Raw genomic sequence first — 57,671 nt, 5'->3', positions numbered from 1 at the left:
CGGTTCCTGCTCCGGCAGAGGCACAGAGCCTTCCAATGCGTGAAGCAGTGGATTATCCAGCGTTTTTGCCGCCTTGCTTGCAGGAGCTTTTGCCTGCGGTGTAGAAATGTCGCAGAACACCAGTTGGGTCAGCTTGTCAGCTTTGCCATCCCGCCAGATCTGCATGATGTTGTCCACGCACTGATTGACCTTTGTGCCAGGTTCATCCGGCAGCATCTGGTTGACGATTCTCTGGTCCAGGCCCAGCTTACGGCCATCCGAGGTAATCTTGAGCATATTGTCCTGGGACGGGTCAACGGTTCCGCTGTGTACCAGCGATGCGCGCTCCGAAAGGGTCTTGACCATTTCCTGCTGATGTTCGGTAGGCTGCGCCACGATGTTGTGGTATTCCACCTCCGGGGTAGGCAGGTTCAGTTGGTCGGCGGTCTTGATGTCCGCCACTTCTTTGAACAGGTTCATCAGCTCTGGCAGGTTGAAAAACTTGGAGAATCGAGTACGCGCCCGATAGCCGGTTCCCTCCGGGGCCAGTTCCAGCGCCGTGACGGTTTCTCCGAAACGGCTGGCCCAGCAGTCGAAGTGGGTCATGTTCAGTTCTTGCAGGCGTTCATACTGAAGGTAACGCTGCATGGTGTAAAGCTCGGTCATGGAGTTGCTGACCGGTGTGCCGGTGGCAAAAATCACGCCACGGTTTCCGGTGATCTCATCCATATAGCGGCACTTGGCAAACATATCGGAGGATTTCTGCGCGTCCGATGTGGAAAGACCAGCCACATTCCGCATTTTTGTGTATAGAAACAGGTTTTTGTAGTTGTGTGCCTCGTCCACAAACAAACGGTCCACACCCAGCTGCTCGAAGGTTACCACATCGTCTTTTCGCCCCTCGGCTTGCAGCTTTTCCAGTCTGGTTTCCAGAGACTTTCTGGTACGCTCCAGCTGCTTGACGGTAAAACGCTCGCCGCCACTGGCCTGTACCTCTGCAATCCCCTCAGTGATCTCGTCGATCTGTTCATAGAGAAGCCGTTCCTGACGCTCCCGGCTGATGGGGATACGCTCAAACTGGCTGTGTCCCATGATAATGGCATCATAATCACCCGTCGCAATACGAGCACAGAACTTCTTTCGGTTATGGGTCTCAAAGTCCTTTTTTGTGGTGACTAAGATATTGGCGGAAGGATAGAGACGCAGAAACTCCGACGCCCACTGCTCGGTCAGATGGTTTGGAACCACAAAGAGAGATTTCTGGCACAAGCCCAGGCGTTTGGCTTCCATCGAAGCAGCTACCATCTCAAAAGTTTTGCCTGCGCCTACTTCATGTGCCAACAGGGTATTTCCTCCATACAGCACATGGGCGATGGCGCTTTTCTGGTGTTCCCGCAGGGTAATGGCCGGGTTCATGCCCCCAAAAGTGATATGGCTGCCATCATACTCGCGGGGACGGGTAGAGTTCATTTCTTCGTTGTACTGGCGCACCAAAGTCTGGCGGCGCTCCGGGTCTCTCCAGATCCAGTCCCTAAAGGCTTCCCGGATCGCCTGCTGTTTTTGAGCTGCCAGGGTGGTCTCCTTGGCGTTCAGAACCCGGCGCTCTTTTCCGTCTGCGTCCTCTATGGTGTCATAGATGCGGACATCCCGCAGGTTCAGGCTGTCCTCTAAAATCTTGTAGGCATTGGCACGACTGGTCCCATAGGTGGTATAAGCTGCCACATCGTTGTAGGATACAGAAGATTTCCCCTTGATCTGCCATTCAGCGGTAAAGGACGAATAGTTGACCTCGATACTGCGCTGGAGATAAAACGGGGTGTTGAAGGTCTCATACATAAACTGCTGGATATATTCCTTGTCAATCCAGGTAGCGCCCAGACGCACCTCAATCTCCGACGCATCCAGGTCTTTGGGCTGGGCGGCGGTAAGAGCTTCCACATTGACTGCATAAACCGGGTCCTGCTGTGCGGCCCGCTGCGCCTGACGCAGTTTGCGGCGTACATTGCCGGAGAGGTATTCATCAGCAGTCACATAATGGGGCGTTCCGTCCTGCTCCAACTGTCCCGGTACACGAAAGATCACGCCTTGCAGTTCTCCGGCCAGTGCTTCTTTTGTTTTTCCGGTAAGCTGGCTCATATAGTCCATATCCACGCAGGCTTTTTCCGAGATGGACACCGCCAGTGCTTCGCTTGCCGTATCCACCACAGCCACCGCCTGATGGGGCTTGATGGTCCGTTTGGTGAACATATCCGCCTTGCGCTCCAGCTTTCCGTCCTCGTCAATAACTTCCAGCGCACAGAGCAGGTAATAGGAAGAATCATCTGCATAGGCCAGGCGGTTTGCACGGTCATTGATGAGACCGTATTTGGCAGAAAAACTGTCATAGAGCCGGTTCAGTTCCGCCTGTTTTTGGGTAATGGTGCTGTCTGGAACCACTGCATCCATCTGAAGGTCGATCAGTTCCTGCACACAATCATGCAGTCCCACAAGACCTTTCACGCGGGCTTCGGCGGTGGCGTTGAGATCAGGGCGCACCATGCGGCTGTTTTCCCGGTAGTACACCTGCCCGTCTACAATGGCATAGGAATAGTTCTTCACATTAGGATCGGCAGGAATGGAGGTGTCAATGGCTTCGCCATCGCCCAGCTCCGGCAGCTCTGCCTCCTGATAAGTGCCATGAATGTACTTCACAGCATCATGCAGCTGGTCGGAAAGCTCCAGTCCCGCGATAGGGTTCACGGTGTAGTCCATACCATGTGCAGTGCTTACCGGCTCCTGTCTGCCCAGCACCATTTCCGGGTGGTCGATAAAATACCGGTTGATGGCAAACCCATCCTCCGTCTGTCCGATCTGGGTCCATTCCGGCACGATGTCCAGCGGGCGGTCCCGCTTTTGGAGGAAGATGATGTCCGATACCACCTCGGCACCGGCATTCTTTTTGAACGCGTCATTCGGCAGACGGATCGCTCCCAGCAGCTCAGCACGCTGGGCAAGATAGCGGCGCACGGTGGAATCCTTGGCGTCCATAGTATAGCGGGAGGTTACAAAAGCTACCACTCCGCCGGGACGCACCTGGTCCAGTGCTTTGGCGAAAAAGTAGTTGTGAATACTGAAATTCAGCTTGTTGTAGGCTTTGTCATTGACCTGATACTGACCGAAAGGTACATTGCCGATGGCAAGGTCAAAGAAATCCCGCCTGTCGGTGGTCTCAAAGCCGCCTACTGTGATGTCCGCCTTGGGATAGAGCTGCTTTGCGATGCGCCCGGAAACCGGGTCCAGCTCCACGCCGTACAGACGGCTGTTTCTCATTTCCTCCGGCAGCATACCGAAGAAATTGCCCACACCCATAGATGGCTCCAAAATATTTCCGGTCTCAAATCCCATACGGCCCACTGCTTCATAGATGGCCTGAATGACCGTAGGACTGGTGTAATGGGCGTTGAGGGTAGAGCTTCTGGCGGCAGCGTATTCCGACCGGGTCAGCAGCTCTTTCAGCTGGGCACACTCGGAAGCCCATGCCGGTTTCTCCGGGTCAAAGGCATCAGAAAGACCGCCCCAGCCCACATAGCGGGATAGGACTTCCTGCTGTTCGGGGTTTGCCTGTTGTCCGGCAGATTCCAGCTCTTTCAGCAAACGAATCGCATTGACATTTGCCTGGAACTTGGCTTTCGGACCACCTTCGCCCAAATGCTCGTCTGTAATGCGGAAGTTTTTTGCATTGCGGCGCAGGTTATCCTTGTATTCCTCATAAGATGCTTCCTCGGCAGCTTTGGCATTGGGAAAGGTCTGCCACTGGCCATTGACCTGAATGGAAACCGGGTGTTCATCCAACACTTCCTCAAAGGTTTTCTCCGTCTCAGTCACAGGGGCTGGTGGCTCCGGCTCCTCGATATGCAGTCGTTCCACCACCACATCATAAGGCAGATTGTTCTTATCGCCCGGATAGACGGCCATGGTCTCGGAATGGAAGGTCGGGGATTCGGCAGCCGGTTGGGGCTGTTCCTGTCCAAAGCCATCCAGCTGACGGGCATACATCCCGCGCAGCAAAGGCGCAACTTCATCCCAGCGGAAATACAGCATAGCCAGACGCTTTTCCTCTGCATCCATGACTTCCAGTTCTATGCCCTGTGCCGTGGTACGGTAATCGGCAATATCGCCGGTCTCCAGATTCAGTGTCTCGATCTCACCGGAATAGGCTCTGCTCAGCCAGTAGGCGATCTCGCTGTTGCTCCTGCCGGATTGCAGTAGCGTGAAAATCTGCTTTTTATCCGCTTCATCCATCAGTCCATGAGCCAATACATCCCGCAAGTCCTGATCTGCCTTGTCCGGGTCAATAGGAAGAAATTCGGTATAGTAAGCATTGCGGCGGTCTGCCCGAAGCAGCTGCTCGAACTGTTCTTTGCGCTCTGCCCGGTAGATGGGATATACCATCCCGGTGGGCAGAAGCTGTACGGTGTCCTCCCGCAGCTCGGTGATCTGATAGGCGTCATCCTCGATATACACGGTATCGCCCACGGCATAGACCGGGGCGGCTGGGTCATAGGAGGTTCTTTGCGGAATTGGGCGGCGAACTGCGTCATATTCCTCATCGGAAATGGAAACTTTGGAAGTCTGCTCTGTCTCGGCATCTGCGATCTGCTCGGCATCTGACATCACCTGTTGGATAAACGGGGCATTGTCCAGTTTTTCCGTGTCTGTCACCTGGCCGTTGACGATCCCTCTTTCTTCCAGAGCTTCCCGGATGGCGATGGGGTCGATGTCGTCAAAACGGTCCTGTTCTTCTTCGGTATAGAACCGGTCCTCCTGAATGAGCTGGGCAATCCGGCGCTGTACCTTCGGCCAGGGCAGCTGCGTTTCCTCCGGGCTGCCGGCACGGACAACGAACAGGCTGTTGCTGTTACTGCCGCCGTATTCCTGAGCCAGCCATGCGGCGGTATCTTTTTCTCTTGCATGGTCTTTCATATAGCGGACAACAGCGTGTTTACTCTCGATATTGCCGTTCCATGCACAAAGGGCAGTATCAATATCTTCCTGAGAAAGAGGGCGCAGAAGCTCATGGAGCTTTGGATAGGTCTCGTCGATCACTTCCCGGTGTAAACGCTGACGGAACTCCGGCACATCCGAATAGAGTCGGATCAGCTCCATATCCTTAGAACCAAGGACTGCACGGCGCACAGCGGCATTACCCTCGATGACAGCATTTTCACGGTCAGAATGACCGCAGGCATTGCGATATGCAGTATCCTCAGAAATGGCGGCAGTCACCACAGGTTTATACTGCTCAAACTGCTCCCCAAGGGTAGGCTTTGGTGTTTCTTCCTCCATCTCCGGCTGCTGGGCTTGAATGGCATCTTCTTCAGCCTGTTCCTGTTCAGACTGGATTTTGTCATACTGCGCCTGTTCCTGTTCGGTAAGATAGCGGTCTTTCTGTACAAGTGAGGTAATGCGCTTGGCAACCTTTTCCCAGTTCAAGTGAACATCCGGGCAGTCCTGCTTTTTATAGTGCAGTCCTTTCCCATCGTGATCTTCGCCGCTGTGTGTTGCACCGGACAAGGCATGAGAGCGTCCGCCAATGCCATACTCGTCTTTGAGGAATCTCACTTTCTCCTTATCCGTATGGTTTGCCATGAAGAACGCATAGATACGGCCTTTTCCTCCGGCGAAACTGCTTCCGCTGGTCATGGCGGCGTCGATCTCATCCTCGGTAATAAAGTGCTGGACGGTTGGCACTTGGGAAAGGTCTGAAGAAAAGGTCCTGCGGGGCAGGTCAAGGTCCTTCAGGTTCTCCCAGATCTCCCTTGGTCTGTGATAGTGAAAACGCAACAGGTCACGGTCCTGCTGATAGGCAGTCCAGAAGGCGGCGTATTCTTCCTTGAGTGTCTGGCGGAAAGCCGGGTCACTCAGCTGCTCCGTCAGGCGGCGGGTCTCCTCCGGGAAACCATTGCCTTTGATCTCTGACAGACAGGACAAATATCCGGCTTTTCTGGCGTCCTCACTGAGATCGTGATACAGATGCCAGAGCTTTTCCGAGAGGAGGGAGCGTTCATAGCCTGCCGCTTCTGCAAGCTCCACATTGGAGGCAAACTGACCACTTTCCAAAAGCTCCCCGATACGCTCTGCGGCGCTCTCCCAGGAAATGACCTGGGCAGACCTGTCATAACGGGCAGACTTCCCGTGGGAAAGATGGATACCATCATCGGCATACCATGCGCTCACACTGCCAAGGCCGTTGCCGCCGTGGTACAGCGTTTTCAGTATCTCGGCAATCTCAGCGGTGGTTTTCTGCTTTTCAAAGGCTGCAACCACACGCTCCCTTTGACGGTCTGTATTGCCGCCCAAACGCAGCACATGGTCAATGTCATTTTGGGCAAAAGAAAAAGCAGAGGATGTATGCGCTACATTCTCTGCTTCATCTATGGATTGGATCTGTTCCGCTTCGGAGAGGAACAGGTTTAGAGTCAGCTGTTGATAAGCTCCGCCATCAGGATTTCCTCGGCCTGAGCTTTGCAGGTGTTCATCAGCCCCACCCACTTCATGGGATCGCTGGCTTTCAGTTCCTCGGTGGCTCCCGCTTCCTTCGTCAGCTGGGGCATCATCTGCTCCAGTCTGCTCTGGGCGGTCTCGTCGATCTCCAGAAGGTGCGGGTACAGCTTCTCGCTCAGCAACATCTGGTTGTAGAGGATGGGACGGTGTTCCTTCAGGTAGGTTTTCCTCATCCTGCCGTACTTGCCCAGGGGTTTCTCCGGCTGCTGGCTCAGCTTCAGGTCGGGAATCAGATAGTCTCCGTTCTGGATATAGGTCATGGGATTGTTCATCTTGTTTGCTCCTTTCTTGGTTGGCTTCGCGCTCTGCATTTCGGACGGTAACGCCGATCTGCCGCAGCACCTGCTGGTTGATCTGGCTGACCGCTGTTCCCATCGCTCCGATGGTTGCCGGAGTATTGAAATCAAAGATCGCCATGAAATCTTCGTGGTCGAAGTAGCGTTCCGGTTCCAGTCCACAGCGGGACATCAAAGCATAAGTGATACTGACGGTGGCTGCTGCCTTGAACTGTACTCCGATGTTAAACTCATCATATTCCTCCAAAAAGGAACCGTCAACGATATAGAAGAAGTCCTGCTGATGCTCCGTCCAGTATTCCTCAGCCAGTTTTCCGGCTACCTTAGTGAGCTGTCCGGCAAGGTCATCACCGGAAACATCATAGGTGCGCTCCAGCATGACCTGCACGGAATCCAGATGGCGCTCCTCCAGCTGCCACAGCCAGGGAGTGCGGGAATGTTCACAGGTTCCGGTGTCGGAAATGTCAAAGACATAACGCAGGCGAGGTCTGTCCCCGGAATCGTCCACCAGAGCGATCCCTTTGGAACCGCGCCTTACATACCGGCCCATCTTTTCATTCCATAAATCGTACTCCGCACAGGCGGTGGCGTCCGGTCGCTGGGCATAGATCATCAGCTGCTCATGGAACGGGTACTTGTAAAGGCGGGAAGCAGTAGTGAGAAACCCTGCCCATTCCTGCCAGCTTCCCGTGAGCTGCGTTGTCACCTTCTCCGCCATCTGTGCATATAGTTCAGCTTTGGTTGGCATGGTGTTCTGTCCTCCTTTCGGTTTTTGGGTAAAAGAAAAGCAGGAAACCTAAACGATTTCCTGCTAAGTAAAACTGTGAATATTACATTTTAGTTATTTAATATCTCTGCAATCGTGTTTGGTGCATATTTATTGAGTTCATGTCCTGCATTTGGAACGATGTGCAAAGTGGCTTGGGGTAGCAGTTCTTTTAGCCTTTTAGAAGCCTTTAGATTGGCAGCATCCTTTTTGCCACACAAAATTGTCACTGGACAACGAATATTGTTTAATTGAGAAGTAAAATCCAATGACCGCATAGAGTGAGCCAATTTTATGGTGCTGCTTTTTGATAGTCCCATACTTTCAAAAGTCTTGTCTGGCATACAACGGAAGATAAGATTTTGAAAATCTATCAGTAAACTTGGAACTTTATATTGTGCGCCAATCAAAACCAGCGAAGCCACTTTTTCTTCATGCCGAATAGCAAAATCAATCGCAAGAAGCGCACCTAACGAAAGGCCGCAGATACGAAGCGGCTCTTTTACTTCTGAATACCGCTGTTCTAAATCGCCCAAAATCTGCGAATATGATATTTCATCTTCTGCTGAAGAAAAAAGTTCTGGGCAATCGACATCGGAAATTGATAGTTGTTGGACTACTTCTTTCCAGTCCTGTGCAGTTTGTCCCAACCCATGTAAAAGAACCGTTTTCATTAAACACCTCCTAAGTTCAAGATAATCATCAATGCACAAACAAACTGGAATTGTTTACTGTTTCTTCTTTACAACGAAACCAATAACGAACAAAATAATTGCAGGAATTACCAAAAACAAAGCATTTACTAACACCCACAAATAAAAAGGTGCAGAGTTTAGCGATGTTGAGTATTGAGTATAATCAACGATGCTCTTAATAACAAATACAATCAACAGAATGAGACTCACAATGTTGCATATCATAGGTACTTTCTGTTTCATTCTAAACACCTCAATAAATTATTGTTTGTTGCTTAGATTATACTTCATCCATCTCTCTAAGTATAGTGGGATATTGTGATGAAAGTGAGAGAAATCGCTTATCCGTCAGACAATTTCTCTCACTATATTTTTTACACGATAAATTTACTGGTCAAAATCCGGGTACAGCTCCAGCTGGGAAAAGTCCTCATCGGTCATCACGCAGAGCTTCATAAGGGCGCTGTCGGTCAGCTCACTCAGTTCCGTTTCCTCCGGTGATAGCTCGCCGCGCATCTCACGCAGGCTGTCGATCAATCCGGTGCGGCTACCGGTATTGTAAATGCACATCAGGTTCATTTCCTCAAAAGTAAAGTTTCCCATATCAAATCTCCCTTTCCGCACTCTTTTTGGGCGCTGTCTTTTTGTGTTCTGCCTTGGGCTGGCTTTTCAGCTGCTCCATGACGGACTTTTTCTTTTCCCGTTCCTCCCGATGGGCAGCGGCAGCCAAATCCATGAGGGAAATGGGCTGACCGCTGCGGGCCTGCTGTTCCAGCTCTGCTACCGTAGGTTCCTTTACGCCATTATTGATGATACCGTCGATCATGCCGTAATCGTCCTCCACGGCCATCTCCGCATTTTTCAGCGGATTTTCCGGCAGGAATCCGGGGATCTGGGTAAAGCCAACACTGTCACAGTAATGATAGGATACCTTACCATCCTGCTTGATCGCAACGATGTCACTGACACTCATAGAAGGGCTGTGAAAATCCGCCGGTTTTTGCAGATTAAACTGCTCATATAGTTTTTCCAGCTGCTCCGGTACCGTGCCAGACTCCCTCAGCGGAGCAGTGTAAATGAGATCATAATTGCTGCGCTCTATGGAAATATCATGGGACTTTAGCCAGTCCAGATTCATAAAGCGCACATTCTGCGGATCGTCACGACTTACCTGATAGATGGCAAAGCAATCTCTGTTCTGAGCGAGAAATGCTTGTTCCCGTTCCTGCTGATGTTCCTGGCGCTCCATGACCTTTTCGTGGAACTGAGGGCTTTTCTCCCATTCCTCACGGTCCACACCGAAAAGGCCGCCATGATCCATGATTTCCTGCGAGTCAAATACCATACTCTCCGTATTGTCCTCATGCAGCACATAGACAGTCAAACCAGCGGCATCCAGTTCCAGCGCCCGTTCTCTGGTGACAGGGAGCATCCCATCATAGAAGTAGCCGTATTCCTGCATATCTGATGTGGATACCTGCTCATCAGGCATGGGGTATTCATCCAGTGCCTGCTCCTGTGCTTCCGGCAGCTGGGAAGAAGCAGCCATCTGACTGGCCTCTGCCTGCATCTGCTGGTAGACAGCTTCCTGCAAGGTCTCAATCATGGACAACGGTGCGTATTTTACAGAGTCTCTGCCCAAATCGTTGTCATCACAAATCTGGAGAACTGCCTTCATGCGAGAAATCTCCGGCATATCCAGCTGACCACCATCCAGCTCTTTCATGGACGCGGCATCGTAAAGGGTATAGTCCCAGCCGCTGTCACAGGACTGGATATGAAGATAGGTGGCATCGTCAATCAGAAACAAAGCCTCCTGCTGGTTGGCATCCGCCCCCAGCACTTCCATTTCTGGCATTGCCGCAGCCAGTTCCTTTACCGCTTTTTGTACCAGAGGACTATCACGGTAATAGTCGATTGCCTGGATGGTGTCCAGGTCAATGGTCTGGCCGGTCAAAATCGGAAAAGGTCCTTCATAGTCGCTTCCGTCTTTCAGCTCAAAACCAATGCCCTTGATCCCGTTCATTCGTTCTGCCGGAATCTCCTGATAAATGCGGATTGCTTCCTCCAAAGACAGGTTATCGTGGTATTCTCCGAGGTTTGGAAATTCCATGCACTCTGCTACATAGTAGGTCAGATCGCCGGTCTGCTGTCTATCAGATACCTTAGCGGCATCTTCTGGCTGCTCTATCGGGGCGGGTTCCGGCTCTACCTTTGCATGAGGGTCGATTCCGCGCTCTTTGCAGATTTCCTTATAGTGGCGCTCAATGTCGGAGATCAAAGTGCCGGAGGTTTTGTTGATGGTCTCCAAACTGGCTCTCAGTTCTTTCAGCTCCTTGCCTTGACTCCAACTGGCAATATAGCCAAAGCTGTTTTCTCCTGTCTCGATGCCAAAATACTTGCAGACCGCATAGGAGATGCTTTCAGCCTCCACTTCTTCCGTGTGACGATCTTTCCTCTGTTTCTGCAAAAACTGGGAGAGGGTAGAAAAGCCACCGGTAAAATTCAGCCCTTTTTCCTCGGTCAGCATCAAGCGTCCATCTTCCGTCAGTTCCAACGGCTCTGTCAGCAGAACGGAGCCTGCATGGTTTACAACCACTCGTTCTTCCACACAGACCGGATCTCCAGGATCGTAGTCAGAACCGCGCAGATCATAGCAATAAACGCCCTCTGGCAGATTATCGCGAGCAATCCGTCCGTTGGAGAACAGACCAAGTTTATCAAACAGCTCGATCTCCTGATATTGCTCGTCATTGGCAATCTGGATCTTTTTCTGATTGTGGAGCTTGCTGTGAGCAATCTCGTGAACCGTGGCCGAAACCGTCTGCACCTCGCTCATGCCCTGACGAATGGCAATTTTCTGATGATCGGCAGAAAAATAGCCGTCCGTATCGGCGGCCATTGCTTCAAAAGTAATCGGCACCGGTGCGCTGCGGCGCAGGGCCTCCATGAATGCCTCATAATTTGGCACATTGCCGGAAAGGGAGGAAGCAAGCTCTGGCAAAGGTTTCCCGTCGGTCTGACTCACATCAAAGACCTTGACAGGGCGAAACATGGGAATCTCGATTTCTTTTTCCTCTGTGACGATCTTTCCGTCTTTATCCAGAATCGGAGCCTTGGTATCTGGGTCCAGCTTCTGCTCCTCGATTTTCTTCTTATACGGTGTGGGAGCGATGATGGTAATGCCATGCTCGCCCTTTTTTACATGACGCTCAAACTGGTCTTTCCACTTATTGTATCCGGCTACCAATGTGGCGTCCGGCTTCTGCATATAGATGAGCATGGTGTTGTTTACCGAATAGCGGTGAAATCGGGACATGACGGACAGATAGCGCATATACTTTTCGCTTTCAAACAGTTCTTTGATACCCTGCTCGATGCCATCTGTGATTTCCCTTAGCCGTTCTCGGTTGGTGGGTTTATTCTCAGCCATGATTTTCAATCTCCTTTCCAAGTGTGTGATTTCTGCTGTGTGTTCTGCAATCCATGCCTTTTGTTCTTCTTCACTTTCATAAAGAAAAAGGTCCAGCAGGTACTCTACATAGGCTTTCTTCTGGATTGCTTCCACAAAACGGGGGTGCGGTTCTTCCTCCGGTGTCCTGGGAGAACGGTCGGCTTCCCATTTTTTCAACAGATAGTAGTAATCGGACAGTACACGGTAACAGCGCTGTCGATCCTCCCGAAACTTCTGTGCCTCGTTTTTTTGCCGGACATATCTCCTGCGGGGCGGGGCCTGACTGTCATAGATCAGGCCAAAGTCCTGTGCCAGTTTCTCCGCCGCTTCTTTTGGGGAGAGGTCAAAGAGCTTTGCGGTAAAGTCGATCACATCCCCATCTTCACCGCAGCCAAAGCAGTGGAATCGCTGGTCTACCTTCATGCTGGGGTTCTTATCATCGTGAAAAGGACAGCAGGCCATGCCATTTCGCCTGACTTTTATCCCATAAAACTCTGCCGCTTCTCTGGTGTTGACCGACTGCTTGACTGCTTCAAATACATTCTCTGCCATGTGCCTTTAACTGCCGGACTTTTTCACAGGGGGCTGGTATCCGGCGGCTTTCGCACGCTCACTGGCAGCTTTGCGGCGTTCTGCGCTGTATGGCTCCCTGACTGATACACACCGCTTAGGGACGGTAAAGTTATGGGCGTCCTTTCGGGTGATCTGGTCGGGGTGCTTTTTTGCCAGCAGTTCCAGCTTCTCCATCAGGCGGGGATCGTGGGTGTAGACCTCAGCCATTGGTTCTGCCTGGTTATAGAGGAGAATGGTTTCCCGTTCCACTAAAGAGAGCTTCATCGGCTGCCTCCTTTCCGCTGGTCAAATTCCAGCTTGAAATTGGCATACTGTCCATCGTCCTCCAAAACCACAGTGGCATCGTAGGTCTTGCCGGTTTTCTCCGAATATAACCCCGTCACACGGACACGGCCATCGTTCAGCAGCGCAGACACCACAGCCTTGGTCGGCTGTTTTTTCTTGGCAGCCCACCATTTGTTGTTTTTCCAGATTGCAAATTTGCAAGAATCATTCTGACAGAAGAAGCCTTTTTGCAGTTCTGCAACTTCACCGCCGCAGCGAGGGCATTTGCCCACCACCTCACGGGGCGGAGTGAACAGGTACTCAGTTCCCTTGATGACCTGATAAGTCCCCACCAGATCTTTCAGCATGGTGCTGATCCCGGCCAGAAACTCCTCTGGGGCAAGCTGCCCGCGCTCGATCTCGCCCAGGCGATACTCCCACTCGGCAGTCAGAAGCGGCGATTGCAGTTGTTCCGGCAGCACCGTGATAAGGGATACTGCATCGTGGGAAGGAAGAAGCTGTACCGTTTTTCTGTTCTTTTTTCGCTCCAGAAAACCGGCAGATACCAGCTTTTCCAAAATACCGGCACGGGTGGCCGGTGTCCCCAGACCTTTTCTCTCAGCATCCTCTGGCATATCATCTTTCCCGGCAGTCTCCATTGCGGACAATAGGGTGTCCTCCGTAAAGTGCTGAGGCGGACTGCTTTTGCCTTCTTTGACGATTGCCGCAGCAACCGAAAGGGTCTGGCCTTCGGTCAGCTCCGGCAGAGCTTTCTCTGCGCCTTCTTTTTTCGTCTCTGCATCCTTCATTTTGGCACGGTAAGCGTCCTCCAATGCTTTCCATCCGGGGTGCTTCACTGTTTTTCCTTTTGTGGTAAACTCCCCATCGGCACACGCTGCAATCACAACGGTTTCCGAATAGATATGGGGCTGGGCTACGGCGCACAGCAGACGCAGGGCCACCAGCTCCAGCACCGCTTTTTCTCCCGCTGGAAGTGCAGAAAGGTCTGCTTCCTTGAGATTTCTGGTAGGGATTACTGCGTGGTGGTCGGTTACTTTCTTATCGTTGATGACCGTATGCGGATCACAGGTAATGGCGATCCCTTTGCGAAACGGCATGGCATTGGCAACCAGATTCACCAACACCGGCAGGCTGTCTGCCATATCGCCGGTCAGATAGCGGCTGTCAGTACGGGGATAGGTGCAGAGCTTCTTTTCATACAGGCTTTGCAGATAGTCCAGGGTCTGCTGGGCTGTAAATCCAAGCAGGCGGTTGGCATCTCTTTGCAGAGTAGTCAGGTCATAGAGGGCAGGCGGCTTTTCGGACTTTTCCTTGCACTCCACCTTTTTGATTGTGACATTTGCACCCTGACAGGCTTCTTTCAGCTGCTCGGCAGCAGCCTTATCCGCCATGCGCTCCCCGGATACGGTAAGACCGGGCAGCTCCAGCGCCACGGTATAAAAGGGAACCGGCTGAAAGGTGTCGATCTCAGCTTCTCGCTGAACAATAAGCGCCAGCGTCGGGGACATCACGCGCCCGATGTTGAGGGTTCGGTGATACAGCACGGAAAAAAGCCTTGTCGCATTGATCCCCACCAGCCAGTCGGCCTTGGCACGGCAGAGGGCAGCATCCCGAAGTCCGTCATAATCCGCACCGGGGCGCAGGTTTGCAAAGCCTTCCCTTATGGCAGAGTCCTCCATCGAAGAAATCCAGAGCCTTTTCATCGGCTTCTTGCAACCTGCCAGCTCATAGACGCTACGGAAGATCAACTCGCCCTCGCGTCCGGCATCGCAGGCATTTACCACCTCCGAAACATCCGGGGCATTCATCAGCTTTTTGAGAATATCAAACTGCTTTTTCTTATCCTTTCCCACCACCATCTGCCAATACTCCGGCAGAATAGGCAGGTCATCATATCGCCACTTGGCATACTTGGGGTCATAGCTGTCTGCATCCGCAAGACCGGCCAGGTGGCCCACGCACCAGCTGACACGCCAGCCGTTGCCCTCCAGATACCCGTCCTTACGGACGGTTGCACCGATCACCGCCGCCAAACTCTGGGCAACCGATGGTTTTTCGGCAATTACCAATTTATGTTGAGCCATGATGGTTTCTCCTCTCTTTGAGCCATCGGGACATTTCCCGGTGACAGATACCTACGCAGGGCCTTCCATAATTCCCGCAACCATAGCAGGGGTGGCTGTGGGGTAAAGAAGGAGGACGGGAAGTTTCCTTCCCGCCCTCCGGCCTGCGTGTCATCATGCGTTCATAGGGACTGTCTGTGAATCGGGTCATTTCACGCTGTCCTCGTCATCTTCTTCTGTGCTGCCCCCGTCAGCATCCGGCTCGTCCGACTCCTCATCCTCGGTTTCCCATTCCTCGGAATCTTCCTCGCCATAATCATAATCGTCCAGACTGTCATTGCCCTTGGTCTTAGGCTTATTCTTAACGAGCTTCAAGTAGGCAAATACGCCACCGCCTCCCAGCAGAGCCAGCAAAAGGACTATCGCAGCCGGGTTCAATCTGGCAGGCTTCTCTTTTTCCGGCTCCGATGTTTCTGCCGGAGGTTCCGGTGCTTTGCCCGTACATTTACTCTTATCAGTTGCGCAGACCGGGCAGGCCGTATTGACTGCCCCTGCTTCACATTTTGTTGAACAGCTGCATACCGCAGGCATCTCCTCTTTGGGTTTTCCATCTTCCATCAGCGCCGCAAGGTCTGCATCGTCCACCTGATTCAGAAAGTGAACAGCAGTCTCCTTGTCCTCATTCGCCCTATCAATCAGGATGTAAAAGTAATTTCCAGCTTTGGTCGTAACAGTAATAAGCTGCTTATTGCCTCCAAAATCATCCACCAATGCCGCATTCCCCTCCGGTGTAAGTGCCGGTGCCGGTTCTGTTTCTTCCACAATCACATTGCTGTCATTGGTAGAATCCTCTGCCGGTGCCGCCGGAGCCTGTTCTGACCCCTGTGCGAAAGCAGGGATCGTAAAGCCAAATGCCACAACCATTGTCAGGCAAAGGGCGGAAAGTGTTTTGCAAATTCTTTTATTCTTCATAAGCGGTAGCCTCCTGATTATTTGATTCCGACAGTGCTGTATCTCTGCCGTGGTTCATTCCACCGGAAAGCATAGCGTTCAGCTGTGCTGGAGTCATGCGTAACGCACGAACCATCTGAACGATTTCCAGATTCTCTGCCTCCGTTTTCTGTGCTTCCAAGGTCTTGAGCTTTTCCTGATATTGCGCAATCTTCTCACGGGTTTTCTCAATTTCCTGGTCGATACGTTCAATTTTGTTTTTTGCCATAACCGTTCACTCCTTTCCACAAAGTCTGTTACCAGTTCATCAGGCCGTAGCCCTTAATACTTTGATAATTCAGGTCATAACTTTTGATCTTGCAGGCATCGCCGGAATTTCCCTCCACGGTATAAACACGGCTGCCATCCGTACCGATCACGATACCCACATGGTCTGCTGTCCCATCCAAATCCCAATCAAAGAAAATTGCATCTCCGGGAGCCAGATTGTTATAGCCTCTTGCACCCCATTGTCCATGAGACTGGAACCACGGAACGCCCTGCCACTCACAGCCTGCAAAGCGCGGCTCACTTTTTCCAGCCTGGTTATAACACCAGGATACAAAGCAGGCGCACCACTCCACGCGGCTGTCAAAGCCATACCAGCTCCAATAAGGATAGCCGCCCACATTGCCGACCTGACGCTTGGCCAGCTCCACCAACTGCGGATTTCCGGGACGGGTTCCATTTACGAACTGTACACCGGTCAAGTCCTCGGAATTGCTCATGTCAGGGGAACCACCGCCAAACAACAGCGGCTTATTGCCCATGGTCTGCCGGTAAACCTGATACATTTCCATCTGCTCCGGGGTCAGTAACTCCGACGCCACAGCGGAAATGGGCTTGCTGGTGAGTTTCACATTCAAAATGTAATACTCATAGGGGACTTCTTCTGAGGTGGTCTCGCCGGTCTCCGGGTCGGTGGAGGACTCCGTGCGGTAGCGAATCTCCACTTCCTCAGTAAGCGTCAGCTGATACTGTGCTGCAAACACACGCGCCAGCTCTGCCTGAGCGCTCTGCCGGGTGTAGCCTTGCAAAACGGCAGACAGAAATGCTGCCAGCTCATGAGGGTCATGACCGATCATACCAAGGTCATAGCGATACTCGTCATACCCTGGGTGGCTGCTTTCTATGTTGTCGATTTCCTCCTGCAACTGGGCTTCTCTGGCTGCATAATCTGCCTCCACCGCCAGCATTTCCGGGTCATCCGACGGATAGGTGGTGCCGGAGAGAACGGAACCGATGCTCTGCGCCATCATGGAGCAGGAGGACATGGTATTCATCAGCATACAGGTAATGAGGAACAAAACCCCTGCCATCAGGAAACCCTTCTTGTGGCGCATGACGAATGCCCCTGCCTGCTGTACCTTTTCTTTTACCGTCCTTGCGGCTTTTCCGGTTTTGGATGCAGCCTGGGCGGTATTTCCGGCAGTCTGACCGGCGTGTTTGGCGGCGGCATACTGCTTTTTGATGGCCTGTTTTTGCTGCCAGCGGGAAAGAGGGTTGCTGGCAAACTGGGGATTTTCCTGCAAAGATTTCTGGTACAGAACATTTACATTTGCCTTTTCCAGTTGACGCTCTGCCTGGGCTACTTTGCGGTACGGCTTCAGCTTGTGGCTGCGATAGCCCTCCCGCACCAGATAAGCGCCGGTCTCCACCGCTTCCTCGGACTTGTGGGCGCTTTCCACGCCCACATTGTCCTGCTCTGTTTCCCGGATCTCTTTGTGGAGCTTGCCTGCGACCAGATGGACGGGAGCTTCCCTGACTCCTTGAGAAACTTTGGAAGGTGGCTTTTTCTTGTCCTCAAAGGTCAGCTTCGAGGTCTTTTTTCCGGTATCCGGGTCAATGACCGTCTGCCTGACCTTTTTCTTTGGGATATTGGCCTGCGCCTTATCTGCTCTGGCCGCAGCTTTCTCCGCTTTACGGATCGGCTTTTCCAGTGCAGGATCAGACCGTTCCTCATCAGTAAAGCGCAGGCGCGGCTCTTTATTCAAACCATTCTCCCAGCATGAGGGAGGACATCATGTAGTGCAGCTCTGCATAAATGGCCATTCCCACAGGATCGTTGAACATACAGCCGGACAGGTAGGCATAAAACTGTGCCACCACATCGGACAGGATCTTCGCCTCTGTTCCTTCCAAAATCAGGCCGCCCATACCTTCTTTAGCACGAATGGCGCTCCAGACCTCTGCCAGACGGAGAAGCCCCACCTGACCGGTCTCATTCAGTTCGGCTGCCTGATCTGCCGCCGTGCGGCACTCACTTACCGCATCGGCCATGACCGTAAGCAGCTGGCTGCGCTGGGCATTTACCGCCCTGTCAAAAAACATCAGCGGGTTTTTATTCAAAATGTTGGGGTTCATAATCATTCATCCTCCTTTTTCAATTCTTGAGGTTTGGTGGTCATAATGCGGTAAAGTTCGGTGTTCTTCGGGAAGTGGTCTACAAACGGCAGGATCGTGGAGCCATAGAACAGCAGGCCCTCGCCCTCACCGGAGTGGGTCACATAGCTAAGCTGGTGCGTGGAAATCCCCAGTTGCTTCGCCAAAATCTGACGGTCTCCGCCTGCCTGGTTAAGCATATACACGAAGTCCGAGTTTTCAAAGATGTTCTCTACCTCGCGGCTGCTCAAAAGGTCTTTGACATTCTGGGTGATACCTGTCGGAATACCGCCCCATTTTCTGAATCGCTTCCAGATTTCCACCGTATAGGCGGCGGTCTGCTCCTCCTTCAAAAGCAGGTGCATCTCGTCGATGTAGTAACGGGTGGACTTGTGGGCGGCACGGTTGATGGTAACGCGGTTCCATACCTGATCCTGTACCACCAGCATACCGATTTTCTTGAGCTGCTTGCCCAGTTCCTTAATGTCATAGCAGACAATCCGGTTATCAATGTCCACATTGCTCTGATGATTGAACACATTCAAAGAACCCGTTACATAAATTTCAAGAGCCGTAGCGATATACTGGGCTTCCTTTTCCTCCTGTTCCCGAAGCAAGTTATAAAGGTCCTCCAAAATCGGCATATTCTCTGGCTTTGGGTCATTGAGATATTCGTTGTAAACCAGCCGTACACAACGGTCAATAATGGTTTTCTGCACCGGCTGCAAGCCCTCCTTACCGCCCACGATCAGCTCACACAAGCTGAGGATAAAGTCAGACTTGAGTGACAGCGGGCTTTCATCATCCGAATAGTCCAGATTCAGATCCATCGGATTGATATAGTTGGTTGAAGTAGGTGAGATCTTGATGACCTGCCCATGCAGACGCTCAACAAGAGGTGCGTACTCCGCTTCCGGGTCACAGATAATGACATCATCACTGGTAAGCAAAAAGCAGTTGGCAATTTCTCGTTTTGCGCTGAAGGACTTACCGGAACCCGGCGTACCCAGAATCAGGCCGTTGGGGTTTTTCAGCAGCTTTCTGTCCACCATAATGAGGTTGTTTGACAGAGCATTGATGCCGTAGTACAGGGCTTCTTTCCCGTTCTGGAACAGTTCCTGCGTAGTAAAGGGCACAAAGATAGCTGTGGAACTGGTGGTCAGTCCTCGCTGAATCTCAATCTGATTGAGACCCAGAGGCAGACAGCTCATCAGCCCTTCTTCCTGCTGGAAGTCCAGCCTGGTCAGCTGACAGTTATACTTCTGGGCAATAGAGCCTGCCTGAAAGATGTTGTTGCCAAGCTGACGGGGATTGTCCGCTGTGTTCAGCACCAGAAAGGTCAAAAGGAACATTCTCTCATTGCGGCTCTGCAAATCCTGCAAGAGTTTTTTCGCTTCACTGCCGTAGGTAGCAAGGTCAGATGGAATGATGTCCATGTCGTATCCGGCACGGACTGCTTTTTTCTGTTCCTCGATCTTGCTGCGGTCCAGGTCGGTAATCTTTCGCTTTACCGTTTTGATGGCTTTCACCTGATCCACCGACTGAATGTGCATACTCACAATGAGCGAGCTTTCCATATCCAGAAAATCAGCCAGCAGACGGTCATTCAGTTCCGGTGCGAGAATCTGCAAAAAAGAAACAGTCCCGTATTTCTTACCCATACGGAACTGCTTGCCGGTGCGGAACTCAAAGGAGCTTGGTGCAATAAAATCCTTTGTGGACAGACCGGAAGGAGCCAGCCAGTCCCATTCAAACTGAAACGGGAGTTGTTCATCCATGTGGAATACCGCATGAAGCTGAAAAAGCCTTTCTTTACCGTCCAGCGTTCTGGCAGCTACACCAAGACGCTTGAAGTTATTAAGTATATCGGTCTCAATACGCTCCAGACGGGGCTTGGCGGCTTTGATGCTGTCCGCGTCGATACCAAAGGTCAGATATTTGGTCTTGATGAGACCGTTGTTACCTCTGGCCAGCTGATTTTGCAGCATTGTGGTGTATTCCTCGCGGATACTGTCAAAGGCGTCCCTCTGGGGCGGGATGGAAATGGAGTTAGCAAAGGTCTCCTCCGATGCCGCAAGGTTCAAAAAAGACAGCTGGAAATGAATCGAGCTGTCAAAATAATTGAGGAAATCACACCACCCCTCAAAGATTGCCGTCTTATCTTCGTTTTGGGAGAGCTGATAGTTGATGTCCTGAAACTGGATGGTCTTTGTGTAGTGGCTGTCCGATATGCGGCAGATTCCGTCCGGCCACATCCGTTCATAAGGGATACTGTCCTGCGCAGATTTTCCTTTTTTGTCCGTGCGGTTAGCGCGGGCAATGGCCGCTTCGATCTGCTTCTTATCGGCGCGGGACAGCTTTTTCTTTGTCTTTACCGGCTGCACAGTTTTTTCCTCGGTTTTTCCGAACACCCGATGCAGCCATTTTTTTATTGCGGTGAACAATGTCATACACCTCCTTATCGAGCATTTCCTGCCGCTTTAATACGGCATAAAAGTTGTTGGTCTGGTAAGGTCGCTGCTTTGAACGGATCACAGCTACTTTGAGAATGTTGCCCACGATCTTTTCCAGGGGCTGTCCATGCTTTTCGTACATAGCCAGCATAAAGAAGGGCAGCATAACCAGCATCATACACATAGCCGCTACACTGTTTCCGGTAGGTTTTCTGAGCAAAAAGAAAAGCGGTACGCCAATAAGCGCTCCGCCCGTGAAGCAGATAAGCTGCCGCTTGGTCAGATTGAACATGACCTTTGTTTTGACTTTTGTTAAGTCCTTGGGTACGGGTACATAAGCCAATGTGGAAACCTCCTTCCGTTTTAGTGCGCCTGAAAGACTGATTTGGCGAGACTGCCGGTTTTGAACAGCGTAAAACATAGCAGTACGGTGTAGCCCACGCAGCTCCAGATTGCCATGATGATGTCATCTTCCAGAGCGATGTTCTGCACCAGCACAGCATAAATTGCCACGCAGACTATAATGAGAAACGCCTGAAAGCCCAGTGCCAGCAGGGATCGGAGGTAATTCTGTCCCATACCGCCCCATTCTTTGCCCATCATTGCAGCCATTGGAACGGGAGCCACCGAAGTTACAAGGTAGATCTCAATCATACGGCCATAAATAACGATAAAGATACAGATATACAACGCCCACATGGTAATGCCAATAAAGAGGGATTGGAACCACAGTCCGAACAGCGGTCCCAAATCCATTTCCATCAGCCTCGGTTCCAGATCGGTCATAACTGAGGAAATGTCAATGGACGCATCCGAATTGATAATCCCTGCCGCCTGCGCCACCACGCTCTGCGCCATATCAAAGACGCCCATCACGATATTCCATGTGTTTGTGACAATGAGGATGGCGGCAGCTGATTTGAACACCCACTTGAAAATCATCCAGGTATCCACATCATGCAGGTTATTCTTGTCTGCAATCATCTGGATCAGGTCTACGGTCATCACGATAGCCAGGATCACACCTGCAATCGGCACCATGATGGAGTTTGACAGATTCTCAATCATATTGAAAATACTGCCATTCCATCCCTGTGGGGTCTGTCCTACCTGTACGGATATATCCGCGACCTGTTGGTTTACGCTGTCAAACATCCCCGAAAGGTTGCTCATAATACCGCCCACCAGCATTTCTTTCAGCCAATTTGTCAGGGCTTCAAGTAAGAAATCCATACGGTGTCAACCTCCTTTCCGCCGCCCCCGCAGAGCTGCGGGAGCGGCAAGGATTTCATGCAGGAACGCTTAGACAGAGAACAGCCCGGAGAGCAGAGGTACAAGAACCATACCAACAACGGCTACACCAGCACCGGCCATAAGCTGTTTTATCCCCAATTAGGTGTAAAACTCTGCTCGATGGCGGGCGGCGGCGTACAAAAAATCTATATGGTGTTTTTAAGAGAACCGTCCCGGCGGGACAGGTCAGGCAGTGACCTGTTCCACCTCCGGGATGGGTTTGAGATTAAAATGAATTTCGATAGAAATGTGTCTTGTTTTATCTTCGTCAATGCGCTCATGCACGACGATTTCTTTGATTAAGCGGTTGAGGGTGGCTGCGTCCAACTCTGTGATGTTGGCATATTCCTGAATGGCTTCCACCCATTGTTTTGCGTCATTGGCAAGCTGGACTTCATCGGACAGCCGCTTTCTGCCCTCGGACACTTTTGTTTTAAGTTCCGTCTGCTCGGTCTGTGTCTTTTCCAGCATGGTGTTGAAGTTCTGCTCACTGATACGCCCTGCAATCATATCTTCATAAAGCCGCATTACCATTTTGTCCAGAACCTCAATCCGTTCCTCGTCCCTTGTAAGGGAGCGTTCCATTGCTTCCCGCTGTTCCCGCTGCTCGGCTTCACAGGTATTGGTCAGGCGGTCAGCAACCGCTTTCCCGTCCATCAGGGCAGCTCTGGCACATTCCCGGATTTTCCGCAGCACATGACTGTAAAGGGTGTCATAATCAATCCGGTGCTGGGTGCAGTGGTTCTTTCCAAAGGCATTGTAGGTCTTGCAGGAGTAAATCTGCTGGGGATGTTTTGCGTTTGTGTAGCGTACCGTCAGAGACTTCCCACACTCGCCGCATTTTATCAGTCCGGCAAACAGGCTGATTTCATTGGTCTGCCCCGGACGCTGGCGGGATTTCAGCTTGTTCTGCACAATGTCAAAGCTCATGCGGTCAATCAGCGGTTCATGCTGTCCTTCCACTACAATCCAGTCCTCCGGCTTCTTTTCCCCAATCGTGCCGATTTTGAAACGGTAGTCCTTTTTCTGGGAAGCAATCGCCCCAGTGTAAACGGGATTCATCAAAAGGTCTTTGATAACGGAAAAGTCCCACATATACCGCCCGTTTTCCGGGTCTTTCTTTTCCCATTTGGTGCGGGTATTGCGAAGCCCCCGTTCCCGGTTCCACCATGTGGGGCAGGGGATTTTTTCTTCCTCCAGCCGTCTGCGGATATAGTTCGGACCATGACCGTTTAGGGCATATCCGAAAATCAGCCGCACAATCGGGGCGGTTTCCTCGTCAATGAGCAGATGGTTTTTGTCCTCCGGGTCTTTCCGATACCCAAACGGGGCAAGACACCCGGTAAACTGTCCTTTCTGCGCTTTCAGAAGATAAGAGGAATGGACTTTCTTGGAAATATCCTTGCTGTACATCTCGTTCAGGATATTCTTGAACGGGGCGATGTCGTTGTTATCCCGCAGGGTGTCGATACCGTCATTCATGGCGATATAGCGGACACCGTTTCTTGGGAAAAAGTCCTCAATCAAATGCCCTGTTTGCAAATAGTTACGCCCCAGTCGGCTGAGGTCTTTCGTGATGACAAGGTTGATTTGCCTGCGCTCAATGGCTCTCAACATTCTCTGTAAATCAGGACGCTCCATATTAAGACCTGTGAAGCCATCGTCCTGATAGACTGCCACAACCTCCCATCCCTGCTTTTCGCAGTATTTTTCCAGCATATCACGCTGGTTTGCGATACTGGCACTTTCGCCTTGCAGGTCATCGTCCTTTGACAGCCTGCAATAGACCGCCGCACGATAGCCCCCGGCAAGTGCTGAACCGATTGTTCTGTATTCCATTTCGTTCATCATAGCCATTTACCCACACAATCCAGACGGTATCTGGCTCTGTTGAACCTCATCTTCATTATACTTCAAATCTTTCTTTTTAGCAAGATATTCTTTTGTATTTGTTTTTCCGTATTTCTGGGAAATCAGGCTGACGAACACATCGGTGGCGTCCAGTTCCCCGTCAAATACGGTTGTCACTTCAATCTTGGTCTTATTTTTCGCCATAGGCAGTTATCCTCCATACATGAAAATAGCCAGACAGAGAACGGTCGGCAACGAAGTCCGGCAACGGGCTTCAAAAGACCTTGCAAACAATCTCAATCTGGCGTTGATTACTATTTATACTTTTCTTTTATTTTTCTGTTGTTTTGGTTGTCAGAGAGGGAAAAAGCCCGGAAATAAGGGATTTTCCCCGGCAACCGGCTCGGCAACGGGATAGCAACGAAGTCGGCAACGGGCTGTCATTTTCAGAATGGAAGCTCCATCTGCTCTGTGACCTCCACAAAACCGTCCATAGATTTTTCGGGCGGGTTGTCGGTGTCCGTTGCCGGGATTTCACGCTCCCAGCCCTTTTGTCTGCCGTATTCCGCAAACATCCTCGGATTGGAAAAGTAGTTCCACCCGGTAATGCACTGGTTCATTATCTCGTTGATTTCCCGGATTTCCCATTGCTTCGGCTCATCAAAGGTGTGGTTTAAGGCTTCCTTGTAGAGCTGCTTGGAGCAGACCGTTTCCCCGGTGTACTTATCAAGGTAAGCCTGTATCATCCCGGCTTTGGTGTCCTCCGGCATAAAATCCCGCTGGTGTTCTTTGAGATACCGCTGCATGGCTGGGCTGAATGACAGCTTGAACATGCCGCTTCGGTAAATCTCCATTGCTTCCGCCCACATCTGGCTGATATAGGCTCTGGAAGCGGCTTCGTCCTCCAAAATGTGAACCTCGGCTTGCTCCGGGTACACCATGACCGGGATAAATCGGCGGTTGCCGGAACGGTCAAGGGGGAGAAAGTCAAGGGCGTTGGAAGTGCCGCCGAACACGCATTGACGGGGGCGGTCTGCCGGGTGAGTTTCATAGGGAATTTTGTAAACCTCTTTCTGGCGGCTTAGAAAGGACTTGATTTCCTCAATGCTCTTGGCATTGGCGGTTGCCATCATTTCCGACATTTCAATTATCCAGTGACCTTGCAGCTTGCGGTACACGTTATCATCGTCCAGCTTCCGCAAATCATCGGAAAACCACTCGTCCCGGACTGCCAGCAGCCGGAAGAAGGTGGATTTGCCAGCCCCCTGACCGCCTACCAGACACAGCATGATTTCAAACTTGCTTCCGGGCTTAAATGCCCTTGTAATCGCCCCCAGCATGAACAGCTTCAAGGCTTCATAGGTGTAATCGTCCACATCAGCTCCCAGAAAGTGCCGCAGACAGAAGCGGATGCGCTCAGTCCCGTCCCATGCAAGGCTGTTCAGAAAATCCCGGATGGGGTGGTACTTATTCTCATTCGCCACAATCCCGATGGCGGTTTCAATCTTTTTCTCACTGGTAAGCCCGTAGGTTTCCTCCAGATAGAGAAGCAGATACTTCATGTCCGTATCGGTCAGGGCTGTGCTTTCTCTGTGAAAACCGATGGGCTTTATGATGTCCTTGCGGTCGGTCAGGATGTTGTAGGCGATTGCCCCGGCAAGCACAGGGTCACGCTGGAATACGGTCAGGCAGTTCCGTATGCTCTGGCGGACGCCGCCTTTCTCGGTGGTTTCCAGAGTTGCCTTTACTTCCTCAACGCTCTGGGGCGGCTGCATGGCGTTCATGGTGTTTTTTAGTTCTTGCTGCGTCTGCGGCTGCAAGCTCTGCCATTCGCTGTTCAAGCTGTATCACATCCTTTCCGTAGTCCATAATCAAAACCGCTTTTTCCTCTGTCTCCCCGAACAGCAGCACATCCAGCAGATATTCCACATGGGCTTGCTTCTGCAAGGCTTCCACGAACCGGGGATGAAACGCTTCCTCCGGGGAGTGCGGGGCATAGTCGGTTTTCCATACCCGTAAGAGGTGTAGATAATCGGCAAGGACACGGAAGCAATGTGCCTTTGCTTCCCGGAACTGTTCTTCCGGGGATTTCTGCCGGGGCTTGGGCTTCCTTGCCCTGCCCGGTGGCTTCCAGTCCTCATAGGCAAGCCCGAAGTCACTCGCCAACTGTGCGGCGGCTTCCTTTTTCCCCAGCCCGTACAGGGCAGCTACAAAATCAATCACATCCCCATCTGCACCACATCCGAAGCAGTGGAAACGCTTGTCCAGCTTCATGCTGGGGGTCTTATCGTTGTGGAACGGGCAGCAAGCCATCCCGTTTCTGTTTACCCGGATTCCGTAATGCTCCGCAGCCTGTCTTGTCGTAACGGACTGCTTCACAGCTTCAAATACATTCAAATCAATTCCTCCTTGTAAAAAAGAAAAGGCACTTATCATTCTCAATCTGAAAATGGCAAGTGCCTGTTAAAGTTCCATATCCTGTTGTTTGTGTTTCGTCTGCGCCGGGGCGTTTTTCTGTGCTTTCTTCTCGTCAGCCTTATCCTGCAAGACTTCTTTGAGGGGCTGCTTCTTGGGCGGCTCTTTGCTTTCCTCTGTGCCGGGTGTGGCTTTCCGTACCCAGTAGCGGATGTCCCGCAGCTTCTTCAAATCTTCCTGCACCTCGGTCAACGGTACTTTCAAGTCTGCGATTTCGCCCACAAGCTTCGCCTGTTCCTGCAAAAGCTCCTTTTTCGTGCTGTCCTTATCATCCGGGTGCTTGGCAAGGTAGGCACTGGCTTTCTCAAACCGGGCAACCTCCGGGTGTTCCAGCTTGAATTTTTCCTTAGTTTTCTTGAAAAATATCTTCTGGTATTTCTCATAAACGGGCTTACATTCCTTACAGTCCGTCCGGGCGGCAAGGATAGCGTCAATCACGTTGCTGCGGGTTTCCTTTGGCTTCATCTGCTTTCGGTAGTCGGCGGCAGATTTCCCGGACGTTTCTATAAAGTTTTCCAAATCCTCCACGGTGGAAAGTCCCTTTCTCTGAAGATAGGACAGGGCTTCGCTGACTGCCTTTAAGTCTTTGGAAGTTCCACGGTTTTGTCCCGCCCGTGTCCAGTCGCTCCGTTCTGCCTTTCGTACCTCCATGTACTTCATCAACAGATTGGGAAGAAATACCGCTTCCTCCGCAGCTTTTTCCGCAAGCAGTTCTTTTCGTTTTTCACTAAGCTCGATAATCCAGCCTTTGAGATTTTTAATAAGCTGCCGGATAGACTTCATCAGGCTGTTGGCGGCTTTGATTTCCCGGTTCAGATTTCCGATGTTGGTCTGAATCCCTCGCTTTTCCATCTGCCGGACAGCAGCACCCTCATGGACGGTAGGGATAATATCAAGCCCCTGTCTTTCATAAGAACGGAGATCCACCCGCTCCGGGCGGTTGTTGGCTTCCAGATAGCGGTTCTGGATGATCTCCCATTCATGCCGCCAGATTTCACAATACTTGCGGTCGTTCCAGTCAACCGTATCTTCCTTGTGACTTTTCCATCTGCCGGACGGAAGTTTTATCCGTTCCCCGTTCTCGTCAAGGTCATAAACCTTGCGGCTCTTGGGAAGCCATTTCCCATGTTCATCCATTGCCCGCATAGTCAGCATGACATGAGCGTGAGGGTTTCCGTCCCCTTTGTCATGGATGGCAAAATCCACGCACATTCCTTTGGAAACAAACTGCTGATTGCAGAAATCCCGGACAAGGGCGGCGTACTGGTCGGGCGGTATCTCTCTGGGAATGGAAAGCACCCACCGCCTTGCAAGCTGGGAGTTCCATTGCTTCTCAACAGCTTCGGCGGCGTTCCATAAGGTATTGCGGTCTGCATACTCTGGCGGGGCATTTGCCGGGAGCAGGATTTCATTATGGACGATACCACGCTTTTCTGGGTAGTGCTTCACTTGCTGGTCGTATTCACAGAACAGCTTTTCGCCGCTTTGGTAAGCAGCGGCGGCAACAGCAGACTGGCGGTTGCTACGCTGGACGATGGAGATTTGATTGTGTGGACAGGGCATTTAGTGTTCCTCCTTTCCGATTTTAGGTATAAAAAAAGCAGGAGACCTTTTTCAGATTTCCTGCTTGGTGTGCCGCTGGGGGCGGCGGGTATTTAGTTAAAATTCAAGATTACTTAACTTTATAATAGTTTTCTATTGCCTGTGCAAAGAAATCAGAAGCCCCTTCACCGTATTTTTCGTCTATCATTGGTTTGATTTGTTCATTGCGGTAATACTGCGCCTGTGCCATCATAAAGCCTTTTTCTTCTTTTATCTGGGCAAGCTGTTTCATAACAAAGCCATATTCTCCAACAAGCTCTTTTACTTCAAAAGAATCTATGTCACAATTCTGTTTTGCAATCAGTTTTTGCAAAATCGCTTCTATCCGTTTGTTATAGCTTTCTGCAACTTCTTTGCTGACGGGAGTTCGGGCAACAGACAGAAACTTGTCCTTTCCACCATACCATTCAACTACCTTTGCATAGCCTTTCTGCATTTCTTCCGAAGATACGACTTCCATATAATGCTTTTTCCATTGTTCAATGCTACCAAATTCTTTAATTGCAATGTTTCTCATATTCTCCGGCATATGCTCAAGCATGGTTTGGAACATTTCTTCTACTTCTGTTTTGGTAAAAATTGTAAAATCCATTTTGTTCTCTCCTTTCAGAATGTCATCAATGCTGGCAATCAGACGTTCCATTCGTTCTTTCTTTGTTACCAACATTTTTCGCTGTACTTGTAGAATCTGATTTCTTTCAAGAGCCGGATTGTCCAAAACAGCTTTGATTTCTTTCAAGGAGATATCAAACTCACGGAAAAATAAAATCTGTTGTAATGTTTCCAGTGCCTTATCGTCATAAAGCCGGTATCCCGCATCACTTTTTTCTGTTGGCTTTAACAACCCGATTTCATCATAATAGTGAAGCGTGCGAACGCTGATACCTGTTAAATCTGATATTTCTTTTACTGTCCTCATAGCTGCTGACCTCCTGTTCCTGATAAGGTAACTTTAATCTATGACGTTCCGTGAGAGTCAATAGGCATTTTCATTTTTTAGTATAACATTTTTCATTTCTTCTCAAAAGACAGAAAACTGATTCTGTAAAACTTGTCGGCTGGGAACAGCTTGCAACGCAAGGTGTCCCCAGATGGCAAGTCCACAAAAGGGTAGCTGGCGAAAGCCAGCGCAGGGGAAGTGTAGCGTCCCCTGTTTGATTTGGAGCAGACCGTGGCTGCGGAAAATTACAGCCCTCCGGCGAGGAGCCTTCGGAGAACGCAATGCACCAACCTTTGGGTGGTGTATAATTGCGCCCTTAGTAAACTAAGGGGGTTCCGGCATCTCCCGTTCCAGCAGTTTTTTCAATAGTTCCTGCGTGTCCTGTCTGTGAAAAATGAGTTTCAACAACAGCATGACATCATCATCTGTCAGGCGTTCCGGTTCTTGCAGAAAACTTTCCAGCATACCGCCACGTGTACAGAGCCGGTGCGTTCGTTCTTTTCGGGTAAGCTGCTTCAGCTGATGCTGCAATGCCTTTTCATCATTGATGGCTTTCCGCAGTTTCTTTTCGCTTTTTTCCAACTCCCGATTGAGTTTTTCCAGCTTTGATGTATCAGGCAAGGGCAGCGTCCTCCTTTCCCGGTATCAGCACATAAATCCTGTTTGGTTCTCCAATGCCCTGACGCACCCGCATGATAAGTCCGGCAGTTTCCAGTTCATTCAGAGAACGCTTGACCGTCATGGAGCTGCGGGACAGGACTGCGGCAATGGCTGTGACAGGGAAGCAGACAAAGAGGATTCCGTTCTCGTCCTCCTGCCCTTTGGAGAGCATAGCGTCCAGCATCCGGCAGTACATGACCTTTGCGGTGCTGCTGACTGGAAATCCTGTCAACGCTCTGGGAAAAGGCATACAGGGCGGCAATGGTGTGTCTATCGTCATAAATTCAAAATTCATTCTGTGTGTTCCTCCTTTTTCTTTGCTCGTTTGGATAAATAACAGGGGCAGTCAATCACAACCGCCCGGAAGCTCTGCTTGCACCCATGCTGGCATTTCCGGCATAATTCGTTGTAAGTGACACGCCCCCGGTCATTGAGGTAAAAGGAAAGCTCATACTTCCTCTTTTTGCTCATTCTCGGCATATTGCGCTTCCTCCCGTTTTAGTGTATGGTTTCGGGGCGATTTTCGGTAAAATTACAGCCATAGAGCCGCTTAAAATCTCCCGAAGTATCAGCGATAGGGTAGACTGTCCCCCTATCAGATTGTTGTGTTTCGGTATCATTTCGGTGTCAGTTCGCCAGTTCTCCCCGGTGTCGTTCCTCCCCTGAATCTCACAGCGGCGTATCGCTCCCTTTGGTACGCTCGTTTTGGTCAGGGTTCCTCCATATCCCTGCCAAAAGTCATGACGCTACATCGCCGGGGAAGCATATCCCACACAGGCTGGTCATTCGATTGGAATAATCCATCGATGAACTACCTGTATCATAGAACATTTTTGTGCCCTGTGCCGTATGTCCACAAAGTAGGAATTCGGGGTAAAAATCAGAAATTTCCACGATTGCGGAATTGATATGGTATAATCAATTCAACGGTTATAAATGTCGTTAGAAAGGGGGAACTGCTTCAATGAACGGAGCTACTACAATACAGGAACGGCTAAAAGATTTACGATTAAACAAAGGATTAAAACTGGAAGAACTGGCTGAGCAAACGGGTATTTCAAAATCGGCTCTTGGCAGTTATGAAAAAGACGACTATAAGGAAATCAATCATGGCAACCTTATCCTGCTGGCAGATTTTTATGGGGTGTCCCTCGATTATCTCTTTTGCCGGACAGAGAACCGGGCGGAGATCAACACGCCATTAAGGGAGCTGCATTTGAGTGATGAGATGGTAGCACTTCTGAAAAGCGGTCGGATTAACAACCGTCTGCTGTGCGAACTTGCCACCCATAAGGACTTTATCAAGTTTCTTGCGGACATTGAGATTTATGTGGATGGGATTGCCACCATGCAGATTCAAAACCTCAACGCCCTTGTCGATACCGTCCGGCATGAAATCATTGAACGGTATCGCCCCGGCGAAGATGACCCCCATTTGAAAGTGTTGCAAGCCGCCCATATCAGTGATGATGAATATTTCAGTCACATGGTACGGGATGACCTCAACCTGATTATCCGGGATATTCGGGAAGCCCATAAAAAGGACAGCGAGAGTGCACCTCAGACCACCGTTGCCGATGAACTGAAAGAAAATCTGGAAGCGGTTGAAAATTTCAAGGGCAGCCGTGATGAAAAGCTGGTTGTCCTTTACTGTAAGCAGCTTGGTATCAACTATAAAAATCTGTCAGATGAAGAATTTCGCTGGCTGATTCGGATTCTCAAAAAATCAAAGAAAATGGGAACGCCTATCAGCCAGAGGAAAAAACGATAAAGAAAAACCGCTGTTGCATGGTTTGTTGGCTTCCATGTAGCAGCGGTTTTTGCTGGGATTATTCAGTTGAATTTTTAGCACGACAAACTTGAATTTGTCAAAGAGGATTATTCCAATATTCCACAGTATTTCTATTTACATCATAAAAAGTAATATTACCCGCATTTATAGGCAAGACAATCGCAAAAGGTTTATTGCGGTCAATATCAACCACTTGAATTGTGTTGCCATCATCTATTTCAAGTTGTTGCACCTGCTGTTGATTCATAGAAATAAATGCTCGTTCATTATATCCCTCTACAGTAAACTCCACAATTCCTCTTTGAATCCCCGAAAGAGTTCCACCTCCACGGAAAAAATATCCGAAGGAAAGTCCTGGACGATTGACATAGACGGAAAAAGAATGGTCACTCAAATCCTGAGGGTAAGAAATATATGCAGCCATCGTGCTGGAAACGCTTCCATCGACCGTCCAATCATCCTTAATCTTCTGCGACGAACGAATATCTGCCTCCAGCTTAGATGAAGTCACGCCGATCTCATTGTTCGTATAAAGAAAACAAACAAATAAAATACAAGCAAGAACAACCCCTATCACAATTTTAAGAAATATTTTTTTCACGCTATCAAAACTCCTTGTCAACTTTCGATTTGTCATAATCATTCTACCATACCGTTATGAATAAATCATCTCTTGCAAAATAATTTCTTCTGCCCGGTTGTGAATGTTATTGCAACGCTGCACCCATTCCATTTGATGGGTACGCTTCAATTCCTCGGTCACACCATCGGCAGCCTTCATCTGCTCCATGATGGTGTCTAACCGTTCCTGTGCCTGTTCGTTCAGGTCTGCAAGATATGTCCATAACTCCCCGGTCAGTGTCAATGTGTTCAATCTGGCTGGGTGGGCTTCTCTTAAATATTCCCGGTGCATCCGTCCGTACTTTCCGATAGGGCGGTGTTCCTCCGGCAGCTTCAAATCTGGGATATAGTAATCTCCGACAAGGATATAATCAATTCCGTTTTCCGTTATTCTTGGTTTCAATTCGCTCATGTTCCTTACCTCCTGTGGAAGCAGGCTCGTCTGGTACTAACTCAATCACATCGGTAATCTCACAATTCAGCGTTTCGCAGATACGGGCTAATGTATCCATGCTGATGTGCTTTCCCTCTTTGCTCATGTTGGCAATCATATTCGTTGTCATACCGGCGGCAAGCCTTAAATCTTCTTTTCTCATATCACGCTCTAACAGTGTATGCCAGAGTGGTTTATAGCTGATGTGCATATTGTTTTCCTGCCTTTCTATCCATACCACCGGGGCGGCTGCCCCGGCAGGAACTTTTCTCTTATTATAACACCAATCTTGTGTAATCACAATTTATTCTTGTATCCTGCCGCTGATACCGTCTGGATTGTGCTTTTCCTTTCTTTTTGTTCCCTTTAATTAGCCATAAACTGCTTCATGCCCTGAGATTTTACTGATGTGTGATAAAGAAGTAATAGAAGTGTAAAAAATTTTGCCGTTCCTATCCGGCACATGAGGTATGTCGGATAGGTCGGGCGGTTATTCGGGCAAGTCCACCTTGCCAACAAAAGAATAATAAATCTCAATGTCCTGCCTACGGGTCTTGTTCTCGTCATAGCTGCACTCATGCACAACGATTTTCTCTACAAACTCCCGCAACAGAGTAGGGGTAAGTTCTTCAAAGCTGGTATGCCGCCGAACAACATTCATAAACTTTTCTGCGTTCACGGTGGCTTCCTGTGCTTTGGAAAGCTCCGCTTGGATAGCAGCGGCTCTTTCTTTCAGCTCCCGTTGTTCTGCTTCATAGTCTGCCGACAGCTCTGTGAAACGCTCGTCTGATATGCGCCCGGTCACGCTGTCCTCATACAGCCGCTTGAAAATAGCGGATAACTCGGCTATGCGTTTCTCGGTGGCTTCCAGCTCCTTTTTCTTGGCGGCGTTCCTGCGCTTGCCCCCGTCCTCGTTCTGCTCAATCAAGAGCTTCATAAACCGGGCTTCATGCTTTGCCGCATAGCTTGTCACTTTCCGCAGATTGGAGAGTACGCCAGCGGTCAAGAGGTCGGTGCGGATAAAGTGCGCCGTACAGTCATGGGTGCGTTTCTTGTAGTTGCCGCAGATATAACAGTCCTGCTTGCGCTTGTCCGTCTGGTATCGCTGCTGATACATGACACTACCGCAGTCCGCACAGAACAGTATGCCGGAGAACAAGCCCACTTCATCATAGCGGTTTGGGCGTTTGCGCTGTTTGCGAAGCTCCTGCACCCGTTCCCATGTTTGGGTGTCTATGATAGGCTCGTGGTGGTTCTCGAAAATCACTTGCTTTTCCGGGGGATTTTCTACACTGTGCTTGACTTTGTAAGAAAGTTTTTCTGTCTTGAAATTTACCAGACAGCCTGTGTATTCCCGGTTTTCAAGGATATGCACTACGGTATTGGTCGCCCACTTGCACTCATAGCCGGGGTGGTAGCGGCGGGTGCTGCCCGTCCTGCGGTATTCAAGCGTTCCCGGCGTGGGGATTTGCTGCTCTGTGAGCATACGGGCTATCTTGGTCGGACCATTCCCGGCAAGACAGAGGTTGTATATCTGCTTGACTACGGGTGCAGCTTCCTCGTCAATGATGAAATTTTCGTCCTCGTCCATGAGGTAGCCATACACAGGCTTGCTTGTGATGGGCTTGCCACTCATGCCTTTTGAGCGTTTTACCGCCCGTATTTTCTTGCTCGTATCTCTCACCAGCCATTCGTTAAAGATATTCCGCAGCGGGGCAAAGTCATTGTCGCCCTGTGCGCTGTCCACTCCGTCATTGATAGCGATGAAGCGGACGCCTTTCTGTGGGAAAATCATTTCCGTGTACATTCCCACTTGCAGGTAGTTTCGCCCTAACCTCGACATATCCTTTACGATAACTGTCCCGACTTTTCCGGCTTCAATGTCCGCAAGCATGGCTTGAAAACCGGGTCTTTGAAATAATGAGGTGTGATAGCGATAGCGGCAAAAAGCTAATAAAATCAATGGTTTTGCGGACAGCGGATAGACAGGGAATGTGTTAAAAACTGAATACGCACACAAGCGGCGTTACCTTAACCCCTTTTGGGGAGAAAGTAACGCCGTTTTTTTATGCCCGCAGGAAAGGAGGTACAGCCGGAATGTATTTCATAAAAGGCAAGCAGCGGGCATTTGAACTGCTCATGCAGCAGAAGCCGGGATTTGACCGCTATCAATCCGGTTGTGCCGGAGATGATGAAGATTGCGGCACTTGCCGTTTCTACCGCCCCGGGTGGAAATATGAGTTTTGCGTTTTCAAAGAGTGTCCCTATTGCCCCGGCAAAAGGACGCGGAAAACGCCCGCCAGCATGGACAAATAGACGGGCAAAAGCCCTTGTGTCATGCGGCTTTGCAGACGCGAAAACGGCAAAGGGCATATTGCAATACCAAAACAGCCGAAAACGGCTTTCTAATTGTCCACGCAGACCAAGAGAGGAAGTGAGGAAAAATGGCAGTTTTCAGAGTGGAGCGAAATACGGGATATACCGTTATGAGCAACCACCACTTGCGAAACAAGGAATTGTCCTTAAAAGCAAAAGGCTTGCTTTCGCAAATGCTGTCCTTGCCGGAGGATTGGGATTATACCCTTGCGGGCTTATCCCATATCAACCGGGAGAAGATCGACGCAATCCGCGAAGCGGTAAAGGAACTCGAAAAAGCCGGATATATCGTGCGCAGCCGGGAACGCGACGAAAAGGGACGCTTGCGGGGCGCGGATTACGTCATATACGAGCAGCCGCAGCCGCGAGAGCCGGAAGCAGCTACCAGCGTCGGACAGCCGCCTATATTGGATTTACCTGCGTTGGAAAATCCAACATTGGAAAATCCAACGTTGGAAAAACCTACGCAGGAAAAACCTACGTTGGAAAATCCAACGCAATTAAATAAAGATATATCAAGTAAAGAAAAATCAATTACTGATTTATCAAGTACCCATTCCTTTCCATTCCATTCCCTAAATCCCTTGCCCTTTGAGCAGGGCGAAGCGGCTTCGCCGCCGGAAAGGAAAAGAACGGAAGCGAAAAGCAATAGCGCAGTAGAGATTTACAGGGAGATTATCAAGGACAATATCGAGTATGACATTCTCATTCAAGACCCCAAAATGGACAAAGACCGCCTAAATGAGATTGTTGACCTCATGCTGGAAACCGTCTGCACAGCGCGAAAGACAATCCGTATTGCCGGGGACGACTACCCCGCCGAACTGGTGAAATCCAAATTTTTGAAGCTGAACAGCAGCCATATTGAGTTTGTTTTGGATTGCATGAGGGAGAACACAACCAAAGTGCGCAACATCAAGCAGTATCTAAAAGCGGTGCTGTTCAACGCGCCGAGTACCATTGACAGCTACTATACCGCCCTTGTCAATCACGACTTATACGGCGGCGAATGAGCATAGCCGCATTTTACCGGGAAAGGAGTTGATACCTTGCAGGAGGAAGTAACCCAAAAAACGATTGCCCTATACGTCAAAGTGGGAAAAGGCGCGGCGCGGCTTACCGAACAGGCGTTGCAGAAAGCAATCCAAAAGTTTTTGGAGCAGAAAAGCAAGCCCGCGCATGGGAAACAGACCATGCGGCAGCTTATGAAGCAGAACGCGGGTGTTTCCAACATCGAGATCACCGACAGCAATATTAAAGCCTTTGAGAGTACGGCGAAGAAATACAACATAGATTTTTCGCTGAAAAAGGTTAAGGGCGAGCAGACCCGCTACCTTGTGTTTTTCAAAGGCCGGGACGCAGACGTTATGACCGCAGCGTTTCAAGAGTTTTCCGCAAAGAAGCTGAACAGGGAGAAAAAGCCCTCTATCCGCAAAGCCCTTGCCGCTGCAAAGGACAAGGCAAAGCAGCTTAACGCCGCCCGCGACAAGGTAAAGAAAATGGACAGGGGGCGCGAGATATGAAGCAGATTAACTACAAAAAGCTAATACTTCCGAATATCCCCTATGTGTTCTTTGTCTATCTCTTTGATAAAGTCGGACAGGCGGTGCGGCTTGCCCCCGGCGCGGATATTTCCGCAAAGATACTGAATATCACGCAGGGATTTTCCGCAGCCTTTGAAAGTGCCTTGCCGAGCATTTACCCGCTGGATTTGCTTGTCGGCATTGTCGGCGCGGTGATTATCCGCTTGATTGTCTATGTCAAAGGGAAAAACGCGAAGAAATACCGCAAGGGCGCGGAGTACGGCTCTGCCCGATGGGGAAACGCCGAAGATATTAAGCCCTACATAGACCCGGAGTTTCAAAACAACATCATTTTGACACAGACGGAACGCCTTACCATGAACAGCCGCCCGAAGCAGCCGAAGTACGCAAGAAATAAGAACGTCGTCGTGATCGGCGGCAGCGGCAGCGGAAAAACAAGGTTTTTCGTCAAGCCGAATTTAATGCAGCTTCATTCCTCTTACGTCTTGACAGACCCGAAAGGTACGGTTTTGATTGAGTGCGGGAAGCTGCTGCAACGGGCGGGCTACCGCATTAAGGTACTGAATACGATTAACTTCAAAAAATCTATGCACTACAACCCCTTTGTGTATATCCGCAGCGAGAAAGATATTTTGAAGCTGGTAAACACGTTGATAGCGAATACCAAAGGCGAGGGAGAAAAAAGTGCGGAGGATTTTTGGGTAAAAGCGGAAAGGTTATTGTATTGCGCATTGGTTGGCTACATCTGGTATGAAGCCCCCGCCGAGGAAATGAACTTTATTACCCTGTTGGAACTTATCAACGCCAGCGAAGCCCGCGAGGACGACGAGGAATATCAAAGCCCCGTCGATCTGCTGTTTGCCGACTTGGAAGAACGCGACCCCGACCATTTCGCGGTGAAGCAGTACCGAAAATATAAATTGGCGGCGGGCAAAACAGCAAAATCAATCCTCATTTCTTGCGGTGCGAGGCTTGCGCCTTTTGATATTAAGGAATTGCGCGATCTCATGTCCTACGACGAATTAGAACTTGACACGTTAGGCGACAGAAAGAGCGCACTTTTCCTCATAATGAGCGATACGGACAGCACGTTTAATTTTGTTATCGCTATGCTGCAATCGCAGCTTTTCAATTTGCTTTGCGACAAAGCGGACGACGAATATAACGGCAAATTGCCTGTTCACGTCCGCTTTTTGCTTGACGAGTTTGCGAACATCGGACAGATACCCCGATTTGATAAACTGATTGCCACAATCCGCAGCCGGGAAATGTCCGCTTCTATCATTCTGCAATCGCAGAGCCAGCTAAAAGCCATTTACAAGGACGCGGCAGAAATCATACTTGATAATGCCGACAGCACCTTGTTTTTGGGAGGACGTGGGAAAAATGCAAAGGATATTTCGGATAACTTGGGACGGGAAACAATTGACAGTTTCAACACTTCCGAAAATCGCGGCACGCAGGTTTCTCATGGACTTACTTATCAAAAATTAGGAAAGGAGTTGATGACACAGGACGAAATAGCAGTTATGGACGGTGGGAAATGTATTTTGCAGCTACGCGGTGTACGTCCCTTTTTAAGCGACAAATACGATATAACGAAACACCCGAACTACAAATACCTTTCCGACTTCGACAAGAAAAACGCTTTTGATGTGGAACGGTATATGTCTACCCGCCCGGCAATAGTAAAGCCCGATGAAGCCTTTGACATATACGAAATAGATTTGTCCGACGAGGACGCAGCCGCCGAGGAATAACGGCGGCATTTTCATTTTCAACAACATTTTTTGAGCCGCAAAGCGGCAGAAAGCGAGGTTTATATGGATTTCTTTAACAGCGCAGTTGGTGTATTGCAGACTTTGGTTATCGCGCTTGGCGCAGGTCTTGGCATTTGGGGGGCTATCAACCTCATGGAGGGTTACGGCAACGACAATCCGGGCGCAAAGAGCCAGGGCATGAAGCAGCTTATGGCGGGCGGTGGCGTCGCGTTGATCGGCGGCACCCTTGTTCCGCTTCTTTCCAAACTTTTTGGATAATGCCTAAAACAAATACCACCCGCCGCGCCCTCTCGGAAACGGGAGGGCGCGGGAAAGGAGGGATTAACTTTTGATATGGCAGATGATTGAAGATTGGTTTCGCGGCATTTTGACAGACGGGATTTTATCGAACCTCTCCGGCTTGTTTGACAGCGTAAATACAGAGGTTGGAGAAATTGCAACGCAAGTCGGCACGACCCCCGCCGGGTGGAACGCGGGCATATTCAACATGATACGCAGCCTTTCGGAAAACGTCATTGTACCGATTGCGGGCGTTATCATTACCTTTGTCATGTGTTATGAACTAATCCAGCTTGTAATTGAAAAAAACAATCTGCACGATCTCGACACTTGGATTTTTTTCAAATGGATTTTCAAAACCTTTGTTGCGGTGCTGCTGGTAACAAATACTTGGAATATCGTCATGGGAGTTTTTGACGTTACGCAGAGCGTCGTCAATCAGAGCGCGGGGGTTATCATATCCGATACAAGCATAGACGTTACCACTGTCATTACCGACATTGAAGCAAAACTCGACGCTATGAGCGTGGGCGGTCTTTTGGGGTTATGGTTTCAATCCCTCTTTGTAGGGCTTACCATGAAAGCCCTGTCAATCTGCATTATGCTTGTGGTGTATGGGCGCATGATTGAAATATATCTTGTAACGAGCGTTGCCCCTATCCCGATGGCAACAATGGTAAATCACGAATGGGGCAGCATGGGACAGAATTACTTAAAATCTTTGCTTGCGCTTGGTTTTCAAGCGTTTTTGATTTTGGTGTGTGTCGGCATTTATGCGGTGTTGATACAGACAATCGCAGCGACCGACGACATATCCGGCGCGATCTGGGCTTGCATGGGCTATACCGTCCTCTTGTGCTTTACCCTTTTCAAAACAGGGAGCCTTGCAAAGAGCGTCTTTTCGGCACATTAAGGGGGTGAGTTATGATTTGAAAATCGGCTTAATCGACGTTGACAGCCATAATTTCCCCAACCTCTGCTTGATGAAGCTATCCGCGTATCATAAAGCAAAGGGGCATACGGTGGAATGGTGGAACACAAAGGAGCGGTACGACCTTGTATATAAAAGCCGCGTCTTTACGGACACCTATTCCAAAGACACGATAACCGTTACCAACGCGGAACAGGTCATTTTCGGCGGTACGGGCTACGACACGAAAAACCGCTTGCCGCCGGAAGTGGAACACAGTTACCCGGATTATTCAATCTACCCGCAGTTTTTCGGGATTGCTTACGGCTTTTTAAGCCGGGGTTGTCCGAGAAATTGCGGGTTTTGCATTGTCAGCGGTAAAGAGGGACGCAAAAGCGTTAAGGTTGCGGATTTGTCCGAGTTTTGGAAATGGCAGCCGGAAATAAAAATCATGGACGCTAATCTGCTTGCCTGTCCCGACCATGAAAATCTCATTGAGCAGCTTATACGAAGCCGCGCATGGGTGGATTTTTCGCAAGGGCTGGATATTCGCCTTGTGAACAGGGATAATGTCAGCCTGTTAAATCGGGTACGGATAAAAGCGGTACATTTTGCATGGGATAATCCCGACGAGGACTTGACCGGGTATTTCCAACGTTTTTTGGATTTGACAGCTATTAAGAGCAGCCGCCAGCGGCGCGTGTATGTTCTTACCAACTACGGCAGCACTCACGAACAGGATTTATACCGCGTGAACACCTTGCGGGCTATGGGCTTTGACCCGTATGTGATGATTTACGAGCGTCCAACCGCCCCGCCTGTTACCCGCCATTTGCAACGGTGGGTAAACAACAAGCGGCTTTTCTATGCTGTTCCCCGCTTTGAAGATTACATTCCGGGCAGAAAGGAGGTTTGAAATGGCGTATGTAACCGTCCCAAAGGACTTAACAAAAATCAAAAGCAAGGTAATGTTCAACCTTACCAAACGACAGCTAATTTGTTTCAGCGCGGCGGTAGCAATCGGACTGCCGCTGTTCTTTTTGGTAAAAGGCAGCGTTGGAACGAGCGCAGCGGCATTGTGCATGGTGCTTGCCATGCTGCCTATGTTTTTGCTTGCCATGTACGAGAAAAACGGGCAACCGCTGGAAGTGATTATTCGGCAATTTGTGGAAGTGAAGTTTCTTCGCCCCAAAGAGCGACCTTATCAGACCAACAATTTTTATGCCGCCCTTGCGCGGCAAGAGCAATTAGATAAGGAGGTACGGGCGATTGTCAAAGGAAAAGAAAAACACCCAAAACGAAAAGCGTAAACTTTCCCGACAGGAAAGAAAACAGATAGATACCCTTATCCGACAGGCAAAGGGCGACGGGAAGCCCCATACGGCGCAGGACAGCATACCGTTTGAGCGAATGTATAAGGACGGGATTTGCCGCCTTGCAAACGGGCGGTATTCCAAGTGCATTGAGTTTGAGGATATAAATTATCAGCTTGCGCAGCCGGACGACAAAACCGCCATTTTTGAAGCCCTTTGCGATATGTATAACTCGTTCGACGCTTCTATCAGCGTGCAGCTTTCCCTAATCAGCCGCCATGCGAACAAGGACGATTTTAAGAACAGTATCACGATTGCACCGCAGAATGACGACTTCGACAGTATCAGAGCAGAATACACCGAAATGCTTAGGACGCAGCTTGAACGCGGAAACAACGGGCTTATCAAAACCAAGTTTCTCACCTTTACCGTTGAAGCAAAGGACATTAGATCGGCGCGGGCGCGTCTTGCCCGCATTGAAACGGACACCCTCAACCATTTTAAGGTGATCGGCGCGGCGGCGCGGGTATTGGACGGGAAACAGCGTCTTGAAGTGCTGCATGGGATTTTTCACCCGGACGGGGAACGCTTTAACTTTGCGTGGGAATGGCTACCCGCAAGTGGGCTTTCCGTCAAGGACTTTATCGCCCCGTCCTCTTTCCGATTTGGCGACGGGCGAATGTTTCAAATGGGCGGCAAGTTTGGTGCGGTTTCCTTTTTGCAGATCGTCGCGCCGGAACTCTCCGACCGTATGCTTGCCGACTTCATGGACGCGGAAAACGGGATTATCGTTAATCTGCACATTCAGAGTATCGACCACAACGAAGCAATCAAGACGATTAAGCGCAAGATCACCGACCTTGACCGCATGAAGATTGAGGAACAAAAGAAAGCAATCCGCAGCGGCTACGACATGGATATTATTCCGTCTGACCTTGCCACCTACGGCGGGGAAGCAAAAAACCTACTCCGCGATTTGCAGAGCCGCAACGAAAGAATGTTTCTGCTCACGCTGCTTGTCTTAAACCTTGCAGATACCAAGCAGAAATTGGATAACGAAGTATTTGGGGCGGCGGCAATCGCACAGAAATACAACTGCATTTTGACCCGCCTTGACTACCGGCAGGAACAGGGGCTTATGTCCTCTATCCCGTTGGGGGAAAACCTTATCCATATCCAGCGCGGCTTGACGACCAGCAGCACCGCCGTTTTCGTTCCCTTTACGGTGCAAGAGCTGTTCCAAAGCGGCGAAGCATTGTATTACGGCTTAAACGCCCTTTCCAACAACATGATTTTGTGCGACCGAAAGAAGCTGAAAAACCCCAACGGCTTGATACTCGGCACACCGGGCAGCGGCAAAAGTTTTTCTGCAAAACGCGAAATCACAAACGCTTTTCTTATCACGTCCGACGACATTATCATTTGCGACCCCGAAGCCGAATATTATCCCCTTGTCGGACGTTTGAAAGGACAGGTTATCAAGGTTTCGCAGAACAGCACGCAGTACATTAACCCTATGGATATTAACCTCAATTACAGCGAGGGCGACACGCCCATAGCCTTAAAGAGCGATTTTATCCTTTCCTTTTGTGAGTTGATTATGGGAGGTAAAAACGGGCTGGAAGCTGTTGAAAAGACCTTGATTGACCGCGCTGTTATCAGCGTGTACCGCAACTACCTTGCCGACCCGAAGCCTAAAAATATGCCGATTTTGGGCGACCTCTACGACGAAATCAAGAAGCAGCCGGAAAAGGAAGCGCAGCGTATCGCGGCGGCATTGGAACTCTATGTAAACGGCAGCTTGAACATTTTTAACCACAGGACAAACGTTGACATTCATAACCGCCTTGTCTGCTTTGATATTAAGGAACTCGGTACGCAGCTTAAAAAAGTCGGTATGCTTATCGTCCAAGACCAAGTATGGAACAGAGTAACGGTAAACCGCAGCGAGGGCAAGGCGACGCGGTATTACATCGACGAGTTTCATTTGCTGCTCAAAGAGGAACAGACCGCAGCGTACAGCGTTGAGATTTGGAAGCGTTTTAGAAAGTGGGGCGGTATTCCGACAGGTATCACCCAAAACGTGAAAGATTTGTTGTCGTCCCGCGAGGTGGAGAACATCTTTGAAAACTCGGACTTTGTGTATATGCTCAACCAAGCCCAGGGCGACAGGGAAATCCTTGCAAAGCAGCTTAACATTTCGCAGCAGCAAATGACCTATGTAACCCATTCCGAAGCGGGCGAGGGGCTTATTTTCTACGGCAACGTGATTTTGCCCTTTATTGACCGTTTCCCGCAAAATACAGAACTCTATCGCGTCATGACGACCAAACCCGGCGAGGTGTCGGCATGAGGATAGAAACGGACAAAATCTATTGCGGCGACAGCTTGCAGGTACTTCAAACCTTGCCGGATAACTGTATGGATTGTTGCGTAACGTCCCCGCCCTACTATGCTTTGCGCGATTACGGCACAGACGGGCAGATCGGGCGGGAAGCAACGCCGGAGGAATATGTTTCCCGCATTACGGCGGTTTTCCATGAGGTAAAGCGGGTGCTTACGCCGGAGGGTACTTGTTGGCTGAATATCGCGGACACTTATTGCGGCACAGGCAGCAAAGCCGACCACCAAGACCCGAAATACCCCAAAGGCAGGAACGGGCAGCAAGTGGCGGTAAACCACCGCGCCCCCGGCTGCAAGCCGAAAGACCTAATCGGTATTCCGTGGCTTGTAGCCCTTGCCTTGCGGGGCGACGGTTGGTATTTGCGCAGTTCTATCATTTGGCATAAGGGGAACCCCATGCCGGAAAGCACGCGGGACAGGCCGACCCGCTGCTATGAATATGTGTTTCTGCTTACCAAGTCAAAGAAGTATTTTTACGATTGGCAAGCGGTAGCCGAGCCGATAGCCCTCACAACGGCGGGTCGGCTGAAAAGCGGAGTTAGCAAAGGAAACAAGTATAACGTTACTGTTCCGGGGCAAAACCAACCGCAGAAAATCAACCGCCCCCGCGAAAAGGGCGCATACGCCGATGAGTTGATATGCCCCGTCCGCAGCCGCCGCAACGTTTGGCAGATCAACACAGCTTCCTATCGCGGCGGGCATTTCGCAGCTTTCCCGCCGAAACTTGCGGAAACGTGCATTTTGGCGGGCTGTCCCGTCGGCGGGATTGTCCTTGACCCGTTTTTAGGCAGCGGAACCACCGCAGCGGCGGCAAAAAGCCTTGACCGCCGCTATATTGGTATTGAGATCAACCCCGAATACTGTAACCTTGCGAAACAGCGGATTGGAGGTGAAAGCCCATGAGCAAGGAATGGAAAGCCCCGGACAAGGTAACGCAGAAAATGACCCGCGACGGTGCGGTTGCGGAAAACCTCACGACGGGCGAAACGTCCAGTATCAGCGAAAGGCCGCAGGAGGAAAACTATTCAGCCCCCGCAGGCGCGGCAGCGGAAAAGGTTGTGCAGCATATCGGCGCAGAGATTGAGCGACACGCAGCAAAAGGCGCGGAGAAAAAAGCCCTTGACGCGGCGCAGCCTAAAACCCATTCTTCCCGCTTGCAGTTTTCCGAAGCGGAACGGGCAACGCCGGACCTGCAAAAGGCAATCAAAAAATCCGATACGGCGGCTGACCGTTTAGACAAAGCGCGGGCAGCTATCCCCAAACAGACCAAAATCAAGAAAGAGCGCGTTTTTGACGAAGCCAAAGGCAAAGCAAAGACGCGCCTTGCTTTTGAAAAAACGGATAAGCCCCCAAACGGCAAGTTGCGTCATAACCCGTTATCCCGTCCGGCGCAGGAATTGGACGCCGCCGTACATGGAAAAATCTATGAGGTGGAGAAAGAAAACGTCGGTGTGGAAAGCGGACACAGGATAGAACTTGTGGGCGAGAAAGCGGGCGGCATGACGACGCGGGCAGTAAAACGCGGCATACGCAGCCATAAGCTGAAACCTTACCGGGCGGCGGCAGCAGCCGAGAAAAAGGCAGCAAAGGCAAACGCCGATTTTCTCTATCAAAAGGCGCTGCATGATAACCCCGCCCTTGCGCACTCTAACCCGATTTCCCGTTTTTGGCAAAAGCAGCGCATTAAAAAGCAGTATGCAAAGGCGTTGAAAACGGGCGGCAAGGTGAAAAAGACCGCCGAAGCCACCGCAAAGGCAGCAAAGAAAACGGCGCAGGAAACCAAACGGGCGACGTTCTTTGTCGTCCGGCATTGGAAAGGCTGTTTGATCGTGGGCGGGATTGCCTTTATCGTGCTTCTGTTTTTCGGCGGTTTGTCCTCTTGTTCCCTGTTCGGCGGCAACAGCGGAAGCGGCTTGATTGCGTCGTCCTATCTCTCCGAGGACGCGGATATTACAGGCGCAGAAAGCGCGTATGTCGCTATGGAAGCCGAGTTACAGGATATGCTGGATAACATCGAAAGCGAATACCCCGGCTATGACGAATACCGGGTAACGGCTGACGAGATCGAGCATGACCCGTATGTGCTAATCTCTATCCTCTCCGCTTGGCATGAGGGCGTGTTTACTCTCGATGAAGCGCAAAGCACCCTTGAAATGCTCTTTGATAAACAGTATATCTTGACGGTTACGGAGGAAGTCGAGGTACGCTACCGCACCGAAACGCGGACGGACAGCGAGGGCAACGAATACGACGTTGAAGTAGCCTATAACTATTACATTCTCAATGTGGATTTGGAAAACTTCAACCTCTCCCATGTTCCCGTTTACATTATGGGCGAGGAACAGCTATCCATGTACGCTATGTATATGTCGTCGCTTGGGAACAGACCCGACCTTTTCCCGCAATCCGGCTATATTTCAAAATACTATGAAAACCCGCCAGCGGATTATGAAATCCCGCCCGCCTATCTGGAAGATGAACAGTTTGCGCGGCTCATTGAGGAAGCGGAAAAGTATGTCGGTTTTCCTTATGTGTGGGGCGGCAGCAGCCCGGAAACCTCTTTTGATTGCAGCGGTTTTGTTAGCTATGTGCTGACGAACAGCGGCCTATACAATACGGGCAGACTTGGGGCACAGGGGCTTTACAACATTTCAACCCGCGTTTCCAACCCGCAGCCGGGGGATTTGGTTTTCTTTACGGGTACATACGACACACCGGGCGTATCTCATGTGGGTATCTACGTTGGCGAGGACGGGGACGGAAGCCCCGTCATGCTGCATTGTGGCGACCCGATACAATACGCAAAACTTGATACAAGCTATTGGCAATCCCATTTTTACGCCTATGGGCGGCTACATTACAACTGACTTTGAAAGGAGTTTATTTCTATGGCAAACACGAAACTTGACCGTATCGAACGGGATATTGAGAAAACGAGGGCGAAAATCCTTGAATACCAAAAAAGACTGAAAGACCTTGAAGCGCAGAAAATCGAGGAAGAAAATGCGCAGATCGTTCAAATGGTGAAAGCGGTACACCTTGACGGGGCGCAGCTTGCCGCGTTCCTCTCCGCTTACGCCAGCGGCGAAATTGCTTTGCCGCAGCCGGACGCAGACTATACCGACGAACAGGAGGAAACCGAAGATGAAGCATAAAAAACTGTTCCGCAGCGTTACCGCTTTGCTTGCCGCCCTTGTACTCATGGGCGGCTTTTCTGTTACCGCTTTTGCGGGCGGCGGTGACGTGAGCGACGAGCCGCCTACCCCCGTAACCGAAACCGAGCCGGAAGAAACGACGGGCGGCTATGAGCCGCAGCCTTTAACGCCGGAGGGCAACATGAGCCTTGTGGACGACATAACGGGCGAAGCGTCCGGCGATAAGCAGTTTATTACCGTCGTTACGAAAAACGGAAACTATTTTTACATCATCATTGACCGCGCCGAGGACGGAGAAAACACCGTCCATTTCCTCAATCAAGTTGATGAAAAAGACCTTTTGCAGCTTATGGAGGACGAACAGACCGAAGCCCCCGCTTGTAGCTGTACTGAAAAATGCGTTGCCGGAAGCGTCAACACCGATTGCCCCGTTTGCAGCGTCAATATGAGCGAGTGCGCGGGCAAGGAAGCCGAGCCGGAGCCGGAAGAAACCGAGCAGCCGGAGCCGGAGGAAGATAAAGGCGGCGGCATGGGCGGTGCTATTCTGCTTGTCGTGCTGCTTCTTGCCGCAGTAAGCGGCGGCGCGTTCTATTACTTTAAGATTATGAAGCCCAAAAAGGACGCGGCAAAAGGCAGCAGCAACCTTGACGATCTCGATTTTGACGAGGACGACGAGGAAGAATTAGAAACCGAGCAGGAGGACGAGGAAGTATGAAACTTGTAATTGCAGAGAAACCGAGTGTCGGGGCGGCGATTGCCGCCGTTATTGGCGCGAATGAAAAGCGCAGCGGATATTTTGAGGGCAGCGGCTACCTTGTGTCGTGGTGTATCGGGCATTTGATTAGCCTTGCAGACGCGGCAACCTACAACGAGCAGTACCGAAAATGGAAGTATGACGATCTCCCCATTGTCCCGCAGGATTGGCAGTTTACCGTTGCCAGCGGCAAGGAGCAGCAGTTTTCCGTACTCAAAGACCTTATGCAGCGCAGCGACGTTTCCGAGATTGTCAATGCGTGCGACAGCGGGCGCGAGGGAGAACTCATTTTTCGATTTGTCTACGAACAGGTAAATTGCCAAAAGCCCTTTTCCCGCCTTTGGATTAGCAGCATGGAAGAAAGCGCAATCCGCGAGGGCTTTTCAAACCTCAAAGACGGGCGCAGCTATGACAACCTCTATCAATCCGCGCTTTGCAGAGCAAAGGCAGATTGGCTTGTCGGGATTAACGCGACCCGCCTTTTCTCTATCCTCTATCACAAAACGCTGAATGTCGGCAGAGTGCAGACGCCCACCCTTACCATGCTGGTAAACCGCGACTATGCGATCAGCAGCTTTAAGAAAGAAAAATATCATGTTGTCCGTCTGGACGCGGGCGGTGTTTCGGCTTTGTCCGAAAGGCTGAACGAAGAAGCGGCGGCGCAGCAGATGAAAGCGGCTTGCGAGAAATCGCAAGCCGTTTGTACTTCCCTCAAAAAAGAGAAAAAGACCGTTGCACCGCCGAAGCTGTTTGACCTTACCGCGTTGCAGCGCGAAGCCAACCGCCTGTACGGGTTTACGGCGAAACAGACCCTTGATTATGCGCAAGCCCTCTACGAAAAGCGGCTTTTGACCTATCCCCGCACCGACAGCAAATATATCACTTCCGATATGCAGCGCAGCACAAAGGAACTCATTACCGGGCTTTGTTCGCTGCTTCCCTTTATGCGGGACGTGAAGCTGCAAGCAGACCTTACAAGGGTTTGCGACAACAGCAAAGTAACCGACCACCACGCTATTTTGCCGACAGCCGAGTTTTTGAAAACGGGCTTTTCTTCCCTTACCGACAGCGAAACAAAACTTATGACCCTTGTATGCGCGAAGCTGCTTTGCGCCGCAGCCGCGCCCTATGAATATGAAGCGGTTACGGCGGTTATCTCTTGCGGCGGTTATACCTTTACCGCAAAGGGAAAGACGACGCTTTGCGAGGGGTGGCGTGAGATTGAAAAGCTGTCCCGCGCCGCGTCCGAGGAACAGGACGAGGACGCAGAGCCGGAAACCGTTTTGCCGCCGCTTGCCGAGGGGCAGACCTTTGACAATCCGGCAGCGGAGATCTCCGAGCGTTACACGCAGCCCCCAAAGGCATTTACCGAAGATACGCTTCTGTCCGCTATGGAGAACGCGGGCAAGGAAGAAACGCCGGAGGACGCAGAGCGCAAAGGGTTAGGCACTACCGCAACGCGGGCGGGTATCATTGAAAAACTCATTAGCGCGGGCTTTGCCGAGCGCAAGGGCAAAAAGCTAATCCCCACAAAGGACGGGTATAACCTTGCCGCTATCCTGCCCGAAGTCCTTACGTCCCCGCAGCTTACGGCAGAATGGGAAACCCGCCTTACCGGGATTGCCAAAGGCAGCGACAGCCCGGACGATTTCATGCGCAGCATTGAGGAAATGACAGCGGGGCTTGTCAAGACCTATTCCGCGATTTCCGAGGATAAAGCGAAGCTGTTTACCCCGCAGCGGGAAGCAATCGGCACTTGCCCCCGTTGCGGCGCGGCGGTTTACGAGGGCAAGAAAAACTTTTACTGCTCCGACAGGGCTTGCAGCTTTGTGATGTGGAAGAATGACCGCTTTTTTGAGCAGCGCAAAAAGGCTTTCACAAAGGCGATTGCCGCCGCCCTTTTGAAAGACGGAAAGGTAAAAATCAAAGGTATGTACTCGACCAAGACGGGAAAGACCTTTGACGGAGTTGTGCTGCTTGCCGACACAGGCGGCAAGTATGTAAACTTCCGCGTCGAGCAGAACCGAAAATGATAAGGCTTGATGAAAAGCAATACCGCGCCGTAAAGAAAATGACCCGCGCCGCTTGTGCAAACAACGATTGCGGGAATTGTCTGCTGCTGGACGACGGGGAAACTTGCGTTTGTGTGCAGAGTATCAGCTATTCGCTGCTATGCCGCTATTTCCGCGAAGCGGTATTACCCGCCGACAGGCAGCTTTGCGAACAGATCACCCGCAGCGGGGAAACCGATTTGAAGCGTTGCGCGGTATGCGGCAGCACGTTTGCGGCGGGCAGCAACCGGGCGAAATACTGCCCCGATTGCGCGGCAAAGATACGCCGCAGACAGAAAGCCCAAAGCGAGAGAAACAGGCGTTTACGGATAAAAACAACTACATAGCAAGCACAGCAAACGAGTACCCGTTTGCGAGAAATGCCCGCGCTTCCCATAGAGAGCGCGGGCATTTTGCTTGTTGGGATAGTCCCAAACCCTTATATGACCGAGAAAGGACGTGATGAAAGAATATGCCGTATTCCTCATACGACCATGACAAATTGGAAACCGCCGAAACCATGCGGATAGAACGCCGGATATATTTTGAAGCAAAGGACAGGGAGATTGCCCCTTATGCTTCCTTGCCGATTGCGCAGCTACTTTCCATGCGCAGCGAAAGCGCGGCGGCAGAACAGGCGATTTTTGACGACCTTAAAGAACGCGCCGCCGCATGGGAAGAACAGGCGGGAAGAACGCTTTTGCTGGATAAAACACTTGAATATGTGAGAACGCCGCACGTCCAGCACACCGCTAACGAGTGGCAGACCACCGAGCATAACCGCCATATTCGCAGCAACCGGGTATATCAGATGAATTACTACATTTACGAGAATACCCGCTACGACAAAGAAGCGCAGAAATCTATCCCGTATTCATGGACGCTTACATGGAGCGTGCGCACCAACAGCCCAAGCAGAACCCAAGCGAAGATTGCCGGACAAGATAGAAAGGTTTTCACCGACAAGGCAGCTATGGAAAAGTATCTGAATGGGCGTATCAAAGCGTATGACCGTCTGTTTACGGAAATCTCCCCGCCTATCCCGCAGGAGTACGCCGACTATTTCAAAGTAAACGGTATGCTCATGCCGGACTACACCATAGAGGGCGAAGAACCCCCGCAGCAGCAACAGGCGGCAGCTATCCCCGAAAATACCGGGCAGGAAAAGGAGCGTGAACACATGAGCGAACAGTTTTCTATTATGATAGGCAACCGCAGCCGCTTTGACGCGGGCGACCCCGGCGGCTATTGGCTGGATATGCCCGCCACAAAGGAGCAGTTGCACGAAGCTATGCGGAACGTCGGCATTACCGCCGACAACCCGCAGGATTTTTCCATTCGCGGCTATTCCGACGACCCGGAGAAACATATTGCCTTGCCTTATGAAATGGTATGCGCCGCCGACGTGGACGAACTCAATTTTCTTGCGGCGCGGCTCGAACAGCTTGACCCCGCCGAGGTTGGCAAGCTGAACGCAGCCTTGCAGCAGAAAAACGGGCTTGCAAATATTGGACAGGTAATTGACTTCACCTACAACGTGGATTTCTACGTCCATATCCCCGAAGTACATAACTACCACGATTTGGGCGACTATTACTTAAATCAATCCGGCATGGTACAAATGCCCGAAGAATGGAAAGGCGGCATTGACCTTTCTACTTTTGGCAGGAACGCTGCCGCGCAGGAAAAAGGCGCGTTTACCGAGTACGGCTATATCGTGGAAAGCGGCGACGAGTGGGAACGGCAGTTTGAGGGGCGCGAAGTGCCGGAAGAATACCGCATTATGAGTTACCCGCAGCCGGAGCGCGGCGAACAGGACAAAGCCTATATGGACGCAGCCGAAACGCAGCAAGCAGACGCACAGGCCGCAGAGCCGCAGCAGCCCCGCCCCGTCGTCCCCATTATCCTTACTTCCGAAAAGCCCGCCGAAAAGGTAAAGGAGATCACCGCGCGTTTGGAACAGGGCGTACAGGCGATTTTTGACAGCGACCGCTACAAAGAGTTTCTTACTGCCATGTCGAAGTTTCACGATTACAGCTTGAATAACACTATCCTAATTGCCATGCAGGGCGGCAATTTGGTAAAGGGCTATTCACAATGGCAGAAAGAGTTTGACCGCCATGTAAAGAAAGGCGAGAAAGGCATTAAAATCTTTGCCCCCGCGCCCTACAAGGTGAAAAAGCTGGTTGATAAAATCGACCCCGAAACGAGAAAGCCCATGCTTGACCGCGAGGGAAAAGTGGTAAAGGAAGAAAAGGAAATCACCGTCCCCGCCTTTAAGGTTATAACCGTCTTTGATATTTCGCAGACCGAGGGCAAGGAGTTTCCCGACCTTTCCGTTAAACCGCTGCTTGCCGATGTGGAGCAGTACGAGGATTTTTTCGCCGCCCTTGAAAAAGCGTCCCCCGTCCCGATTGCATTTGAGCAGATCACAAACGGCGCAAATGGGTATTTCAGTTTGACCGACAAGCGTATTGCAATCAAAGAGGGCGTGAGTGAATTACAGGCGGTAAAGACCGCCATTCACGAAATCGCCCATGCGAAGCTGCACGACGTAGACTTAAACGCCCCGCCGGAGCAGCAAAACCGCGTTGACCGCCATACCTGCGAGGTAGAAGCGGAAAGCGTCGCTTATACGGTTTGCCAGCATTTCGGCCTTGATACTTCCGATTACTCTTTCGGCTATGTGGCTGGTTGGAGCAGCGGCAAGGAAATGACCGAGTTAAAAGCGTCCCTTGAAACAATACAGACCACCGCAAAGGAACTCATTACCGAGATTGAGGGGCATTTTACCGAGTTGCAGCAGCAGCGGCAAGCCGAGCAGGAGCAGGGCGATACCTTTTCCATTTATCAGTTAAAGCGCGGGGACGAAACAAGGGACTTGCGCTTTGAGCCTTATGACCGTCTGCAAGCGGCTGGACTTACCATTGACCGGGTAAATTATGAACTCGTCTATACTGCACCGCTTACAAAGGATATGACGCTGGGCGACATTTGGGAAAGGTTTAATATCGACCACCCCGCCGATTTCAAGGGGCATAGCCTTTCCGTTTCCGACATTGTTGTGCTTCATCAGAACGACGAGGACACCGCCCACTATGTAGACAGTATCGGTTTTCAGCAAGTGCCGGAGTTTTTGCAGGAGCAGCAGACCCCCGTATTTGACAAGCTGCCGCCCGAACAGCAGCAAGCCTTGTCCGACACCGTACAAGACACTTTGCAAATGCTGGTTGACGCAGACAAGCGGATTTATGGCGACGTTACGGGCAAGACCCTTGAAGCAATCGCGGCGCAAGGATATTCCTACAAGGACGGGCAGCTTGAAAAGCAGCAGCCGGAAGCGACCCCCGACAGCCTTTTGACGGGTGAAACCGTCAGAACGCCGAGGGGCAATTTTCATATTACCGATATGAGCCGTGAACAGATCGAAGCGGCGGGATTTGGTTTTCACCATGCGTCGGAGGACGGGAAGTATCTCATTATGGGGAATGGCACACAGGCTTATGCCATAGCCGCCGAGCAGCCGCAGCGGGATAATCCCTTAAAGCACGTCGAGGACACCATAGAGCAGAACGACAACAATTTTGACGGGCTTATCAACAATACGCCGCAAACGCCCACCGTTGCAGATTTTGAGCAGCGGGCAAAGGCGGGGGAAGCGATTTCCGTTACCGACCTTGCAAAAGCGGTAAAAGCCGAGAAACGGGAACAGCCGCAGAAAAAACCGTCCATTTTGAAGAAGCTGGACGAATACAAGAAACAGGCGGCGCAGCAGCCGAAAGATAAACAGAAAGAGCATAAAAAGGATTTGGAGGTTTGATAGCATGAATACCCGCTTTACCATTGAGGAAGAAAACATTGTTGCGATCTACGCCGAGGACAGCCGGGAAACAACGCTTGAAAATATCCTTGCCGCCATGCCCTACATGGACGAGGATATGCGCCAGCTTGCCGCCGCAGCGGTGAACAAGCTGCAAGCCATGACGGACAGCGAGTTTTCCGAAAGGGAGTTTATCTTGACCGACGAGGAATAGCCCATAGAAAACAGGGGCGCGGTTGCCGATTTCCGGCACCGCGCCCCTGTTCTTTTTTTGTCCTTGCGTGGACAATTAGAAAGCCGTTTTTGCGGGTTTGAATATACTTTATCGTCTATGCTGTTTCCCCGCGCTGGAAGCCGCAGAAACACAGGCGTTTTCAGCCCTTAACGTTCCACTTGCCACCCCATGTTTTGCGCCTTATCGCTCCTGCTCCCGCGCCCTGCTTTGGGACGGGTAAAGAATACTATCGACGTTCTTTTTGACAATGCCGTATTCTTGCATTTGCTTTTTCGCTTGGCGGTAATCCTCATACAATTTGCTTTTTCTGTCGTTTAAGCTGCTATACTCCTTGCGCAGCGCGGCGAGATCGGGCAGCTTCTTTATCTGCATTTCCTTTAATGCCCTTGCCGCAGCTTCAAACAGGATAATTTCGCTTTCATGCCCCCGCAGATACTTTTCCTTGTCCCGCGACTTCTTGTATTCCTCGTAAATCGGTTTTAATTGTCGGTATGTGGTCGTGTGCTTGATAAGCAGCGACAAATCAGACATACGCTGCTCTACGTCCTTAACCGCCCTTGCCGCCGCGTCATGGGCGGTCATAATATCGGCTATCTTGCTTTCAAGTTCGCTATAATACTCAATCTTGTTTTCGGTTAGGAAGTTCATGCTTTTAGCAGCCTGTTTCAGATTATGGATTTTTGCCCACCGTTCATAGCCCGCCGACTGTTGGGCTTTGATACTGTTTTCAAGATCGACGACAAGCCGGATTTTCTTATCTTCCCGCAGCGTTTTTGTTTTGGCAACATACACGCCCTTGATACGCTCCTTTATCGCTTCTTCCGTATAGGCCGCGCCGAGCGTCTTTGTGCGGGTAAACCGTTCCTGTCCGGCAGCGCGAAAGGAAATGTATTTGCCCTGTTTGATTTCATACCCCATTTCCTGCAAGCGGCGCAGCAGTTCGTCAAAATCTTTCACTTGGGGAATGAGAGTATCTATCGCCGTTTTCAGCTTTGCTTTGTAGCTTGTCCCTTGCTTTTCGGCGGTGTATTCTGCATAGCTTTTTCCCTTGTCCTGTCCCGGTACGACGACGGATAGCCCATGCTCTTTACATATCCTGTCGCTGGTGCGCCGGATAAAGTGATAGCTTTGCTTGTTGGAATGGTACTTTTTGTAGTCAACGAAGCTAACCGCGTTGAAAATCAAGTGATTATGCAGATGGTCTTTATCGACGTGAGTTGTCAAAACAAACTCATACTTGCCGCCTAATACCGCCCCGGCAAGTTCCATGCCGATTTTGTGCGCTTCTTCCGGTGTGGTTTCTCCCACCGCAAAGGATTGTATCAAGTGCCGCCCTAAATGTGTGCCGCGATCTCCGGCAGCTTCCCGCGTCCATGCAAACTCAATATCGGCGGTTTCCAGCCCGCAGCCGAAAGAGGACGCAAGCAGCTTCCCGTCTGTCTTTTCGGGATTTAAGATATAGTCTATCGCAGCCTTTAAGGTTGATTTAATAGGGTGCGTCTTTGTAACCGCCATATCTCGTCCACCGCCTTTTTAATGTCCTCTATATCCTGCCTGTAAACCGTCCCCGTCGCATTGGCGCGTTTTGCAATCTGGTTGATGTTCCGGCTCACCGCTTGCAGTTCCCGGATATATGCTTTTGTGTCGCTTCGGTCAACGACAAGAATATACCCGTCTATCGCCATTTTACGGAAGTATGCCCCATACTGCTTTATGGGAAGCTGCTTCATCTTCTCGTCGATCAGCCGCTTTTCTTCTTCCGTAACGTAAAACTTCATCTGTATATTTCTCTTTCGGTTTTCCATTTCCGCACCGCCTTTCGGTATAAGGGTTTGGGATTATCCCAACAAGCACTTTTCGCAAACGGGTACTCGTTTGCTGTGCTTGCTATCTACTCCTTATCCCGTTTCAAAGGCAGCGTTTGTTGCACTCTCTTTCTAATTTGGCGCAAAAAAAGATTGCAGCCCCTATGCGCTGCAATCTCCTGCTTCCCATATTGTGAGGTTAGTCCTCTGCTTGTTCGACTTCTGTTATCTCCCTTGCCGTTGCGGTTACAATCCGTATGCCTTTATCGCTCATACCGTCCAGCAGCGCGTCAAGCTGCCGCCGCCCGGTGGATTTCTCCGCATTGCTGTTCGGGAAGAAAAATTGATCTACCGAAATATGATACCGGGTTACAAGGTCATAGAATACCTGTAAACTCGGCTGTTGTCCCTTGTTCTCGATATTCGCAAGGTAGCGCGGGGAAATATATAACTCGTCGCTTACCTTTTTGCGGCTCTCGCCGTATTCATTTCTCGCGGCTTTTATAGCTGCCCCGAAAGCCTTAAAGTCGTACAATGGTACGGGTCTTTTTGCCATTTTCATTCACCCTGTTACATTTTACAGTTCACCTTTCTTTTTGGATATGTCCACACAATTCATATCATTAGGTTAAATACTTCCTGTTGTGTATTGACAGTAGACTGATTTTCTGATAAAATAAAATTTATGTAAAAGGAGGCGGCGTTTATGTTGCATAGCATGCGTATTAGATAAGCATTGAAAAAAAGGATTTTCCCATTTTCAACATGGGCTTTTTTGTCATGCTTATTTTGCGGATGCTATACAAAAAACTAACGACGTATAGATATAGTATAGACATAGTGCAAGCTATGCCTTAGTTTTGTTGTACTGCTCTGTGCATTATAAATGCAGGTCAATGCTCATGTTGAGGATTGACCTGCATTTTTTTGTGTAAAAAGGACGAGTGAAATATAATGCTTAAAAAATATTGGATAAAATGTCCGATTTGTAACGGAAAGACGAGAGTTCAAGTATTTCATAATACTGTATTAAAAGATTTTCCTCTTTTCTGCCCTAAATGCAAATTGACGCATATCATTGATGTAGAAAAATTAGAGATTGTAATCAAAAATACAGAAAAACAAACTTTTATTATTTAGAAGAAAGGATATAAAAATGAAACGTTTACCTAAATATACGCCTGCGGAAGTACGGAATGATCCATACGGATTTACTTACAAAGAAATGTCGGAAGTTATTGGCGAGAATGAAGCAAAAGCCTTATATGAAGAATTATATAAGCAATTACCACGCAAAAAAAATCTATCAATGTTGGTAAAAAATATTTGCAAAAGCAGTGATACTGAAAAGTATGTTTACGAACTGAAAGACAACAAATACATTGAAACGGTTTTTATCAAGCGGCGAGATGGTGGAACTGTTTGCGTGAGCACACAAGTCGGTTGTCCTGTTGGTTGTATTTTTTGTGAGTCCGGGCGAAATGGCTTTGTTCGTAATCTAACATCGTCAGAAATCGTACAACAGATTATATTGTTGCGTCGAAAAGTAAACCGTATCGTTTTTATGGGTATGGGAGAGCCTTTATTCAATTATGACAACTTGATAAAAGCAATCCATATTCTCCGAGATAGATATGGGCTCAACTTTCCAACCGACGGCATTACCATATCAACAGTTGGTCCGGTCGATCAATTAAAAAAATTGCGCGAGGAACATCTTAAAATTCAGTTGACAATATCTTTACACGCAGCAACACAATCTGCAAGAAATCGTATTATTCCTCACATGCGCATATATGCTATTGAAGATGTTGTTAAGCAAGCCTTATCCTATTCTGAAAGGCATAATCGCAAAATTGTCTTTGCGTATTTGCTTTTACCGGGTATAAATGACCGGCCCTCAGATGTAAGACAACTTGCAAAATGGTTTCGGGGCAAAAAAGTTATGATTAACGTGTTACAATACAACCCAACAAGCAATTCAAGAATTAAAGCACCACAGAAACGGGAAATAGTTGCATTCAAACATCAATTAGAGCAAGCAGGACTTGAAGTTACTATGAGAGTTTCTCATGGCAGAGAGATTAACGCGGCTTGTGGACAGTTAGCTAACACATATAATAAATTCAAAAAAAAATGATTAAAAGTGCCAGACGCATAGACGCAGAGCCGATAACGCATTAGGTCAAAAAACCTATGTGTTATCGGCTTTTTTATTTAATATTGCGCAAAAGCCGCTGTTCCCTATTATAGAATGGATTGCGGGTAGTGTATTAAAGTCGCCCTTTTTTAAGGATACGGCGGTATCGGGGAGGTATCGCCGTGTCCATTTTTATTTACTGTAACCCGCCTAATGCTTTGCGGTCAAAAAAAGCTATGCTCCGCAAGCGGGATATTCCGGCTATGAGTATGAACTGTCAATACATCTAAATACTTCTTACATTTCCTTTGCGCTCGTCCGCGTCTTGCGGACGGGCGCATTTTGCTTTTTTCAACTTTTTTCTGAAAAACGCACTCAAGAGCCATCTCCCGAACGGGTACGGAGCGAAAGGGGCAGAGAGGACAAGCCCTTAACTCCCGTCCTCTACTCCACGCGGGAAGGAGGTGAACTCTATGGAGCTATCTTCTTCCGACAAGGAAAGAATACAACATCAGTACGACGCATTAGCAAAGAAAACTTTGGTTGGCGAAGCGAAAAGCCACCGCCGCACTCTTGCGAAACGCGCAGCACGCGAAGTACCTTTTTCGGATTTGAGCGAAAGCGAACTCGCGCAGCTTTTCACAACGGACGAATACAAAAGCGATTATTTCCGTTTTCAAGTGTCCGGCTTTGATGTACTCGTCAAAAATGAACTGCTTGCCGAAGCCCTTAACGCTTTGCCCGAAAGGAAACGCGACATTATCCTTTTGTCCTACTTCTTGGACATGAGCGACGCGGAAATTGCTGAACTGCTGAATGTTGTACGCACGACGGTTTTCCGGCACAGGAAATCCGCGCTTGCGAAAATCAAACAGTATTTGGAGGGAAAAGCAGATGATGAATACCGTTAGGAAATCTGAAAATCTGTTGCCGTTCCCTGTCATTTCCGCAGCGGCAAA

54 protein-coding genes and 2 pseudogenes (2 of these 56 running past the window's edge) are annotated in these 57,671 nt (G+C 50.1%); 23 read left to right on the top strand and 33 right to left on the bottom strand.

Annotation, left to right across the window (positions count from 1 at the left end; all coding sequences use genetic code 11):
- Both M1L66_RS13660 and M1L66_RS13655 read right to left on the bottom strand, forming a co-directional pair.
- Positions 1 to 4,941, bottom strand: the 5' portion of a protein-coding gene (locus M1L66_RS13660; protein ID WP_434694248.1) for an SNF2-related protein. Its footprint begins 1,224 nt before the window's first position; 4,941 of the gene's 6,165 nt are visible here — the first part of the coding sequence; the start codon lies at positions 4,939 to 4,941; its stop codon lies off the left edge, out of view.
- Positions 4,942 to 6,437: 1,496 nt separating this feature from the next.
- Complete coding sequence (locus M1L66_RS13655; RefSeq protein ID WP_431835085.1) at positions 6,438 to 6,782, bottom strand: TnpV protein; 345 nt, start codon at positions 6,780 to 6,782, stop codon at positions 6,438 to 6,440.
- On the opposite strand from M1L66_RS13655, the gene M1L66_RS13650 reads away from it, so the two are divergent.
- On the top strand, positions 6,781 to 7,383 hold the full coding sequence (locus tag M1L66_RS13650; protein ID WP_434693575.1) for a hypothetical protein: 603 nt from the start codon (positions 6,781 to 6,783) through the stop codon (positions 7,381 to 7,383). The genes M1L66_RS13655 and M1L66_RS13650 overlap by 2 nt on opposite strands.
- Before the next feature lie 272 nt (positions 7,384 to 7,655).
- Here M1L66_RS13650 and M1L66_RS13645 read toward each other — a convergent pair whose 3' ends face one another.
- The 23 genes and pseudogenes from M1L66_RS13645 to M1L66_RS13535 form a co-directional block, all read right to left on the bottom strand.
- Entirely contained in the window at positions 7,656 to 8,258 is a 603-nt protein-coding gene (locus M1L66_RS13645; RefSeq protein WP_434693573.1) for an alpha/beta fold hydrolase, read from the bottom strand.
- A 408-nt stretch (positions 8,259 to 8,666) separates the two neighbouring features.
- Positions 8,667 to 8,882, bottom strand: a complete 216-nt coding sequence (locus M1L66_RS13640; protein ID WP_118667383.1) for a transposon-transfer assisting family protein — start codon at positions 8,880 to 8,882, stop codon at positions 8,667 to 8,669.
- A 1-nt stretch (position 8,883) separates the two neighbouring features.
- Positions 8,884 to 12,285, bottom strand: coding sequence for an LPD28 domain-containing protein (locus M1L66_RS13635; RefSeq protein ID WP_434693570.1), 3,402 nt, complete (start codon positions 12,283 to 12,285; stop codon positions 8,884 to 8,886).
- A gap of 6 nt (positions 12,286 to 12,291) precedes the next feature.
- Complete coding sequence (locus M1L66_RS13630) at positions 12,292 to 12,570, bottom strand: hypothetical protein (RefSeq protein ID WP_004798047.1); 279 nt, start codon at positions 12,568 to 12,570, stop codon at positions 12,292 to 12,294.
- Complete coding sequence (locus M1L66_RS13625; RefSeq protein ID WP_434693567.1) at positions 12,567 to 14,675, bottom strand: DNA topoisomerase 3; 2,109 nt, start codon at positions 14,673 to 14,675, stop codon at positions 12,567 to 12,569. The genes M1L66_RS13630 and M1L66_RS13625 overlap by 4 nt, the downstream gene beginning before the upstream one ends.
- Positions 14,662 to 14,865 (bottom strand): hypothetical protein, encoded by a 204-nt coding sequence (locus M1L66_RS13620; RefSeq protein ID WP_009003368.1) that lies wholly within the window; start codon positions 14,863 to 14,865, stop codon positions 14,662 to 14,664. The genes M1L66_RS13625 and M1L66_RS13620 overlap by 14 nt, the downstream gene beginning before the upstream one ends.
- Positions 14,862 to 15,626 (bottom strand): DUF4366 domain-containing protein, encoded by a 765-nt coding sequence (locus M1L66_RS13615; protein WP_434693564.1) that lies wholly within the window; start codon positions 15,624 to 15,626, stop codon positions 14,862 to 14,864. Before M1L66_RS13615 ends, M1L66_RS13620 begins: the two co-directional genes overlap by 4 nt.
- Complete coding sequence (locus tag M1L66_RS13610; RefSeq protein ID WP_434693562.1) at positions 15,616 to 15,873, bottom strand: DUF4315 family protein; 258 nt, start codon at positions 15,871 to 15,873, stop codon at positions 15,616 to 15,618. Before M1L66_RS13610 ends, M1L66_RS13615 begins: the two co-directional genes overlap by 11 nt.
- A 28-nt stretch (positions 15,874 to 15,901) precedes the next feature.
- Complete coding sequence (locus M1L66_RS13605) at positions 15,902 to 17,638, bottom strand: CHAP domain-containing protein (RefSeq protein ID WP_434693559.1); 1,737 nt, start codon at positions 17,636 to 17,638, stop codon at positions 15,902 to 15,904.
- Positions 17,631 to 18,014 (bottom strand): DUF3851 domain-containing protein, encoded by a 384-nt coding sequence (locus M1L66_RS13600; RefSeq protein WP_040005130.1) that lies wholly within the window; start codon positions 18,012 to 18,014, stop codon positions 17,631 to 17,633. Before M1L66_RS13600 ends, M1L66_RS13605 begins: the two co-directional genes overlap by 8 nt.
- Positions 18,011 to 20,410, bottom strand: coding sequence for a VirB4-like conjugal transfer ATPase, CD1110 family (locus M1L66_RS13595; protein ID WP_118077796.1), 2,400 nt, complete (start codon positions 20,408 to 20,410; stop codon positions 18,011 to 18,013). Before M1L66_RS13595 ends, M1L66_RS13600 begins: the two co-directional genes overlap by 4 nt.
- Positions 20,367 to 20,822 carry a PrgI family protein gene (locus M1L66_RS13590; RefSeq protein WP_434693556.1) on the bottom strand — a complete coding sequence of 152 codons (456 nt, stop codon included), beginning with the start codon at positions 20,820 to 20,822 and terminating at the stop codon, positions 20,367 to 20,369. The genes M1L66_RS13595 and M1L66_RS13590 overlap by 44 nt, the downstream gene beginning before the upstream one ends.
- Positions 20,823 to 20,842: 20 nt before the next feature.
- Positions 20,843 to 21,712, bottom strand: coding sequence for a VirB6/TrbL-like conjugal transfer protein, CD1112 family (locus M1L66_RS13585; RefSeq protein ID WP_002576236.1), 870 nt, complete (start codon positions 21,710 to 21,712; stop codon positions 20,843 to 20,845).
- 69 nt (positions 21,713 to 21,781) lie between these two features.
- Positions 21,782 to 21,868, bottom strand: a pseudogene (locus M1L66_RS13580) (Maff2 family mobile element protein); the annotation flags it as partial.
- 90 nt (positions 21,869 to 21,958) lie between these two features.
- Positions 21,959 to 23,629 (bottom strand): recombinase family protein, encoded by a 1,671-nt coding sequence (locus M1L66_RS13575; protein ID WP_008394601.1) that lies wholly within the window; start codon positions 23,627 to 23,629, stop codon positions 21,959 to 21,961.
- A complete protein-coding gene (locus M1L66_RS13570; RefSeq protein ID WP_002595176.1) occupies positions 23,630 to 23,827 on the bottom strand; it encodes a hypothetical protein in 198 nt (65 codons plus the stop codon). It abuts the gene before it with no gap.
- A gap of 242 nt (positions 23,828 to 24,069) precedes the next feature.
- Positions 24,070 to 25,407 carry a virulence-associated E family protein gene (locus M1L66_RS13565; RefSeq protein ID WP_008394605.1) on the bottom strand — a complete coding sequence of 446 codons (1,338 nt, stop codon included), beginning with the start codon at positions 25,405 to 25,407 and terminating at the stop codon, positions 24,070 to 24,072.
- A complete protein-coding gene (locus tag M1L66_RS13560; protein WP_025544160.1) occupies positions 25,376 to 26,020 on the bottom strand; it encodes a CHC2 zinc finger domain-containing protein in 645 nt (214 codons plus the stop codon). Before M1L66_RS13560 ends, M1L66_RS13565 begins: the two co-directional genes overlap by 32 nt.
- Before the next feature lie 66 nt (positions 26,021 to 26,086).
- A complete protein-coding gene (mobQ, locus tag M1L66_RS13555; protein ID WP_025544159.1) occupies positions 26,087 to 27,661 on the bottom strand; it encodes a MobQ family relaxase in 1,575 nt (524 codons plus the stop codon).
- A 109-nt stretch (positions 27,662 to 27,770) separates the two neighbouring features.
- Positions 27,771 to 28,619, bottom strand: coding sequence for a MerR family transcriptional regulator (locus M1L66_RS13550; RefSeq protein ID WP_054325003.1), 849 nt, complete (start codon positions 28,617 to 28,619; stop codon positions 27,771 to 27,773).
- 345 nt (positions 28,620 to 28,964) lie between these two features.
- Positions 28,965 to 29,261: a DUF3847 domain-containing protein gene (locus M1L66_RS13545; protein WP_005927679.1), complete on the bottom strand. Its 297-nt coding sequence runs from the start codon at positions 29,259 to 29,261 to the stop codon at positions 28,965 to 28,967.
- Positions 29,254 to 29,595, bottom strand: a complete 342-nt coding sequence (locus M1L66_RS13540; RefSeq protein ID WP_005927681.1) for a DeoR family transcriptional regulator — start codon at positions 29,593 to 29,595, stop codon at positions 29,254 to 29,256. The genes M1L66_RS13545 and M1L66_RS13540 overlap by 8 nt, the downstream gene beginning before the upstream one ends.
- Positions 29,592 to 29,780 (bottom strand): hypothetical protein, encoded by a 189-nt coding sequence (locus M1L66_RS13535; protein WP_005927683.1) that lies wholly within the window; start codon positions 29,778 to 29,780, stop codon positions 29,592 to 29,594. Before M1L66_RS13535 ends, M1L66_RS13540 begins: the two co-directional genes overlap by 4 nt.
- A 484-nt stretch (positions 29,781 to 30,264) precedes the next feature.
- Here M1L66_RS13535 and M1L66_RS13530 point away from each other — a divergent pair, with 484 nt between their 5' ends.
- On the top strand, positions 30,265 to 31,071 hold the full coding sequence (locus M1L66_RS13530) for a helix-turn-helix transcriptional regulator (protein ID WP_006573790.1): 807 nt from the start codon (positions 30,265 to 30,267) through the stop codon (positions 31,069 to 31,071).
- A 97-nt stretch (positions 31,072 to 31,168) separates the two neighbouring features.
- Here M1L66_RS13530 and M1L66_RS13525 read toward each other — a convergent pair whose 3' ends face one another.
- The 5 genes and pseudogenes from M1L66_RS13525 to M1L66_RS13505 all read right to left on the bottom strand — a co-directional run bounded on the left by M1L66_RS13525 (position 31,169) and on the right by M1L66_RS13505 (position 34,124).
- A complete protein-coding gene (locus M1L66_RS13525; RefSeq protein WP_040647981.1) occupies positions 31,169 to 31,693 on the bottom strand; it encodes a hypothetical protein in 525 nt (174 codons plus the stop codon).
- Positions 31,694 to 31,747: 54 nt separating this feature from the next.
- On the bottom strand, positions 31,748 to 32,125 hold the full coding sequence (locus M1L66_RS13520; RefSeq protein WP_003533403.1) for a TnpV protein: 378 nt from the start codon (positions 32,123 to 32,125) through the stop codon (positions 31,748 to 31,750).
- Positions 32,085 to 32,357 carry a helix-turn-helix domain-containing protein gene (locus tag M1L66_RS13515; RefSeq protein ID WP_002593556.1) on the bottom strand — a complete coding sequence of 91 codons (273 nt, stop codon included), beginning with the start codon at positions 32,355 to 32,357 and terminating at the stop codon, positions 32,085 to 32,087. Before M1L66_RS13515 ends, M1L66_RS13520 begins: the two co-directional genes overlap by 41 nt.
- A 161-nt stretch (positions 32,358 to 32,518) precedes the next feature.
- Positions 32,519 to 32,611, bottom strand: a pseudogene (locus M1L66_RS13510) (Maff2 family mobile element protein); the annotation flags it as partial.
- Positions 32,612 to 32,636: 25 nt separating this feature from the next.
- Positions 32,637 to 34,124 carry a recombinase family protein gene (locus tag M1L66_RS13505; protein WP_434694244.1) on the bottom strand — a complete coding sequence of 496 codons (1,488 nt, stop codon included), beginning with the start codon at positions 34,122 to 34,124 and terminating at the stop codon, positions 32,637 to 32,639.
- 119 nt (positions 34,125 to 34,243) lie between these two features.
- Between M1L66_RS13505 and M1L66_RS13500 the strand changes: the two genes are divergently transcribed.
- The 17 genes from M1L66_RS13500 to M1L66_RS13420 all read left to right on the top strand — a co-directional run bounded on the left by M1L66_RS13500 (position 34,244) and on the right by M1L66_RS13420 (position 52,746).
- Positions 34,244 to 34,462 carry a hypothetical protein gene (locus tag M1L66_RS13500; protein ID WP_058118389.1) on the top strand — a complete coding sequence of 73 codons (219 nt, stop codon included), beginning with the start codon at positions 34,244 to 34,246 and terminating at the stop codon, positions 34,460 to 34,462.
- 128 nt (positions 34,463 to 34,590) lie between these two features.
- Entirely contained in the window at positions 34,591 to 35,535 is a 945-nt protein-coding gene (locus M1L66_RS13495; protein ID WP_058118388.1) for a DUF6017 domain-containing protein, read from the top strand.
- Between the two features lie 36 nt (positions 35,536 to 35,571).
- The gene (locus M1L66_RS13490) at positions 35,572 to 36,045 is read left to right on the top strand and encodes a PcfB family protein (RefSeq protein ID WP_002604484.1); all 474 of its coding nucleotides are present in this window, start codon (positions 35,572 to 35,574) and stop codon (positions 36,043 to 36,045) included.
- Positions 36,042 to 37,826 carry a VirD4-like conjugal transfer protein, CD1115 family gene (locus M1L66_RS13485; RefSeq protein ID WP_070087586.1) on the top strand — a complete coding sequence of 595 codons (1,785 nt, stop codon included), beginning with the start codon at positions 36,042 to 36,044 and terminating at the stop codon, positions 37,824 to 37,826. Before M1L66_RS13490 ends, M1L66_RS13485 begins: the two co-directional genes overlap by 4 nt.
- A 63-nt stretch (positions 37,827 to 37,889) precedes the next feature.
- On the top strand, positions 37,890 to 38,105 hold the full coding sequence (locus tag M1L66_RS13480; RefSeq protein ID WP_003508243.1) for a Maff2 family mobile element protein: 216 nt from the start codon (positions 37,890 to 37,892) through the stop codon (positions 38,103 to 38,105).
- Between the two features lie 82 nt (positions 38,106 to 38,187).
- Positions 38,188 to 39,039 (top strand): VirB6/TrbL-like conjugal transfer protein, CD1112 family, encoded by an 852-nt coding sequence (locus M1L66_RS13475; protein ID WP_003431220.1) that lies wholly within the window; start codon positions 38,188 to 38,190, stop codon positions 39,037 to 39,039.
- 16 nt (positions 39,040 to 39,055) lie between these two features.
- The gene (locus M1L66_RS13470; RefSeq protein WP_171898515.1) at positions 39,056 to 39,952 is read left to right on the top strand and encodes a radical SAM protein; all 897 of its coding nucleotides are present in this window, start codon (positions 39,056 to 39,058) and stop codon (positions 39,950 to 39,952) included.
- 1 nt (position 39,953) lies between these two features.
- Positions 39,954 to 40,346 carry a PrgI family protein gene (locus M1L66_RS13465; protein WP_006774460.1) on the top strand — a complete coding sequence of 131 codons (393 nt, stop codon included), beginning with the start codon at positions 39,954 to 39,956 and terminating at the stop codon, positions 40,344 to 40,346.
- Complete coding sequence (locus M1L66_RS13460) at positions 40,306 to 42,702, top strand: VirB4-like conjugal transfer ATPase, CD1110 family (protein WP_087221613.1); 2,397 nt, start codon at positions 40,306 to 40,308, stop codon at positions 42,700 to 42,702. The genes M1L66_RS13465 and M1L66_RS13460 overlap by 41 nt, the downstream gene beginning before the upstream one ends.
- Positions 42,699 to 43,655 carry a DNA-methyltransferase gene (locus M1L66_RS13455; protein WP_044942460.1) on the top strand — a complete coding sequence of 319 codons (957 nt, stop codon included), beginning with the start codon at positions 42,699 to 42,701 and terminating at the stop codon, positions 43,653 to 43,655. The genes M1L66_RS13460 and M1L66_RS13455 overlap by 4 nt, the downstream gene beginning before the upstream one ends.
- Positions 43,652 to 45,619, top strand: a complete 1,968-nt coding sequence (locus M1L66_RS13450; protein WP_044942463.1) for a C40 family peptidase — start codon at positions 43,652 to 43,654, stop codon at positions 45,617 to 45,619. The genes M1L66_RS13455 and M1L66_RS13450 overlap by 4 nt, the downstream gene beginning before the upstream one ends.
- 21 nt (positions 45,620 to 45,640) lie before the next feature.
- Positions 45,641 to 45,907 carry a DUF4315 family protein gene (locus tag M1L66_RS13445; protein WP_003508256.1) on the top strand — a complete coding sequence of 89 codons (267 nt, stop codon included), beginning with the start codon at positions 45,641 to 45,643 and terminating at the stop codon, positions 45,905 to 45,907.
- Entirely contained in the window at positions 45,897 to 46,622 is a 726-nt protein-coding gene (locus M1L66_RS13440) for a DUF4366 domain-containing protein (protein WP_044942466.1), read from the top strand. Before M1L66_RS13445 ends, M1L66_RS13440 begins: the two co-directional genes overlap by 11 nt.
- Positions 46,619 to 48,694 carry a type IA DNA topoisomerase gene (locus M1L66_RS13435; protein WP_044942468.1) on the top strand — a complete coding sequence of 692 codons (2,076 nt, stop codon included), beginning with the start codon at positions 46,619 to 46,621 and terminating at the stop codon, positions 48,692 to 48,694. The genes M1L66_RS13440 and M1L66_RS13435 overlap by 4 nt, the downstream gene beginning before the upstream one ends.
- Positions 48,691 to 49,059, top strand: coding sequence for a cysteine-rich VLP domain-containing protein (locus M1L66_RS13430; RefSeq protein ID WP_002584962.1), 369 nt, complete (start codon positions 48,691 to 48,693; stop codon positions 49,057 to 49,059). The genes M1L66_RS13435 and M1L66_RS13430 overlap by 4 nt, the downstream gene beginning before the upstream one ends.
- 125 nt (positions 49,060 to 49,184) lie before the next feature.
- Positions 49,185 to 52,532 (top strand): YodL domain-containing protein, encoded by a 3,348-nt coding sequence (locus M1L66_RS13425; RefSeq protein ID WP_058118381.1) that lies wholly within the window; start codon positions 49,185 to 49,187, stop codon positions 52,530 to 52,532.
- A gap of 4 nt (positions 52,533 to 52,536) precedes the next feature.
- Complete coding sequence (locus tag M1L66_RS13420; protein WP_002584960.1) at positions 52,537 to 52,746, top strand: transposon-transfer assisting family protein; 210 nt, start codon at positions 52,537 to 52,539, stop codon at positions 52,744 to 52,746.
- Positions 52,747 to 52,947: 201 nt separating this feature from the next.
- On the opposite strand, the gene M1L66_RS13415 is transcribed toward M1L66_RS13420, so the two are convergent.
- The 3 genes from M1L66_RS13415 to M1L66_RS13405 all read right to left on the bottom strand — a co-directional run bounded on the left by M1L66_RS13415 (position 52,948) and on the right by M1L66_RS13405 (position 55,128).
- Complete coding sequence (locus M1L66_RS13415; RefSeq protein ID WP_044942473.1) at positions 52,948 to 54,282, bottom strand: relaxase/mobilization nuclease domain-containing protein; 1,335 nt, start codon at positions 54,280 to 54,282, stop codon at positions 52,948 to 52,950.
- Positions 54,243 to 54,572, bottom strand: a complete 330-nt coding sequence (locus tag M1L66_RS13410) for a plasmid mobilization protein (protein ID WP_002584958.1) — start codon at positions 54,570 to 54,572, stop codon at positions 54,243 to 54,245. The genes M1L66_RS13415 and M1L66_RS13410 overlap by 40 nt, the downstream gene beginning before the upstream one ends.
- A 199-nt stretch (positions 54,573 to 54,771) precedes the next feature.
- Positions 54,772 to 55,128 (bottom strand): helix-turn-helix transcriptional regulator, encoded by a 357-nt coding sequence (locus M1L66_RS13405; RefSeq protein WP_044942672.1) that lies wholly within the window; start codon positions 55,126 to 55,128, stop codon positions 54,772 to 54,774.
- 398 nt (positions 55,129 to 55,526) lie between these two features.
- On the opposite strand from M1L66_RS13405, the gene M1L66_RS13400 reads away from it, so the two are divergent.
- The 4 genes from M1L66_RS13400 to M1L66_RS13385 all read left to right on the top strand — a co-directional run.
- The gene (locus M1L66_RS13400; RefSeq protein WP_003431289.1) at positions 55,527 to 55,712 is read left to right on the top strand and encodes a cysteine-rich KTR domain-containing protein; all 186 of its coding nucleotides are present in this window, start codon (positions 55,527 to 55,529) and stop codon (positions 55,710 to 55,712) included.
- A gap of 16 nt (positions 55,713 to 55,728) precedes the next feature.
- On the top strand, positions 55,729 to 56,712 hold the full coding sequence (rlmN, locus tag M1L66_RS13395) for a 23S rRNA (adenine(2503)-C(2))-methyltransferase RlmN (RefSeq protein ID WP_002584956.1): 984 nt from the start codon (positions 55,729 to 55,731) through the stop codon (positions 56,710 to 56,712).
- 473 nt (positions 56,713 to 57,185) lie between these two features.
- Positions 57,186 to 57,623, top strand: a complete 438-nt coding sequence (locus tag M1L66_RS13390; RefSeq protein ID WP_003502131.1) for a sigma-70 family RNA polymerase sigma factor — start codon at positions 57,186 to 57,188, stop codon at positions 57,621 to 57,623.
- Positions 57,607 to 57,671 carry the beginning of a helix-turn-helix domain-containing protein gene (locus M1L66_RS13385; RefSeq protein ID WP_002604473.1) on the top strand. The gene runs 178 nt beyond the window's last position, so 65 of the gene's 243 nt are visible here — the first part of the coding sequence; the start codon lies at positions 57,607 to 57,609; the stop codon falls past the right edge of the window. The genes M1L66_RS13390 and M1L66_RS13385 overlap by 17 nt, the downstream gene beginning before the upstream one ends.

Origin of the sequence: Hungatella sp. SB206 (assembly GCF_051132295.1) — a bacterium.
Classification (GTDB): Bacteria; Bacillota; Clostridia; order Lachnospirales; family Lachnospiraceae; genus Hungatella; species Hungatella effluvii.
This window is presented reverse-complemented; position numbering and strand designations above follow the sequence as displayed.

Bases quoted from the DNA above. Each gene is read 5' to 3' on its own strand.
- M1L66_RS13615 (WP_434693564.1), bottom strand. From the start codon at position 15,626: ATGAAGAATAAAAGAATTTGCAAAACACTTTCCGCCCTTTGCCTGACA.
- M1L66_RS13650 (WP_434693575.1), top strand. From the start codon at position 6,781: ATGGGATTGTTCATCTTGTTTGCTCCTTTCTTGGTTGGCTTCGCGCTC.
- M1L66_RS13515 (WP_002593556.1), bottom strand. From the start codon at position 32,357: ATGCACATCAGCTATAAACCACTCTGGCATACACTGTTAGAGCGTGAT.
- M1L66_RS13420 (WP_002584960.1), top strand. From the start codon at position 52,537: ATGAATACCCGCTTTACCATTGAGGAAGAAAACATTGTTGCGATCTAC.
- M1L66_RS13565 (WP_008394605.1), bottom strand. From the start codon at position 25,407: ATGAACGCCATGCAGCCGCCCCAGAGCGTTGAGGAAGTAAAGGCAACT.
- M1L66_RS13480 (WP_003508243.1), top strand. From the start codon at position 37,890: ATGGATTTCTTTAACAGCGCAGTTGGTGTATTGCAGACTTTGGTTATC.
- M1L66_RS13655 (WP_431835085.1), bottom strand. From the start codon at position 6,782: ATGACCTATATCCAGAACGGAGACTATCTGATTCCCGACCTGAAGCTG.
- M1L66_RS13430 (WP_002584962.1), top strand. From the start codon at position 48,691: ATGATAAGGCTTGATGAAAAGCAATACCGCGCCGTAAAGAAAATGACC.
- M1L66_RS13425 (WP_058118381.1), top strand. From the start codon at position 49,185: ATGCCGTATTCCTCATACGACCATGACAAATTGGAAACCGCCGAAACC.
- M1L66_RS13535 (WP_005927683.1), bottom strand. From the start codon at position 29,780: ATGCCGAGAATGAGCAAAAAGAGGAAGTATGAGCTTTCCTTTTACCTC.
- M1L66_RS13435 (WP_044942468.1), top strand. From the start codon at position 46,619: ATGAAACTTGTAATTGCAGAGAAACCGAGTGTCGGGGCGGCGATTGCC.
- M1L66_RS13455 (WP_044942460.1), top strand. From the start codon at position 42,699: ATGAGGATAGAAACGGACAAAATCTATTGCGGCGACAGCTTGCAGGTA.
- M1L66_RS13520 (WP_003533403.1), bottom strand. From the start codon at position 32,125: ATGAGCGAATTGAAACCAAGAATAACGGAAAACGGAATTGATTATATC.
- M1L66_RS13415 (WP_044942473.1), bottom strand. From the start codon at position 54,282: ATGGCGGTTACAAAGACGCACCCTATTAAATCAACCTTAAAGGCTGCG.
- M1L66_RS13475 (WP_003431220.1), top strand. From the start codon at position 38,188: ATGATTGAAGATTGGTTTCGCGGCATTTTGACAGACGGGATTTTATCG.
- M1L66_RS13500 (WP_058118389.1), top strand. From the start codon at position 34,244: ATGTATTTCATAAAAGGCAAGCAGCGGGCATTTGAACTGCTCATGCAG.
- mobQ (WP_025544159.1), bottom strand. From the start codon at position 27,661: ATGCCCTGTCCACACAATCAAATCTCCATCGTCCAGCGTAGCAACCGC.
- M1L66_RS13540 (WP_005927681.1), bottom strand. From the start codon at position 29,595: ATGAATTTTGAATTTATGACGATAGACACACCATTGCCGCCCTGTATG.
- M1L66_RS13645 (WP_434693573.1), bottom strand. From the start codon at position 8,258: ATGAAAACGGTTCTTTTACATGGGTTGGGACAAACTGCACAGGACTGG.
- M1L66_RS13635 (WP_434693570.1), bottom strand. From the start codon at position 12,285: ATGGCAGAGAATGTATTTGAAGCAGTCAAGCAGTCGGTCAACACCAGA.
- M1L66_RS13495 (WP_058118388.1), top strand. From the start codon at position 34,591: ATGGCAGTTTTCAGAGTGGAGCGAAATACGGGATATACCGTTATGAGC.
- M1L66_RS13465 (WP_006774460.1), top strand. From the start codon at position 39,954: ATGGCGTATGTAACCGTCCCAAAGGACTTAACAAAAATCAAAAGCAAG.
- M1L66_RS13630 (WP_004798047.1), bottom strand. From the start codon at position 12,570: ATGAAGCTCTCTTTAGTGGAACGGGAAACCATTCTCCTCTATAACCAG.
- rlmN (WP_002584956.1), top strand. From the start codon at position 55,729: ATGAAACGTTTACCTAAATATACGCCTGCGGAAGTACGGAATGATCCA.
- M1L66_RS13640 (WP_118667383.1), bottom strand. From the start codon at position 8,882: ATGGGAAACTTTACTTTTGAGGAAATGAACCTGATGTGCATTTACAAT.
- M1L66_RS13620 (WP_009003368.1), bottom strand. From the start codon at position 14,865: ATGACCCGATTCACAGACAGTCCCTATGAACGCATGATGACACGCAGG.
- M1L66_RS13600 (WP_040005130.1), bottom strand. From the start codon at position 18,014: ATGATTATGAACCCCAACATTTTGAATAAAAACCCGCTGATGTTTTTT.
- M1L66_RS13585 (WP_002576236.1), bottom strand. From the start codon at position 21,712: ATGGATTTCTTACTTGAAGCCCTGACAAATTGGCTGAAAGAAATGCTG.
- M1L66_RS13440 (WP_044942466.1), top strand. From the start codon at position 45,897: ATGAAGCATAAAAAACTGTTCCGCAGCGTTACCGCTTTGCTTGCCGCC.
- M1L66_RS13405 (WP_044942672.1), bottom strand. From the start codon at position 55,128: ATGGCAAAAAGACCCGTACCATTGTACGACTTTAAGGCTTTCGGGGCA.
- M1L66_RS13410 (WP_002584958.1), bottom strand. From the start codon at position 54,572: ATGGAAAACCGAAAGAGAAATATACAGATGAAGTTTTACGTTACGGAA.
- M1L66_RS13570 (WP_002595176.1), bottom strand. From the start codon at position 23,827: ATGGCGAAAAATAAGACCAAGATTGAAGTGACAACCGTATTTGACGGG.
- M1L66_RS13530 (WP_006573790.1), top strand. From the start codon at position 30,265: ATGAACGGAGCTACTACAATACAGGAACGGCTAAAAGATTTACGATTA.
- M1L66_RS13445 (WP_003508256.1), top strand. From the start codon at position 45,641: ATGGCAAACACGAAACTTGACCGTATCGAACGGGATATTGAGAAAACG.
- M1L66_RS13400 (WP_003431289.1), top strand. From the start codon at position 55,527: ATGCTTAAAAAATATTGGATAAAATGTCCGATTTGTAACGGAAAGACG.
- M1L66_RS13390 (WP_003502131.1), top strand. From the start codon at position 57,186: ATGGAGCTATCTTCTTCCGACAAGGAAAGAATACAACATCAGTACGAC.
- M1L66_RS13450 (WP_044942463.1), top strand. From the start codon at position 43,652: ATGAGCAAGGAATGGAAAGCCCCGGACAAGGTAACGCAGAAAATGACC.
- M1L66_RS13575 (WP_008394601.1), bottom strand. From the start codon at position 23,629: ATGGCTATGATGAACGAAATGGAATACAGAACAATCGGTTCAGCACTT.
- M1L66_RS13610 (WP_434693562.1), bottom strand. From the start codon at position 15,873: ATGGCAAAAAACAAAATTGAACGTATCGACCAGGAAATTGAGAAAACC.
- M1L66_RS13485 (WP_070087586.1), top strand. From the start codon at position 36,042: ATGAAGCAGATTAACTACAAAAAGCTAATACTTCCGAATATCCCCTAT.
- M1L66_RS13550 (WP_054325003.1), bottom strand. From the start codon at position 28,619: ATGAGGACAGTAAAAGAAATATCAGATTTAACAGGTATCAGCGTTCGC.
- M1L66_RS13625 (WP_434693567.1), bottom strand. From the start codon at position 14,675: ATGGCTCAACATAAATTGGTAATTGCCGAAAAACCATCGGTTGCCCAG.